This window comes from Roseomonas sp. GC11, assembly GCF_024437745.1.
Classification (GTDB): domain Bacteria; phylum Pseudomonadota; class Alphaproteobacteria; order Acetobacterales; family Acetobacteraceae; genus Pseudoroseomonas.
Window position 1 is genome coordinate 1 of sequence record NZ_JANFNY010000041.1, and the last position, 42,972, is coordinate 42,972.

The 42,972-nt window shown below is 68.7% G+C and carries 39 protein-coding genes and 1 pseudogene; 27 read left to right on the forward strand and 13 right to left on the reverse strand.

From position 1 onward, the window contains the following. Positions 1-305 (reverse strand): annotated as a pseudogene (locus NON00_RS13840) (hypothetical protein); the annotation flags it as partial. Between the two features lie 229 nt (positions 306-534). On the opposite strand from NON00_RS13840, the gene NON00_RS13845 reads away from it, so the two are divergent. The 13 genes from NON00_RS13845 (at position 535) to NON00_RS13905 (ending at position 12,865) form a co-directional block, all read left to right on the forward strand. Next, positions 535-2,409, forward strand: a complete 1,875-nt coding sequence (locus tag NON00_RS13845; RefSeq protein ID WP_256022052.1) for an ABC-F family ATP-binding cassette domain-containing protein — start codon at positions 535-537, stop codon at positions 2,407-2,409. A gap of 172 nt (positions 2,410-2,581) precedes the next feature. Beyond that, positions 2,582-3,544: a tripartite tricarboxylate transporter substrate binding protein gene (locus NON00_RS13850; protein ID WP_256022054.1), complete on the forward strand. Its 963-nt coding sequence runs from the start codon at positions 2,582-2,584 to the stop codon at positions 3,542-3,544. Positions 3,545-3,792: 248 nt separating this feature from the next. Beyond that, entirely contained in the window at positions 3,793-4,557 is a 765-nt protein-coding gene (purC, locus tag NON00_RS13855) for a phosphoribosylaminoimidazolesuccinocarboxamide synthase (RefSeq protein WP_256022056.1), read from the forward strand. After that, on the forward strand, positions 4,554-4,793 hold the full coding sequence (gene purS / locus NON00_RS13860) for a phosphoribosylformylglycinamidine synthase subunit PurS (RefSeq protein WP_256022058.1): 240 nt from the start codon (positions 4,554-4,556) through the stop codon (positions 4,791-4,793). The genes purC and purS overlap by 4 nt, the downstream gene beginning before the upstream one ends. Positions 4,794-4,833: 40 nt before the next feature. Next, a complete protein-coding gene (locus NON00_RS13865; RefSeq protein ID WP_256022061.1) occupies positions 4,834-5,076 on the forward strand; it encodes a hypothetical protein in 243 nt (80 codons plus the stop codon). Positions 5,077-5,119: 43 nt separating this feature from the next. Further along, a complete protein-coding gene (gene purQ, locus NON00_RS13870; RefSeq protein WP_256022065.1) occupies positions 5,120-5,818 on the forward strand; it encodes a phosphoribosylformylglycinamidine synthase subunit PurQ in 699 nt (232 codons plus the stop codon). Between the two features lie 258 nt (positions 5,819-6,076). Continuing rightward, entirely contained in the window at positions 6,077-6,841 is a 765-nt protein-coding gene (locus NON00_RS13875; RefSeq protein ID WP_256022068.1) for a hypothetical protein, read from the forward strand. Next, a complete protein-coding gene (locus NON00_RS13880) occupies positions 6,838-8,346 on the forward strand; it encodes a hypothetical protein (protein WP_256022071.1) in 1,509 nt (502 codons plus the stop codon). The genes NON00_RS13875 and NON00_RS13880 overlap by 4 nt, the downstream gene beginning before the upstream one ends. 73 nt (positions 8,347-8,419) lie before the next feature. Next, positions 8,420-9,049 (forward strand): transposase, encoded by a 630-nt coding sequence (locus NON00_RS13885; RefSeq protein WP_256022074.1) that lies wholly within the window; start codon positions 8,420-8,422, stop codon positions 9,047-9,049. 47 nt (positions 9,050-9,096) lie between these two features. Next, positions 9,097-11,310, forward strand: coding sequence for a phosphoribosylformylglycinamidine synthase subunit PurL (purL, locus tag NON00_RS13890; RefSeq protein WP_256022077.1), 2,214 nt, complete (start codon positions 9,097-9,099; stop codon positions 11,308-11,310). Between the two features lie 28 nt (positions 11,311-11,338). Further along, positions 11,339-11,569: a BolA family protein gene (locus NON00_RS13895; RefSeq protein WP_007003683.1), complete on the forward strand. Its 231-nt coding sequence runs from the start codon at positions 11,339-11,341 to the stop codon at positions 11,567-11,569. Between the two features lie 14 nt (positions 11,570-11,583). Then, the gene (gene grxD, locus NON00_RS13900; RefSeq protein WP_256022081.1) at positions 11,584-11,922 is read left to right on the forward strand and encodes a Grx4 family monothiol glutaredoxin; all 339 of its coding nucleotides are present in this window, start codon (positions 11,584-11,586) and stop codon (positions 11,920-11,922) included. 172 nt (positions 11,923-12,094) lie between these two features. Beyond that, on the forward strand, positions 12,095-12,865 hold the full coding sequence (locus NON00_RS13905; protein ID WP_256022083.1) for a hypothetical protein: 771 nt from the start codon (positions 12,095-12,097) through the stop codon (positions 12,863-12,865). 21 nt (positions 12,866-12,886) lie between these two features. Here NON00_RS13905 and NON00_RS13910 read toward each other — a convergent pair whose 3' ends face one another. The 3 genes from NON00_RS13910 to rpsD form a co-directional block, all read right to left on the reverse strand. Further along, positions 12,887-14,329: a hypothetical protein gene (locus NON00_RS13910; protein ID WP_256022084.1), complete on the reverse strand. Its 1,443-nt coding sequence runs from the start codon at positions 14,327-14,329 to the stop codon at positions 12,887-12,889. Positions 14,330-14,574: 245 nt separating this feature from the next. Continuing rightward, positions 14,575-15,090 (reverse strand): surface-adhesin E family protein, encoded by a 516-nt coding sequence (locus NON00_RS24920; RefSeq protein ID WP_370688717.1) that lies wholly within the window; start codon positions 15,088-15,090, stop codon positions 14,575-14,577. 422 nt (positions 15,091-15,512) lie between these two features. Next, positions 15,513-16,130 (reverse strand): 30S ribosomal protein S4, encoded by a 618-nt coding sequence (gene rpsD, locus NON00_RS13915; protein ID WP_256022087.1) that lies wholly within the window; start codon positions 16,128-16,130, stop codon positions 15,513-15,515. 184 nt (positions 16,131-16,314) lie between these two features. Between rpsD and NON00_RS13920 the strand changes: the two genes are divergently transcribed. Beyond that, on the forward strand, positions 16,315-16,530 hold the full coding sequence (locus NON00_RS13920; protein WP_256022090.1) for a hypothetical protein: 216 nt from the start codon (positions 16,315-16,317) through the stop codon (positions 16,528-16,530). A gap of 314 nt (positions 16,531-16,844) precedes the next feature. On the opposite strand, the gene NON00_RS13925 is transcribed toward NON00_RS13920, so the two are convergent. Beyond that, positions 16,845-17,189: a winged helix-turn-helix transcriptional regulator gene (locus NON00_RS13925; RefSeq protein WP_370688718.1), complete on the reverse strand. Its 345-nt coding sequence runs from the start codon at positions 17,187-17,189 to the stop codon at positions 16,845-16,847. Positions 17,190-17,298: 109 nt separating this feature from the next. Between NON00_RS13925 and NON00_RS13930 the strand changes: the two genes are divergently transcribed. Next, positions 17,299-18,309 carry a zinc-binding alcohol dehydrogenase family protein gene (locus NON00_RS13930; RefSeq protein ID WP_256022096.1) on the forward strand — a complete coding sequence of 337 codons (1,011 nt, stop codon included), beginning with the start codon at positions 17,299-17,301 and terminating at the stop codon, positions 18,307-18,309. Between the two features lie 212 nt (positions 18,310-18,521). On the opposite strand, the gene NON00_RS13935 is transcribed toward NON00_RS13930, so the two are convergent. Beyond that, entirely contained in the window at positions 18,522-20,318 is a 1,797-nt protein-coding gene (locus tag NON00_RS13935) for an ABC transporter ATP-binding protein (RefSeq protein ID WP_256022099.1), read from the reverse strand. Positions 20,319-20,492: 174 nt separating this feature from the next. On the opposite strand from NON00_RS13935, the gene NON00_RS13940 reads away from it, so the two are divergent. The 7 genes from NON00_RS13940 (at position 20,493) to NON00_RS13970 (ending at position 31,033) form a co-directional block, all read left to right on the forward strand. Further along, positions 20,493-21,542, forward strand: a complete 1,050-nt coding sequence (locus tag NON00_RS13940) for a glycosyltransferase family 4 protein (protein WP_256022102.1) — start codon at positions 20,493-20,495, stop codon at positions 21,540-21,542. A gap of 259 nt (positions 21,543-21,801) precedes the next feature. Continuing rightward, entirely contained in the window at positions 21,802-23,607 is a 1,806-nt protein-coding gene (lepA, locus tag NON00_RS13945) for a translation elongation factor 4 (protein ID WP_256022104.1), read from the forward strand. A 385-nt stretch (positions 23,608-23,992) separates the two neighbouring features. Further along, positions 23,993-24,496 (forward strand): tripartite tricarboxylate transporter TctB family protein, encoded by a 504-nt coding sequence (locus NON00_RS13950; protein WP_256022107.1) that lies wholly within the window; start codon positions 23,993-23,995, stop codon positions 24,494-24,496. A 1-nt stretch (position 24,497) separates the two neighbouring features. Then, the gene (locus tag NON00_RS13955; RefSeq protein WP_256022110.1) at positions 24,498-26,027 is read left to right on the forward strand and encodes a tripartite tricarboxylate transporter permease; all 1,530 of its coding nucleotides are present in this window, start codon (positions 24,498-24,500) and stop codon (positions 26,025-26,027) included. Positions 26,028-26,147: 120 nt separating this feature from the next. Continuing rightward, on the forward strand, positions 26,148-27,164 hold the full coding sequence (locus tag NON00_RS13960) for a tripartite tricarboxylate transporter substrate-binding protein (protein ID WP_256022113.1): 1,017 nt from the start codon (positions 26,148-26,150) through the stop codon (positions 27,162-27,164). Between the two features lie 237 nt (positions 27,165-27,401). After that, positions 27,402-30,677 carry a PAS domain S-box protein gene (locus tag NON00_RS13965; RefSeq protein ID WP_256022116.1) on the forward strand — a complete coding sequence of 1,092 codons (3,276 nt, stop codon included), beginning with the start codon at positions 27,402-27,404 and terminating at the stop codon, positions 30,675-30,677. Then, positions 30,674-31,033 (forward strand): response regulator, encoded by a 360-nt coding sequence (locus NON00_RS13970; protein ID WP_256022119.1) that lies wholly within the window; start codon positions 30,674-30,676, stop codon positions 31,031-31,033. The genes NON00_RS13965 and NON00_RS13970 overlap by 4 nt, the downstream gene beginning before the upstream one ends. A gap of 138 nt (positions 31,034-31,171) precedes the next feature. Here the strand turns inward: NON00_RS13970 and NON00_RS13975 are convergent, their stop codons facing one another. Both NON00_RS13975 and NON00_RS13980 read right to left on the reverse strand, forming a co-directional pair. Next, positions 31,172-32,584 carry an amidase family protein gene (locus tag NON00_RS13975; RefSeq protein WP_256022122.1) on the reverse strand — a complete coding sequence of 471 codons (1,413 nt, stop codon included), beginning with the start codon at positions 32,582-32,584 and terminating at the stop codon, positions 31,172-31,174. A 227-nt stretch (positions 32,585-32,811) separates the two neighbouring features. After that, positions 32,812-33,372 (reverse strand): TlpA disulfide reductase family protein, encoded by a 561-nt coding sequence (locus NON00_RS13980; protein ID WP_256022124.1) that lies wholly within the window; start codon positions 33,370-33,372, stop codon positions 32,812-32,814. A gap of 15 nt (positions 33,373-33,387) precedes the next feature. Between NON00_RS13980 and argH the strand changes: the two genes are divergently transcribed. Together argH and NON00_RS13990 are read left to right on the forward strand one after the other, a co-directional pair. Then, on the forward strand, positions 33,388-34,788 hold the full coding sequence (gene argH / locus NON00_RS13985; RefSeq protein ID WP_256022128.1) for an argininosuccinate lyase: 1,401 nt from the start codon (positions 33,388-33,390) through the stop codon (positions 34,786-34,788). Further along, positions 34,785-34,928 (forward strand): hypothetical protein, encoded by a 144-nt coding sequence (locus NON00_RS13990; protein ID WP_256022150.1) that lies wholly within the window; start codon positions 34,785-34,787, stop codon positions 34,926-34,928. Before argH ends, NON00_RS13990 begins: the two co-directional genes overlap by 4 nt. 139 nt (positions 34,929-35,067) lie before the next feature. On the opposite strand, the gene NON00_RS13995 is transcribed toward NON00_RS13990, so the two are convergent. The 4 genes from NON00_RS13995 to phaR all read right to left on the reverse strand — a co-directional run bounded on the left by NON00_RS13995 (position 35,068) and on the right by phaR (position 38,854). Continuing rightward, positions 35,068-35,793 (reverse strand): metallophosphoesterase family protein, encoded by a 726-nt coding sequence (locus NON00_RS13995; protein WP_256022131.1) that lies wholly within the window; start codon positions 35,791-35,793, stop codon positions 35,068-35,070. Between the two features lie 88 nt (positions 35,794-35,881). Beyond that, the gene (locus NON00_RS14000) at positions 35,882-37,294 is read right to left on the reverse strand and encodes a multicopper oxidase family protein (protein ID WP_256022134.1); all 1,413 of its coding nucleotides are present in this window, start codon (positions 37,292-37,294) and stop codon (positions 35,882-35,884) included. A gap of 259 nt (positions 37,295-37,553) precedes the next feature. Then, the gene (locus NON00_RS14005) at positions 37,554-37,988 is read right to left on the reverse strand and encodes a helix-turn-helix domain-containing protein (protein WP_256022138.1); all 435 of its coding nucleotides are present in this window, start codon (positions 37,986-37,988) and stop codon (positions 37,554-37,556) included. 245 nt (positions 37,989-38,233) lie between these two features. Beyond that, a complete protein-coding gene (gene phaR / locus NON00_RS14010; protein WP_256022141.1) occupies positions 38,234-38,854 on the reverse strand; it encodes a polyhydroxyalkanoate synthesis repressor PhaR in 621 nt (206 codons plus the stop codon). 524 nt (positions 38,855-39,378) lie between these two features. On the opposite strand from phaR, the gene NON00_RS14015 reads away from it, so the two are divergent. From NON00_RS14015 to NON00_RS14025, 3 genes are all read left to right on the forward strand, one after another. Then, positions 39,379-39,918: a hypothetical protein gene (locus NON00_RS14015; protein ID WP_256022153.1), complete on the forward strand. Its 540-nt coding sequence runs from the start codon at positions 39,379-39,381 to the stop codon at positions 39,916-39,918. Next, positions 39,872-40,951, forward strand: a complete 1,080-nt coding sequence (locus NON00_RS14020; protein ID WP_256022143.1) for an alpha/beta fold hydrolase — start codon at positions 39,872-39,874, stop codon at positions 40,949-40,951. The genes NON00_RS14015 and NON00_RS14020 overlap by 47 nt, the downstream gene beginning before the upstream one ends. Before the next feature lie 164 nt (positions 40,952-41,115). Continuing rightward, entirely contained in the window at positions 41,116-42,291 is a 1,176-nt protein-coding gene (locus NON00_RS14025; protein ID WP_256022145.1) for an acetyl-CoA C-acetyltransferase, read from the forward strand. A 46-nt stretch (positions 42,292-42,337) separates the two neighbouring features. On the opposite strand, the gene NON00_RS14030 is transcribed toward NON00_RS14025, so the two are convergent. After that, a complete protein-coding gene (locus tag NON00_RS14030) occupies positions 42,338-42,817 on the reverse strand; it encodes a DUF1203 domain-containing protein (RefSeq protein WP_256022148.1) in 480 nt (159 codons plus the stop codon). Positions 42,818-42,972: the final 155 nt, after the last annotated feature.

Sequence of the window (42,972 nt, forward strand, 5' to 3'; positions counted from 1 at the left end):
GGCTCAGGGGGCGCGGGCGGCGCCTCGGGCTGCGGTGGGGCCAGCGGCGCCTCCGTGCCGGCGGCCTCCGGCGCGGCGGGCGGCGGCTCCTGCTGCGGCAGGGGCGGGCCTTCCGGCGTTGCCTCGAACACCACCGGCACGCCTTCTTCCGGCGCCCCGCTCGGCATGGGCTTGGGCGTGTAGGTCATCAGCAGCCAGGCCAGAAGCCCGGCATGCAGCAGCAGCGAGAGCGTCAGACCCGGCCCCAGCCGCCAGGGCAGCGGCGTCCGCCATGGCGGCAGGGGCGGTTCGGTGGTGAGGCTCATGCGGCGGGGCGCGTCTCAAAGGCAGGATCGGGCGCCGCACCCTAGGGCCGCACCGCAGCGCCCGCCAGGGTGCGTGACAGATCGTGACACAGCTCCCGCCGGCCGGAAGGAAACAGAAAGAAGTTCTTTTTTGGGAAAAAGAACCAAAAAAACCTTTTTTCAGGGTGGGGGCGCCCGTGGCAGGGCCGCGCGCTTTCGCCCCGGCCCCTGGATGCTTTAAACCCCGCCTATGACCGTGCTCGCCATCCGTGACCTGACCATCCGCATCGCCGGCCGCCCCCTGCTGGAAGGGGCCGAGCTGGTGGTGGAACCCGGCCGCAAGATCGGGCTCGTCGGGCGCAACGGGGCGGGCAAATCCACCCTGTTCCGCGCCATCACCGGCGAAATCCAGGCCGATGGCGGGGAAATCCGCCTCGCCACCCGCGCCCGCATGACCCATGTGGCCCAGGAAGCGCCAGGGGGCAGCACCAACCTGCTCGACACCGTCCTCGCCGCCGATACGGAGCGCGCCAGCCTCCTCGCCCGGCTGGAGACGGAAACCGATGGCACCCAGCTGGCGGAGATCCATGAAAGGCTGATCGCCATCCGGGCGGACAGCGCGCCCTCCCGCGCCGCCACCGTGCTCTCCGGCCTCGGCTTCGACGCGGAGGCGCAGGCGCGGCCGGTGGGGGAATTCTCCGGCGGCTGGCGCATGCGCGTGGCCCTGGCCCAGGCGCTGTTCCTGGAGCCGGACCTGCTGCTGCTCGACGAGCCGACCAACCACCTCGACCTGGAGGCGACGCTCTGGCTGGAGGGCTGGCTCACCCGCTTCTCGGGCGCGGCCATCGTCATCAGCCATGACCGCGGGCTGCTGGAACGCTGCGTCGATGCCATCGCCCATCTGGACCGGCTGAAGATCGCCCTCTACCCCGGCGGCTACGACAATTTCGTGCGCGTCCGCACCGAGCGCGCGGCGCAGCAGCAGGCGCAGAACGAGAAGATCGCCGCCCAGCGCGCGCATATGCAGTCCTTCGTGGACCGCTTCCGCGCCAAGGCCACCAAGGCACGGCAGGCGCAGTCCCGCCTCAAGGCGCTGGAGAAGCTGCCGGCCATCGAGGCGGTGGTGGAGGATGCGCCCACCCGCTTCGCCTTCCCCGACCCGGGCGAGCTGGCGCCGCCCATCCTCTCCCTCTCGCGCGTCGATGTCGGCTATGACGGGCGGCCGATCCTGCGCGGGCTGGAGCTGCGGCTGGACCAGGAAGACCGCATCGCCCTGCTCGGCGCCAATGGCAATGGCAAGTCCACCCTCGCCAAGCTGCTGGCCGGGCGGCTGCCGCCGCTGGGTGGCCACACCCACCGCGACCGGCGGCTGAAGGTCGGCTATTTCGCCCAGCATCAGGCGGAGGAGCTGGACATGGCCGGCACCCCGCTCTCCCACATGCAGGCGGCGCTGGGGCCGAAATTCACCGAGACGCAGTGCCGCGCCCAGCTCGCCCGCTTCGGCCTGGACGAGGAGCGGGCGACCACCACCCTCTCCTCCCTCTCGGGCGGGGAGAAGGCGCGGCTGCTGCTGGCGCTCTGCACGCGCGACGCGCCGCACCTGCTGATCCTCGACGAGCCGACCAACCACCTCGACATCGACGCGCGCGAGGCGCTGGTGAAGGCGCTGGCCGCCTTTGGCGGCGCCGTGGTGCTGATCACCCACGACCCGCATCTGGTGACCCTGGCGGCGGACCGGCTCTGGCTGGTGGGCGATGGCAAGGTGACGCCCTTCGAGGGCGACCTGGACGACTACCGCGCCCTGCTGGCCGAGCGCGCCCGCGCCGCCCGCGGCAGCCCGGCCGAGGCCGCCCCCACCCGCCGCGATGAGCGCCGCGAGCGCGCCGAGAACCGCCAGGCCCTGGCTCCGCTGCGCCAGCGCGTGGCGAAGATCGAGGCGGAGATGGCCAGGCTCCAGAAGGAGGCCGCCCTGCTGGAGAAGAAGCTGGGCGACCCGGACACCTATGCCCGCTTCAAGGCGGAGGACATCGCCTGGGCCAGCCAGCGCCAGGGCGCCATCGCCAAGCAGGTCGCCGCCCTGGAAGAGGAGTGGCTGGAAATCCAGGAGAAGCTGGAGACGGCCTGAGGGCGCCCCCAAAAGGGTTTCCAAAGGCCTCAGGCCTTTGGTGGGGAGAGTTTGAGAGGGGCGAAGCCCCTCTCAAGACGCGCATCCCACAGGAACGCCCCTTCCCCCTTGGCGCCGCGCCGCGCGCGTGGGATGCAAACGGCCAAGAACCCCCGCCCGGGAGAGAAACACCATGCAACGCCGCACCCTGCTGCGCGCCGGTCTGGCCGGCGCCCTCGCCCACCCCGCCCTGGTCCAGGCGCAGGGCACCGCGCCGCTGCGCATCATCGTCCCGGCCCCACCCGGCGGGCCCACCGACCTCCTGGCCCGTGCCCTGGCCGACCGCACCCAGCACAGCCTCGGCCGCCCGGTGGTGGTGGACAACCGCGCCGGCGCCGGCGGCGTCATCGGCAGCGAGGCCGCGGCCCGCAGCGCGCCGGATGGCAACACCATCCTGCTCGGCCACAACCAGACCCACGCCAGCAACCAGGCGATGATGCCCCGCCTGCCCTACCATGTGCTGGACAGCTTCGCCCCCCTGGCCAAGCTCGCCACCGTCCACCACGCCCTGGTGGTGCCGGGCAATTACCCCGCCACCACCCTGGCGGCGCTGATCGAGCGCGGCCGGCGCGGGCGGCTGAGCTACGCCTCCTCCCAGGCTGGTTCCGCCAGCCACGTCATCGCCGAGACGCTGGTCCGCCGCGAGAAGATGGACGCCACCCATATCCCCTACCGGGGGGCCGCGCCGGCGGCGACGGACACGGTGGCCGGCACGGTGGATTTCTACGTCGCCACCTTCCCCTCCGTCGCCGGGCTGGTGCGGGATGGGCAGCTGCGCGCCCTGGAAATCGGCGCGCCCGCCCGGCTGGCGGAATTCCCGAATATCCCCACCGCCGCCGAGGCCGGCGCGCCCTACCTGGCGGTGGATGCCTGGTTCGGCCTCTTCGCCCCGGCCGGCACGCCGGAGCCCATCCTCCAGCGCATCGCCACCGCCATGCTCCAGGCCCTCGCCGAGCCGGAGATGGGCACCCGGCTGGCCTCCGGCGGCTTCACCCTCGACCCGCTGCCCCCCGGCCCCTTCGCCGCCTTCCAGAAGGAAGAAGTCGCGCGCTGGGCGGAGATGGTGAAACTCACCGGCGTCACCATCGACGGGTGAGGGAAAAGAAAGAAAGCAGGGCAGAAAAAGCCGTCCTTTTTTGAAAAAAAGGACCAAAAAACTTTTTCCAGCAAAGGGCGCGCCTCCGGGGGAAAGAGCGCACACATCGCACACATAAAGAATCGCGCGAGGGTCATGCGGCGCATGCACCCTTCGGCGGTGGCGATGGGCGCCCCCGCCTGCTATAGCCCGCCCGGACACCGCCGGAGCCCCCCTCTAGAACCGGCGGCGAGAGGGATTCGTGGATCATGGCGCGACGCCGGCAGCTCTATGAAGGCAAGGCGAAGGTCCTGTTCGAGGGACCGGAGCCCGGCACCCTCGTGCAGTATTTCAAGGATGACGCCTCCGCCGCCAACGGCGCCAAGAAAGGCATCATCACCGGCAAGGGCGTGCTCAACAACCGCATCAGCGAATACCTGATGACGCGCCTGGGCGAAATCGGCGTCCCCACCCATTTCATCCGCCGCCTGAACATGCGCGAGCAGCTCATCCGCGAGGTGGAAATCATCCCCCTCTCCGTGATGGTGCGCAACGTCGCCGCCGGCTCCCTCGCCACGCGCCTCGGCATCCAGGAAGGCACCCGCCTGCCGCGCTCGATCGTCGAGTATTATTACAAGAACGACGCGCTGAACGACCCGATGGTGTCGGAAGAGCATATCACCTGCTTCGGCTGGGCCGCGACACAGGACCTGGACGACATGGTGGCCCTCGCGCTCCGCGTGAACGACTTCCTCTCCGGCCTGTTCCTCGGCGTCGGCATCGTGCTCGTCGATTTCAAGCTGGAATTCGGGCGGCTCTACGAGAACGAGGACATGCGCATCGTCCTCGCCGATGAGATCAGCCCCGACAATTGCCGCCTGTGGGACGCCAACACGGGCGAGAAAATGGACAAGGACCGCTTCCGCCGCGACCTGGGCAGGGTCGAGGAAGGCTATCAGGAAGTGGCCCGCCGCCTCGGCATCCTGCCAGAGGCCGGCATTCGTGACATGAAGGGCCCGGAGGTGATGCAGTGAAGGCGCGTGTGACCGTCATGCCGAAGAACGGCGTCCTCGACCCCCAGGGCAAGGCCATCGAGCACGCCCTGGGCACGCTGGGCTTCGCCACCGTGGGCGAAGTGCGGACCGGCAAGATCATCGAGCTGGAACTGGCCGAGACCGACCCGGACAAGGCCCGCGCCCAGGCCGAGGAGATGGCCCGCAAGCTGCTGGCCAACACCGTGATCGAAAGCTTCCGCGTCGAACTGGCCTGAGGCCAGACCCGCCGCCACAACGCCGGAGCGCGCGCGCCCCATGGTCAAGGCCTCCCTCCTGCTGATGCTGCTGCTGACGCTGCTCATCGGCATGGGGCTGCGCTGGCGGCAAAGCCGCCTGCCGCAGGTGGCCACCGCCCAGCGGGGCCGGGCGCGCCGGCCGGGGCTGCTCGCCCTGGCCAAGGCCCGGCTCGACCTGTGGATCACCGCCGCCGCCCTCGCCTCGCTCGTCACCATCCTGCTGATGGGCGGGCTGCACTGGGTGCGCGTCTGGCTCCAGTGATGCTTCCCCCCTCCCCTCCCCTTCCCTTTCCGGGGCCCGCCGCATGAACGCCGTCATCCTCCTCTTCCCCGGCACCAACCGCGAGCGCGACATGGCGATCGCGCTGCACAAGGCGACGGGGAAGAAGCCCACCATCCTGTTCCACCAGGAAACCAGCCTGCCCGCCGGGACGGACCTGGTGGTGCTGCCCGGCGGCTTCTCCCATGGCGACTATCTGCGCTGCGGCGCCATGGCGGCACGCTCGCCCATCATGCCGGCGGTGGCCGAATTCGCGGCGAAGGGCGGGCATATCCTGGGCGTCTGCAACGGCTTCCAGATCCTGACCGAGGCCGGGCTGCTGCCGGGCGCGCTGCTCCGCAACGCCGGGCTGCGCTTCCTCTCGATGGACTGCCACCTGCGCGTGGAAACCAGCGACAGCCCCTTCACCAGCCGCTGGCAGAAGGGCGAGGTCTACCGCGCCCCGATGGCCCATGGCGACGGCAATTTTTTCTGCGATGACGAGACGCTCGCCCGCCTGAACGGCGAGGCCCGCGTGGCCTTCCGCTACGTGGACGCCAGCGGCGCCGCCACGCCCGAGGCCAACCGCAACGGCGCGCGCGAGAACATCGCCGGCATCCTGAGCGAGAACCGCCGCATCCTGGGCATGATGCCCCACCCGGAAGATCTGGTGGACCCGCTGATGGGCGGGACGGATGGGCTTCCGCTGTTCGAGAGCATCGCGGGGGTTTTGGCGGCGGCCTGAGCGGGGGGTTTCAGTTCGGAGAGTTGGTGGGCGCGGGGCCGGGAGGCCTCGCGCTTTTGGTGCTTCCGGCAGCTACAGCCGGCGGGCCATCTGCGGCGGGATACCTTTGGAACATCGAAAATTCACCCGCAGAGCTGAAATTTTTAGCTCATATTCGAGCCAATTTAATTCGAAATAACTACGAACCGACTTTACCGAGCAGCTGCGGCAAAGCTAATCTCGTGATGGGCTCGTCTGTCGCCTACAAGGAGGTGAGAATTGTCTGCGACGATCAACGGCGTTGGCCAACTGATGTGCGGAAATCAAAATATTGACGGAATAGCAGGAAGCGCTCTGTTACAGCTGTCAAGTTCGATAGTTCAGTTTTCAGATCGAATGGTTGATTTGCTAAACCGTGATGACAGCGTCGATAGAATTGCGCTCGGGCCATTCTGCACTAGAGTTTTCATGGAAAATTCTTTCGCCGCCATTATGGCTCGACTAGATTCATTTAGAATTATTTACCTCAGTGAATTTCAAAATCAACCCGAATATATTCATGGAAAACGAGCAAAATCTTCATTCTCTTGGTTTGGAGATGTTATTCCGATCGATGAAAAATCAACAACAGCATTATGGAATATTGAGCATGACTCTTCTAAAATCAGCAGGGCATTATTTTCTCAATATTCAAATCATATGTATTGGAAAAACGCTATGGCAAAATCATTAGATTATGTTTCAAAAAAACCCGCCAGCGCGATAAAGAGTGAGTTTTCTTTATTAGATCCAGAAACATTTATGGTTCAATATAAAGGAACATGTCAGGGTTTATACTCTTCTTTATCTAAGGGCGTTCACTGGGAATTCTTCACAACAGCAATGGTCTATGACGACAATACGGTGACAGATTTAATAAAAAGCACGGCAAAAATAGTTAGTCAATTTGGATTTATTTCTAATTTTATATCAACATCAATTTCTTCTTGCAGTCCAGATGAGGCGTGGGAAATCTATTGCGATTTTCGGAGCAAAACGGAATGATTAGTCAAAATTTAGATAGAAGCGACGCAGGCCTTGTCTTGGCTGCCGAGGAGTGGCCTCAGGATTCATTCGTTCAATATCATAGCTTTACTACGAACGATGAAAGTGTCATCCGCAAGCTAATTGCGCATGGCCCCGTCCTCATTAGAGGCGGCCGAGGCAGCGGCAAAAGCGCCCTACTGCTTGAGGCCCATCGGCGCATGCAAAATGTGCCCAACATTTTGCCTGTCTATGTCAGTCTGAGATACCTCCCGCTGCTTCAAGCGGACGGAAACGAATACATCAGGCACTTTTGTGATATTTTATCCGAAAAAATCAGTTCAGAAATTCAAAAAAGAAGGCTTAATTTTACGTTTGGAGAATGCAATGACGAATCTTCACTAAAAAGGAATCTTTCGGAGCTTTCTCAAAACTCGAATAGGAGAATCGTTCTTCTTTTTGATGATCCTGCACACATTGGTCGAGAGAAGTCTCTAGAAGTTTTTTTCGATTTATTCAGAACGATTTCCAGCAGCCTCATTTCGTGCAAAGCCGCGATTTACCCAGGCGTTACAAAATTCGGCATCCGCTTTGATGTGTTTAATGATTCAACATTAGTTGATATTACACGATCAGATGTATCTTCGACACCAAATCTATTTCCTGAGGTGATGAGGCTAAGATACCCAAGACTATCCGATCGTTCATTATTTTCTGATCGTTTATTGCCTGATCAGTTCGCAAACCTGCTTGGACGAGCAGTTGTCGGCAATATGCGTGGATTTATACTTGCCTGTAATAAATTTCAATATGAAAGAAAAATTGGGATTCCTCAGCTAAACAAATCTTTGCTTGAGCTTTCGACCGATCACTTTTGGCCGCTGATGGAAGAAGTCGCGCCTAAACTTGGCGTTTACGAGCCTTTGGTGGAGGGCCCCGCTCGTTCAATCATGGAAGCATTATGCATGCATATCGGGCAATCTCTTCGAGAAAAATCAAGATTATCATTTCAAGATAAAGTGCTTATCCACAGAAATATTATTAGTAAATACTCAAAAATAATGGAAATACTTGAATATCTTGGATTTGTTTCGAAAAGAGAGGCATCTCGCGCCATGCGCTCTGGTGGTAGAGGGCCTGTGTTCGCCATGAATATTTGTAGTCTTCTCGAATTTATTCCAACTCAACGCCTTACATTAGAAAACATCAGGGATATGATCCTAAACAGCAGTGAACCTGCTGAAATTCACACCAATAGTAATGTTTTTAAAAACATTACTCTTCCAGATCTAGATAATAATGAAAATCTCAGCATTCTATCAAAAGAAATATCTTTTTTGCAAAAAAGCAAGATGTACCCATATGGGTTGACTAACGACATGATTCAACGGCTCACACGCGCTAACCTTCACCTTGTTTCTGACCTCGCCTCTATATCTGACACAAATTTGCTTAGAATTGAGGGGATTGGTCGCGCCAAAATGAATAGAATTAAAAATGTAGTTTATCAGGCAATTTGGATGTAGCAAGTTTATCGCCAACCAAGTTCAGAATTTAGGAAAATTTGCCCACAGCAAATTTCCCTGATAGCCTCCCGGAATGAGCGCATCCCGCCTGACGCCGCCCCGCCCCTGGGCCCCGATGACGGACCAGGAATGGGCGGCGCTCCTTCCCTATCTGCTGCACCGCTCGCCGCAGGGCCGCCCCCTCCGGGAATTGCGGCAGCGCATGGACGGCATCTTCGCCCTCGCCACCAGCCACGCCCCCTGGCGGGCGCTGCCGGAGCGGTTCGGCAAGGCCGACACCGTCGCCCGCTATTTCTGCCGCCTCATCCATGCCGGCCTCTGGCAGCGCTTGCTGGTCGCCCTGGCGGAAGCCGCACCGAGCCACCCGCTGCGCGCCATCGAGCATTTCATCGTTCGCGCCACCCGCCGCGCCCACCGCATCCTCGGCCTGCCGCTGCTGGTGCTGATCCGCCGTATCGGCCTGCGCTCCGCCCTGCGCGCCCCGCCCTGGCTGCTGCCGGACCCGGATTTGTCCGAAACCCTCCTCCGCCAGCCCCTGGCCTGGCTGCGCGCCGCCGCCCCGCCGGCGGAGGCGGCCGGAACACCGCCCGCCACCACCCCCGCAAGGGCCTGGAAGGAACGCTTCTCCGCCCTGCGATCCCTGTTGCGGACGGCCTGGGGGCGGGCCCGCATCAGCCGCTCGGTCTGCTGGGGGTGGCCATGACCAATCCAGCACTGGACAACGGCGCCCGCCCTGCCGAAAAGCCGTCCATGTCCAGCACGACCCCCGCCCTCCTCGCCCCCGAACGCGCCCAGCAGCTCGCCGCCGAATTCGGCCTGAAGCCGGACGAGTATGACCGCGTGCTGGCCATCCTCGGCCGCGCGCCCTCCCTCACCGAGCTCGGCATCTTCTCGGTGATGTGGTCGGAGCATTGCTCCTACAAGTCCAGCCGCGTCTGGCTGCGGCAGCTGCCGACCAAGGCGCCCTGGGTCATCCACGGCCCGGGCGAGAATGCCGGCGTCATCGACATCGGTGAGGGCCTGGCCGCCGTCTTCAAGATGGAAAGCCACAACCACCCGAGCTTCATCGAGCCCTACCAGGGCGCGGCCACCGGCGTCGGCGGCATTCTGCGCGATGTCTTCACCATGGGCGCGCGGCCCATCGCCAACCTCAACGCCCTGCGCTTCGGCGCGCCGGAGCACCCGAAGACCCGCCGCATCCTCGATGGCGTGGTGCGCGGCATTGGCGGCTATGGCAACTGCGTCGGCGTCCCCACCGTGGGGGGCGAGGTGAATTTCCACCCCTCCTACAATGGCAACCCGCTGGTCAACGCCATGACCGTCGGCATCGCCCGCAAGGACAAGATTTTTCTCAGCGCCGCGGCGGGCATCGGCAATCCGGTGGTCTATGTCGGCTCCAAGACGGGGCGGGATGGCATCCACGGCGCCACCATGTCCTCCGCCGAGTTCAGCGCCGATTCGGAGGAGAAGCGCCCCACCGTCCAGGTTGGCGATCCGTATGCGGAAAAGCTGCTGATCGAGGCCTGCATGGAGCTGATGGCGACGGACGTCATCGTGGCCATCCAGGATATGGGCGCGGCGGGGCTGACCTCCTCCAGCGTCGAGATGGCGGGCAAGGGCGGCGTGGGCATCGAGCTGGTGCTGGACCATGTCCCGCAGCGCGAAACCGGCATGACGGCCTATGAGATGATGCTCTCCGAGAGCCAGGAGCGCATGCTGATGATCCTGAAGCCCGGGCAGGAGCACGTGGCCGAGGCGATCTTCCGCAAGTGGGAGCTGGATTTCGCCGTCATCGGCCATCTGACGGATACGGGCCGCATCGTCATCCGCCACAAGGGCGCGCTGGAGGCTGATATTCCGCTGGCGCCGCTGGAGAGCGAGGCGCCGCTCTATCATCGCCCGACGGCGGAGACGCCGCGCCAGCCGGTGCTGGAGGCCGCCACGGTGGCGGACCCGGCCGGGTTGCAGGCGGCGCTGCTGACGCTGGTGGGCAGCCCGGACCTGTGCTCGCGCCGCTGGATCTGGGACCAGTATGACAGCACGGTGGGCGGGCAGACGGTGAAGCGCCCCGGCGCCGCCGATGCCGCCATTGTCCGGCTGGAGGACAGCGCCCGCGCCCTGGCCATGACGACGGACTGCACGCCGCGCTACTGCGTGGCGGACCCGGAGGAGGGCGGCCGCCAGGCGGTGGCCGAGGCGTGGCGCAACATCACCGCCACGGGCGCCACGCCGCTCGCCATCACCGACAACATGAATTTCGGCAATCCTGAGAAGCCGGAGATCATGGGCCAGTTCGCCGCCGCCGTGCGCGGCATGGCGAGCGCCTGCACGGCGCTGGACTTCCCGGTCGTCTCCGGCAACGTCTCTCTCTACAATGAGACGGAGGGCAAGGGCATCCTCCCCACCCCCGCCATTGGCGCGGTGGGCGTGATCGAGGATGTGGCGAAGGCCATCGGCTATGGCCTGGCGGAAGGGCTGGAGCTGGTGCTGGTGGGCGAGACCGCTGGCTGGCTGGGCCAGTCGCTCTGGCTGCGCGAGATCGCCGGGCGGGAGGAAGGCGCGCCGCCGCCGGTCGATCTGGCCGCCGAGCGCCGCCATGGCGATTTCATCCGTGCCCGCATCCTGGATGGCACCGTGGTGGCCTGCCATGACGTGGCGGATGGCGGCGTGCTGGTGGCCGCGGCGGAGATGGCCATGGAGGGTGGCGTCGGCGCCACGCTGGAGGCGGCGCCGGCTGGCCTGCCCGCGCATGCCTTCTGGTTCGGCGAGGACCAGGGCCGTTATGTGGTGGCCACGCGGGATGCGGCGGCGCTGCTGGCGGCGGCGGCGGCGGCCGGGGTGCCGGCGCGCAAGCTGGGCCGCAGCGGGGGCAAGGACTTGGTGGTTGCGGGTGGCGTCACCATCTCGGTGGCGGAGCTGCGCGCGGCGCATGAGCGCTTCCTGCCTGCGCTGATGGCGCGGTAAGCTAGAGACCGGACAGGAGAACGACCCCATGGCCATGCCGGCTGCGGAAATCGAGGCGCTGATCAAGGCCGCCCTGCCCGATGCCCAGGTGACGATCGAGGATCTCGCGGGGGATGGCGACCACTATGCCGCCACCGTGGTGTCCGAGGCGTTCCGGGGCCGCTCCCGCGTGCAGCAGCACCAGATGGTCTATGCCGCACTCCAGGGCCGCATGGGCGGGGCGCTGCACGCCCTTGCCCTGCAGACCTCCGCCCCCTGAAGGAACCTCCCCCTATGAGCAACCCTGTCTTCGAGCGCATCCAGGCTGAGATCACCGAGAATCCGGTGGTCCTCTACATGAAGGGCACGCCGGTTTTCCCGCAGTGCGGCTTCTCGTCCCGGGTGGTGCAGATTCTTTCCCACATGGGCGTGCCCTTCAAGGGCGTGAACGTGCTGGAGGACATGGAGGTCCGCGAGGGCATCAAGTCCTTCACCAACTGGCCGACCATTCCGCAGCTTTATGTGCGGGGCGAGTTCGTGGGCGGCTGCGACATCATCATGGAGATGTTCCAGAATGGTGAGCTGACCCAGCTGCTCACCGAGAAGGACATCCCGCACAAGGCCGCCGCCTGATCCAGGCTTTTTTTCAGTTGGCGTCCTGCCTCGGACCTGAGGCGGGGCGCCGGCTGGCAAAGTCTTTTTGCTTCTTTTTCTTCAGAAAAAGAAGATTTCTTCCTGTTACTTTATTTCTCCTCCTGCATTCCCCTTATCTTCCTTCCCAAGGAAAGTTCCCGGGGATGACATCATGACCAGCCATAAACTGCGCACCCTGCTGAATCTGCTGCTGCCGCTGGCGCAGCCGGTGGTGGGGGCGATGGCGCCGCTGTTCGGCATTGGCCACACCCAGGCGGAGATGTCCGCCCGCAGCCAGACGCCCGTGGTGCCGCAGGGCTATGCCTTTTCCATCTGGGGCCTGCTGTTCACGCTGAGCATTGTGTGGGGCATCTGGCAGGCGCTGCCGGCGGGGCGGGATACACTGGCGGCGCGGCGGCTGGGCTGGCCGCTGGCGGGGGCCTTCGCCGCCTCCATCCTGTGGATGGTGCTGAGCCAGCTCACCGAGAATGGCTGGCACCTGGTGCTGGTGATCCTGCTGGTGCTGGCGGCCAGCCTGGCGGCTTTCTTCCTGGAGCTGCGCCTGCCGCGGGAGGGTGCGGCGCAATCCTGGCTGATCCACCCGCTGGTGGGGCTGCTGGCGGGGTGGGTCTCGGTGGCGACATTTGCCAATATCGCCGGGGCGGCGCGCATCCACGGGCTGTTCCCGGCCGATGGGCTGGGGGCCACGCTGGCGGCGGTTCTGGTGCTGCTGGCGGCGGGCGGACTGACGCTCGGGGTGCTGTGGGTGGCGCGCGGGGCGCTGTGGTATGCGGCGGCCGTGGCCTGGGCGCTGCTGGCCATCCTCTATGCCAACACCGCCGGCCGGTCCTTCGATCCGGGCGTGGCGCTGGCGGCGGGCGCGCTGCTGGCCGTGGTGCTGGCCATGGCGTGGCAGCGGCGCCGGCTGCGCGCCGCCGCCTGAGGGCCGCCTCCCCCGCCGGCCTCAGCCGCGCCGGCGGATCACCAGCCCGATGGAGGTGGTGACGTAGCGCTGCAGATCCAGCTTCAGATGCGCGCCCTGGGGGTTGGGCAGGTAGGGTGGCAGGTCGATCACCTCATCCAGCTCATGCCCGCCGGGCCAGAGGTTGAGCGGCCAGACCTCATGCCCGGCGGCGACCATGCGGGCCAGGAACTCCTCGATATCCACCTTGCGGAAGAGGCTGCATTCCGGCGTCTGCAGGGTGACGCCATTGGAGAGCAGGTTGAACTCCGTGGTGTGGACGGCGATGCCACCGGGGCGCAGGCAGCCCAGGCTGGCCTCGATGAAATCCAGCCCGTGGCGCAGCGAGCCGAGATGCTCCAGCGAGCAGGCGGACCAGGTGACATCGAAGCCCGCCAGATCCGGCGGGATGGCGTTCATGTCCACCGCGCGGTGGGTGACGCGCTGGCGGAACAGATCCGCCGGCAGCAGCTTCGGGCGGTGAAGCTGCATGACATCGTGGCTGTGCTGCTGGGTGCTGGCCCAGCCCTGGCTGGCCATCAGTTCCGGCGGGGCGTCGGTGGCGAGGACGGAGAGGCCCTGCGCCGCCAGGGCGGAGGGCAGTGGCTCCACCCCTGTGCCGAAGCCGAGGGCGCGCAGGCCGGGGCGCAGCATTCCGGCGGCCTCGATGGCGGCCAGGATGTAGCAGAACTCCCAGATCTTGCGGTGGCGCCGGGGGGATGGCGGGATGCCGAGCATGGCGCTCAGCCGGGCGAAGGCGGGCTCGCTGAACTGCTCGGCGGTGCAGAGCTGGGAGACGGGGCGCGCCAGGCTGGGCGGGGCGAAGCGCCACGGCAGGGCCGGGTCCGCCGGTGGCCGCAGCAGGAAGAGCGGCATGCTGTATTCGGTGCTGGAGGGCCGTGGCGGGGCGGCGGCACTGGCGGGCAGCGCCGCCTGCGGGAGCGGCTGCACCCGGCACAGGGTGCGGCCGAGGCGCCAGACGAGGCGGCGCAGCCGCCCCGGCAGGCCGGGGATGGGCATGTCCTGCGCCTGCACCAGCCGACGGACGCGGCGGTGATAGGCGCGCAGATGCGGGGTGCGGCGCAGGGCGGGCAGGCCCGCACGCCGGGGCCGGCGGAACCAGACAACGAAGACGTCATTGGCGAAGACGGGATAGGCGCGGTCGGGCAGCGCCTCCCAGAAGAGCAGGTTATGCGGCGCGATCTCCCCCTTGTGGCAGACCACCCAGTGATAGGCGGTATCGGCCTCGCCCGGCTCCGCCTCGACGAGGACGCCGGCGGGGAGGGCGGGCCAGAACTGGAGGGGGGCCAGCACCCTCTCACCGGGCCGGATATGGATGGCGAGCAGATCAGCGACTGCCTGCCAGGCCGGATCCAGCGCGAGCGGCGGGGGCTCCGGCTGGGTGGCCGGCGTCAGAACCTCCGGGGCGAGCAGGGCTTCAGGCATGGCGGCATCCCCCGCAGCATTGTTCCGAAATCATACTGAAATCATACCCCCATGCCAGCATGGCGGCCACGGCGCGTCACAGGCGCACGGTTTTTTTGTGGCTTCGCCGGCTTTCGGACGGGCAGCGGGAAAGCCGCCCGGGGGCGGCGGGGCGGGATTGCCGCCTGGCGGCTTCAGCCAGAGGCAGGGGAGCAAAGCACGGCCATCCCCGCATCAGGAGGCGTGTTCCGCCGGGAAGAAGCCCGCTATCTGGCGCACGCGACGGCCAGTTTTGAGGCCCCGATTGTCCCTGGCGCCGGGTTTTCCCAGGGCGCCCGCCAATTTTCATTGTCGGACCTGATAATTTTCCCGGCGCCGGAAATTTCTTCAAAATAAACAGTCGATATAAAGCGGTATTTATTTGAAGAACAATCATAATCCATCAAAGATCGCGTGCTTTTTTGCCCATAACTTCCGTTATTTTCTCTCGTGTAATTCACGATCACCCAGACCCGAGCAATATTCCCCTCGATATGTCTGGTAGGCAGATGCATCCAATGCAAAAATTTTTCATTCCAACCGCCCATCACCCACCCACTTCCAGGCGCCTCATAAGCAGGGTCCGGGGAAGGCATGGGCGGCAGCACAGGCTCAGGCCTGGGTTGGGCCGCGACCCTGGGTGCGGAGGCCGGCACCTGAGGCTGAACGCAGCCTGACACGGCGACCAGTCCCGCGGCCGCCAGGGCGGCCCGGACATGCCGCCACCCGACAACAGGCTTCATCCGCACCCCCAATCGCTGCGCTTGCGGTTCTTTTCCAGGCAACGGGATGCAGGCGTCAAGACCGCGATCGGGCAGAAAGCCAGCCCCGGACGCTCCGCGCCTTCAGCACGAACCCTGAAGCTGTCGCACATGGCCGAGGGCGACGGCGAAGGCTCGGGCAGGAGCCAGAGGGCAAGGCGGCAAAGGGGAGCGCGACCACAAAAACCGACCGGGGGCAGAGGGGTAAAACCCGCCGACAACGCTCGCCGGATGGGGTCTCAGATTTTTGCGCCCAATCTGGGGGCACTCTTCACCGCGCAGCTTGGGCGGCTGAAGAGGCGGCGCCTCGCAACAATGTCGCGGGAGACCGCCGGGGGATCGACGCCGAAGCGGTTCCCCCCATCATTGAAAAGGCGGGGCTTTTGGCCCCGCCTTCGTCAGCTTCAGCGCGAGTAGAACTCGACGACCAGGTTGGGCTCCATCTGCACCGGGTAGGGCACGTCCGAGAGCTTCGGGGCGCGCAGGAAGCGGCCCTTCATCTGGCGGTGGTCGACCTCGAGGTACTCCGGCACCTCACGCTCGCCGGACTGGGCGGCGTCGAGGACGGCGACGAGCTGCTTCGACTTCTCCTTGACCTCGATGACGTCGTTGTCCTTGACGAGGTAGGAGGGGATGTTGACGCGCTTGCCATTGACCGTGATGTGGCCATGGTTGACGAACTGGCGGGCCGCGAAGGGGGTCACCGCCAGCTTCAGGCGATAGACCACAGCGTCCAGGCGGCGCTCCAGGATCTCGATCAGGTTCTCGGAGGTGTCGCCCTTGCGGCGCACGGCCTCCTCGTAATACTTGCGGAACTGCTTCTCGCCGATGTTGCCGTAGTAGCCCTTCAGCTTCTGCTTCGCCATCAGCTGAACGCCGAAGTCGGTCGGCTTCTGCTTGCGGCGCTGGCCGTGCTGGCCGGGGCCATACTCACGCTTGGCGACCGGGGACTTCGCACGGCCCCACAGGTTCACGCCAAGGCGGCGGTTGATCTTGTACTTGCTTTCCGCGCGCTTCGTCATGCGGCGGGCTCCTTCTTGTTGTGCGGACCGTTCGGGTTCCGCTGGTGTCCCGGTAGTCCCAGGGCGATCATGCCAAGGGCGTGGCTCAGGCGTGCCTGGACCCGCTTTCCCGGAAGGGTGGGCGGCTTTAGCGCCCGTGCTGGCGGCTTGTCAAACCCTCGCGCGCTGCCTACTCGCTCTTCTCATGGTGAATCGCGCGGACATCCTGGTTCTGGGCCTGAAGGCCGGCGTCATGGGCAGCCTGATCGGCGGGTTGATGCTGGGCATCGGCCTGGGGCTGGTGGTGAATGGGGTGCATGCCGCCTGGGTGCTGGTGCTGCCGGCGGCGCCGGTGGGCGGGCTGGTGGGCTACTGGCTGGCGCGCAGGCTGGCCAGACAACTCCCCGATGGACAATTCTGAGGGGGCTGCCTGGGAACGGGCGGCGCGCGCCTGAGAGGGCCTTTCCCGCTTCTCTGCAGCCATGTGGCCACGCAGCGGCCAAAGGCCTGTGGAAGCTCTCTCCTTTGGATTTCCCCGCTGAAGATCGGGGGCAGCCGCCCCCATTCCCCTGCCCAAGGGAAATAAAGAGAGTCGCTTGAGGGGGAGGACAAAGCCCCCCCTCGAAACCAGCCGGGGCCAGAATTCTGTAGTGCCCCTGAGAGAGCTTCTTGCCCTGGCGGGAAAATCCGCAGGCCTTACTGGCGGCCTGGCCCCGCAGGGCTGGCCAGAAAGCGTCAGGCGGCCCGTGCCACGCCGCGCGCCAGCCAGGCGCTCCCCCACACCCGCAGCGCCACCACCACCGGCCGCAGGCTCTCCCCGGTCGGCGTCAATGCGTAGTCCACGCGCAGCGGCACCGCGGCCTGCACCGTGCGGGTCAGCAGCCCGGCCTCCTCCAGTTCGCGCAGCTGTTTGGTCAGCATGCGCTGGGAGACACCGGGCAGGCGGCGGCGCAGCGTGCTGAAGCGCTGCGGCCCCTCCAGCAGGTGGTGCAGCACCAGCCCCTTCCACTTGCCGCCGATCAATTCCAGCGTCGCCTCCACCGGGCAGCCGGGGGAGCAGTCATAGGCGGTATGGGCCATGGCCATGGTTCCCTTTCGGTGCCTTGGCACCAACAGCGTGCGTTCTTGCGGGGGAGGCCAGTATGGCAAACATGCCGGGCCGGATGCCACGCGCAGAAAGGATGCCACCATGAAGGCCTTCGGTTACCGCCAGCCCCTGCCGATCACCGCGCCGGACGCGCTGCTGGAACTCGACCTGCCACGCCCGCAAGCACGGGGGCGCGACCTGCTGGTCGAGATCCGCGCTGTCTCAGTCAACCCGGTGGATGTGAAGCTGCGGGCCGGACGGCCGGCCCCGGAGGGCGGGGCGCGGGTGCTGGGCTATGATGCCGCCGGGGTGGTGGTCGCCACAGGGCCGGAGGCGCGGTTGTTCCGGCCGGGCGATGCTGTCTTCTATGCCGGCGACATCAACCGCCCCGGCAGCCATGCCGAGTTCCAGCTGGTTGATGAGCGTCTCGCAGGGCCGAAGCCCGCCCATCTGGACTTCGCCGCCGCCGCTGCCCTGCCGCTGACCACGCTCACCGCCTGGGAAATGCTGTTTGACCGCTTTGGCCTGCCGCAGGGTGGGGGAAAGGGGCAGCATCTGCTGGTGGTGGGCGCCGCCGGCGGCGTCGGCTCCATCGCCCTGCAACTGGCGCGGCAGCTGACGCAGCTTTCCATCACCGCCACCGCTTCCCGCCCTGAGACGGCGGCCTGGGTGAAGGCCCAGGGTGCCCATGCGGTGCTGGACCACCACCAGCCGCTGGACGCGGCACTGCGCGAGGCCGGGCTGCCGGCGCCGGACCTGATCTTCGCCATCAACGGCACGGAGGGGCATTTCCCGGCCCTCGCCGCGGCGCTGGCACCGCAGGGGCGGATCGGCGTCATCGACGACCCAAAATCCCTCGATATTGGCCTGCTGAAGAGCAAGAGCGCCAGTTTCCACTGGGAATTCATGTTCACGCGCGCTGCCTATGCCACACCGGACATGGCGCGCCAGCACGCCATCCTCGCCGAGACAGCGCGGCTGGTGGAGGCTGGCCGGCTGCGCAGCACGGTGAGCGAGGTGCTGGGGCCGATCGACCTGCCGACCCTGCGCGAGGCACATCGCCGGCTGGAGAGCGGCACCGCCCGCGGCAAGCTGGTGCTCCAGGGCTTCTGAGTGACGGCTTGAGGGTTCTGTTCCGCCGCCCCGCCTCCAGGGGCGCTTCCCGGATGGGTTGCCAAAGGCCGCGGCCTGCCTTCTCGACCCGCCCTGAAAACAGCGGAGCCGGCGGACAGCGTCCGCCGGCCCTGACAGAACAGAAGGGGGTGCAGGGGGAATTCTTTCCCCCTGCCCTTTCATGCCTTTTACCGCCTTGTATTTTTTTCCACTCAGGCCGCGACCTGCAGCGCCTCGGACTGCCGCCGCACCATGTCCTGATAGGGCCCCGGCCGGCGCATCAGCAGATCCGGCGCGCCATCCTGCACGACCTGCCCGCCTTCCATGACGACGATGCGGTCGAAATTGGTCAGGGTGGCGAGGCGGTGGGCCACGGCGATGACGGTGCGGCCCTGCATCAGCCCGTCCAGCGCCTTCTGCACCTCGGCTTCCGATTCCGAGTCGAGGGCCGAGGTGGCCTCATCGAGCAGCAGGATGGGCGCGTTCTTCAGCAGGGCGCGGGCGATGGCCAGGCGCTGGCGCTGGCCGCCGGAGAGCTTGGCGCCACGGTCGCCCACGATGGTGTCGAAGCCCTCGGGCAGGGCCTCGATGAAGTCGCGGCAGCGGGCGGCCTCGGCGGCGGCCAGCACTTCCTCATCCGAGGCATCCGGCCGGGCGTAGCGGATATTCTCGAGCACGCTGCGGTGGAAGAGGGCGACATCCTGCGGCACGACGGCGATCATGTCGGACAGGCTCTCGCGCGTCGCCGCGGCGATGTCCTGCCCATCGATGGAGACGCTGCCGCCCTGCGGCGCCGCGTGGCGCTGGAGCAGGGTGAGCAGGGTGGACTTGCCGGCGCCCGAGCGGCCGACCACGCCGACCTTCTGCCCCGGCTGGATATCCAGCTCCAGCCCGCGCAGCACGGGGGCGGCATCCTCCGGCGCCGAGGGGTAGCGGAAGGTGACGTCGTGGAACACCACATGCCCGCCCTGGGCGTGCAGGCGGGTGGCGTTCTCGGCATCGGGCATGTCGTGCGGCAGCAGCAGGGCGCCGAGCGCCTCGCGCATGCGGGCGACATACTGCGTCAGGTCCACCAGGGCCATGGCGAGGTCACGGCTGGCATGCAGGATGGTGAAGCCGAGGGTGCAGACCAGCACGATATCGCCGGTGGTGGCGCGGCCCATCTGCCACAGATGCACCACCCAGCCGAGCAGCAGGGCCGTCAGGATGGCGGTGGCGACGCCGTGGATCAGGCGCAGCTTCTCCAGGTAGCGCAGGCTGTGGCGGCGGGCGGCGGTTTCCTCGGAGAGGGCGCCGTCCAGCCGCTGGGCCTCGCGCTGGAAGGCGCCGAAGGCGCGCACCAGGGAGAAGTTCTGCACCACGTCCACGATCTGCCCGTCCACCGTGGCGGCGCGGCTGGCGAAGCCGTCATGCAGGGGCTCGCCCTTGCGGGCCAGCCAGGTGACGCCGATGGCGAGGCCCGCGGCCACCGCCACGAGGCAGCCGGCCATCATCGCGTCCACGCTGGCGAGGAAGCCGATGGCGAGCGCCACGGCGACGGCGGGCGGCACGGTGTGCCAGGTGAAGTTCTGCAGCAGGGTGAAGCCCGCCGTGCCGGTGGCGCTGATGCGCGCGGCCAGGGTGCCGGCGGAGCGGTTGGCGAAGAAGCCCGGGGAGTGGCCGGCGAGGTGGCGGAACAGCTCCGCCCGCATGGCGGCGGTGACGCGGGGGAAGCGGTCCGCCGCGATCCAGCCGCCGACGCGCCAGAGCATGTTATCGGCCGCGATGATGCCGGCGAGGATGGCGAAGGCCGTCCACACCGCCGCCGCCGTGGCGTTCTGCGCCCCGGTGGCGAGGGTGTCGATCAGGTGCTTCACGGCGTAGTTGGAGCCGACGGAGCAGCCCACCGCCCCCAGCACCGCCAGCATGATGGCGGCATGGCTGGCCGCCCAGGGGCGGATATGGCGGAACAGGAAGCCGATCGGGCGGCGCGCGAGGCGCAGCAGGGCGTCGGTCTCGGCCTGGGGCATGGGGCGGGTCGCCTCCTTCAGTCTCCGGTGCACATGCGCGTGATGGCACGCCGCATCCGCGTTGATGGGGAGAGAACACCCGCATCAAGACGAAATCGTGGCGATGTTTGCCCAAGCGGCTCCTCAATCGGCTGCGATGGTGCGGGCATGGACAGCAACGGAGACCGGACCCCGATGCGTATCGCCCAGATCGCCCCCCTGACCGAAGCCGTCCCGCCCAAACTGTATGGCGGCACCGAGCGGATCGTCTCCTATATTACGGAGGAGCTGGTGTCGCTCGGCCATGAGGTGACGCTCTTCGCCAGCGGCGACTCCGTCACCCGCGCCACCCTGGCGCCGGGCTGCGCCAAGGCGCTGCGGCTCGACCCCTCGGTGCGCGACCCCAATGCGCCGCTGCAGCTGATGCTGGAGCAGGTCTACCGCCGCCGGCATGAGTTCGACCTGCTGCATTTCCACCTGGACTACCTGCCCTTCGCCCTGTTCTCGCGGCAGAGCGTGCCCTTCGTCACCACGCTGCACGGGCGGCTGGACCTGCCGGAGCTGCAGCCGGTCTTCGATGCCTTCAGCCAGGCGCCGGTGGTCTCCATCTCCAACGACCAGCGCCGGCCGCTGCCGCAGGCGAACTGGGCGGGCACCATCCATCACGGCCTGCCGGAGCGCCTGCTCACCCCGCGCGGCGATGCGCGGCCGGGCTACCTCGCCTTCCTCGGCCGCATCGCGCCCGAGAAGCGGTGCGACAGGGCCATCGAGATCGCCCTCGCCACCAACACGCCGCTGAAGATCGCGGCCAAGGTGGACCGGGTGGATGCCGAGTATTTCGAGAGCCGCATCAAGCCGATGCTGGACCACCCCCTGGTCGAGTTCATCGGCGAGATCGACGAGACGCAAAAGCAGGACTTCCTGGCCAATGCCATCGGCCTGCTGACGCCGATCGACTGGCCGGAGCCCTTCGGCCTCGTGATGATCGAGGCCATGGCCTGCGGTACCCCCGTCATCGCCTTCCGCCACGGCTCGGTGCCGGAGGTGATCGATGAGGGGGTGACGGGCTTCGCGGTGGACAGCATGGCCGAGGCCATCGCCGCCGTGCCGCGGCTGAAGGCGCTGCCCCGCGCCGCGGTGCGCGCCCGCTTCGAGCAGCGCTTCACCGCCCGGCGCATGGCCGAGGACTATGTCCGCCTCTATGAGCGGCTGGCCAACCCGGCCCTGCGCATCGCGGCGGAGTAAGCCTTCCGGGAGGGCGCCGCCCTCCCGGACCCTCCCGCTGGGGGGACAGGGTCCCCCCAGGCCCCGCCATCGGTTCAGGCCCCCACCTCCCTGATGGCGGGGTCCGGGGGGACCCTGTCCCCCCGGCGGGGGTTCCAGGGGGCGGAGCCCCCTGGTCTTCCCGCATGGGCCTTCTGCTTTGATTCCGGCGCTGCTTGCCTTATGTGCATGCGCGCGGCGGGCTCCCCTCCTCCGCCCCTTGATGGCCGCCGGAAGCTCAATGACCAACACCCCCCTGTCCCGCATCCGCAACTTCTCGATCATCGCGCATATCGACCACGGCAAATCCACCCTGGCCGACCGGCTGATCCAGGCCACCGGCGCCATCTCGGCCCGCGAGATGAAGGAACAGGTGCTGGACAGCATGGAGCTGGAGCAGGAGCGCGGCATCACCATCAAGGCCGCCTCCGTCCGCCTCGACTACACGGCGAAGGACGGGCAGACCTACGTCCTGAACCTGATGGACACGCCGGGCCATGTGGACTTCGCCTATGAGGTGAGCCGCAGCCTGGCCGCCTGCGAGGGCTCGCTGCTGGTGGTGGACGCCTCCCAGGGCGTCGAGGCGCAGACCCTGGCCAATGTCTACCAGGCGATCGATGCCGGGCACGAGATCGTGCCGGTGCTGAACAAGATCGACCTCCCCGCCGCCGAGCCGGAGCGCGTCAAGCAGCAGATCGAGGATGTGATCGGCCTCGACGCCTCGGACGCGGTGGAGATCTCGGCCAAGACGGGGATCAACATCGAGGGCGTGCTGGAGGCCCTCGTCACCCGCCTGCCGGCGCCCGAGGGCAACCCGGACGCGCCGCTGAAGGCCCTGCTGGTCGACAGCTGGTACGACGCCTATCTCGGCGTCATCATCCTGATCCGGGTGAAGGACGGCTTCATCCGCAAGGGCCAGAAGATCCGCATGATGTCCTCCGGCGCCACCCATGTGGTGGAGAGCGTGGGCGTCTTCCGGCCGAAGATGGTGGCCGCCGAGAGCCTCGGGCCGGGCGAAATGGGCTATCTCACCGCCGCCATCAAGACGGTGGCCGACACCAATGTGGGCGATACCATCACCGAGGACCGCAACCCCGCCAGCGCCCCGCTGCCGGGCTTCAAGCCCTCCGTCCCCGTGGTGTGGTGCGGCCTCTACCCGATCGACGCCGATGACTTCGAGAAGCTGCGCGAGAGCCTGGGCAAGCTGCGGCTGAACGACGCCTCCTTCCATTTCGAGGCGGAAAGCTCGGCGGCGCTGGGCTTCGGCTTCCGCTGCGGCTTCCTCGGCCTGCTGCACCTGGAGATCATCCAGGAGCGCCTGTCGCGCGAGTTCGACCTGGACCTGATCGCGACCGCCCCGAGCGTCGTCTACAAGCTGACGAACAGCAAGGGCGAGACGAGCGACCTGCACAACCCGGCCGACATGCCGGACCCGACGCTGATCGAGAGCATCCAGGAGCCCTGGATCAAGGCCACCATCATGGTGCCGGACGAGCATCTGGGCAGCATCCTGACGCTGTGCTCCGAGCGGCGCGGCCAGCAGGTGGAGCTGACCTATGTCGGCAACCGCGCCATGGCCGTCTACCGCCTGCCGCTGAACGAGGTGGTGTTCGACTTCTATGACCGGCTGAAGAGCGTCAGCCGCGGCTATGCCAGCTTCGACTACCAGATCGATGGCTATGACGAGGGCGACCTCGTGAAGATTTCCATCCTGGTGAACAACGAGCCGGTGGACGCGCTGTCCTTCATGGCGCACCGCTCCCAGGCCGAGCGCCGCGGGCGTTCGATCTGCGAGAAACTGAAGGAGCTGATCCCCCGCCAGCTCTTCAAGATCCCCATCCAGGCGGCGATCGGCGGGCGCGTCATCGCGCGCGAGACCATTTCCGCCATGTCGAAGGACGTCACCGCCAAGTGCTATGGCGGCGACATCACCCGCAAGCGCAAGCTCCTCGAGAAGCAGAAGGAGGGCAAGAAGCGCATGCGCCAGTTCGGCAAGGTGGAGATCCCGCAGAGCGCCTTCATCGCCGCGCTCAAGATGGACAGCTGAGCGGGCGCCGCCCGCGCCCTCCAGGCCAGACCCCGCCCGGGTTGAGCACGCCGCCGGTGCCGCGAGGTGCCGGCGGCGTTTGCGTATCCTGGTTTTGAGATCCGTCTTTCTGTCGTGCCGGACATGGCGCCGTCATCCTGGCGGGCGCGGCACATGGCGGCACAGTCACCCCACGCTCATCTGAAGTATAACTTTCAGAATATTGAAGAGAGGACATGTTTCCTCCACCCACCCCACCACCGCCACCAGAACCGATTAAATTATTGATTTATAACACAAAAAATTCCCCGTCCCGCTCCATGGCCACGGCGCTGGATCGCGTGGCCTTGAACGGCGTTTTATTTGCGGCCTAGCGTGCTCTTCCGGTGATTCGGAGGAGACATCCATGAATTTCTCTACAAAAAATCGCTTCAAGGATTATTGCGGCGGATTAATACTATGCGGGCTCGGCACCGCCGCGGCCCTCCAGGCGCAGAGCTACCATCTCGGCACCCTCAACCGCATGGGGCCGGGCTTCGTGCCGATGGCGCTGGGCATCCTGCTGGCCGGGGTGGGCCTCGTGCTGCTCGCCGCCACCGCCCTGCGGCGCGAGGAGGCGGCCCCCTCCGGCCTCCCCGCCCTGCCCGGCGCCGCGGAGGAGGGCCACCACGGCCCCGACTGGCGCGGCTGGGGCTGCATCTGCGCCGGCGTCATCGCCTTCGCCGTGCTGGCCGAGCATGCCGGGCTGATCCCCGCCACCCTCGGCTGCGTCGCCATCACCGCCATGGGCGACCGCGAGAACACCTGGCGCGACGCCATCCTGCTCGCCATCGGCATCGCCATCATGGCGGTGGCCGTCTTCTGGTGGGGCCTTGGCGTGCTCATGCCGCTGGTGAAGGGCATCTACTGAGATGTGGCAGTCCATCCTCGACCTCGGCTACGGCTTCGGCCTGGCGCTGGAGCCGCACAACCTCTTCTGGTGCTTCGTCGGCGTGCTCGCCGGCAACCTGATCGGCGTGCTGCCGGGCACCGGCGCGCTCACCGCCATCTCCATGCTCCTGCCGCTGACCTTCGCCATGCACCCGGTGCCGGCCATCCTGATGCTGGCCGGCATCTTCTACGGCTCGCAGTATGGCGGGGCGATCGGCGCCATCCTGCTCAACCTGCCCTCCCACCCGCCGCACGCCGTCACCTGCCTCGACGGCTACCCGATGACGCGCGCCGGCAAGGGCGGCACGGCCCTCGGCCTGACGATGATCGCGAGCTTCTTCGCCGCCTCCTTCGGCATCATCGTCATGATCTTCGCCTCCCCCCTGCTGGTGGAGATGGCCTTCAAGTTCGGCCCCGCCGAGCTGTTCTCCATCATGCTGCTCGGGCTGATCGCCGGCTCCACCATGTCGCGCGGCTCGCCCCTCAAGGGCATCGCCATGACGGTGATGGGCCTGCTCCTCGGCTGCGTCGGCACCGACGTGCAGACCGGCCAGCAGCGCTTCACCTTCGACCTGCCCGAACTGGCCGATGGCGTGGAACTCGTCTCCATCGCCATGGGCGTCTTCGGCATCGCCGACTTCCTCAAGCACGTGAACCGCATGAAGCATGTGGGGAACCTGCAGCCGGTGAAGTTCCGCGACATGCGCCCGAGCCTGGCCGAGATGAGGCAGGCCTTCTGGCCGATGGTGCGCGGCACCCTCGTCGGCACCATCTTCGGCGCCATGCCCGGCACCGGGCCCACCATCACCACCTTCATCGCCTATGCCGTCGAGCAGAAGATCTCCAAGACGCCGCATAAGTTCGGCACCGGCATGATCGCCGGCGTCGCCGCGCCCGAGGCCGCCTCCCACTCCAAGACCCAGGTCGACTTCATCCCGACCATGAGCCTCGGCATCCCGGGCGACGCGGTGATGGCCCTGCTGCTCGGCGCCCTGCTCATCCACGGCATCCAGCCGGGGCCCCGCCTGCTCTCCGAGCACCCGGACATCTTCTGGGGCCTGATCGCCAGCTTCTGGGTCGGCAACGTGCTGCTGATGGTGCTGAACGTGCCGATGATCGGCGTCTGGGTGAAGCTGCTCCAGGTGCCCTACCGCTTCCTCTTCCCCGCCGCCGTCTTCTTCATCGCCATCGGCGCCTACACGGTGAACAACGAGATCTTCGCCGTCTACGAGGTGCTGGTCTTCGGCCTGCTCGGCTGGCTGTTCATGGCGCTCGACTTCCCCATCGCGCCCATCCTGCTCGGCTACGTGCTCGGGCCCATGGTGGAGGAGAATTTCCGCCGCGCCATGCTGCTCTCGCGCGGGCATTTCGGCATCTTCGTCGAGCGCCCGATCAGCGCCACCATCCTCGGCATCATCGCCCTGCTGCTGGCGGCGCAGCTCTTCTTCAGCCTGCGCGCCCGCCTGCGGCCGCGCCAGGCGGCGGCCGGCACGCTCTCCTTCCAGGAGTAGCCGCCCCGCCCGCGGGGCCGGCCACGCGCCGGCCCCGCCACATCCTTCCCTTTTCCTTGACACCAAGATGACGGGACATTCATCTCGGGGATGGCATCGACCGCCGGGAGGAATGAACCTATGATTCGCCAAGCGTTTCGCCGCGCCCTGCTCGGCGCGGGTCTCGCCACCGCCGCCCTGCTGGCCCTGCCGGCAGCGGCCCAGCAGGCGGGGCAGCAGGCGGGGCAACCGGCCTACCCCAGCCGCTCCATCACCATCGTCGTCCCCTTCGCCGCCGGCGGCCCCACCGACACCGTCACCCGCCTGGTGGCCGAGGTGATGGGCCGCGACCTCGGCCAGCCCGTGGTGGTGGAGAATGTCGGCGGCGCCGGCGGCACCCTCGGCGCCGCCCGCGTCGCCCAGGCCCGGCCCGATGGCTACACCCTGCTGCTGCACCATATCGGCATGGGCACCACCCCGGCCCTCTACCGCCGCCTCGCCTACGACCCGGTGGGCGGCTTCGAGACCATCGGCCTCGTCACCGAGGTGCCGATGACCGTCATCGCCCGCAAGGACATCGCGGCCAACAGCCTCGCCGAGCTCGTCGCCCTGGTGCGCCGGGATCAGACGAAGATCAACTACGCCAATGCCGGCATCGGCGCCGCCAGCCACCTCTGCGGCCTGCTGCTGCAGAAGGCCATCGACGCGCCCATGACCACCGTGCCCTATCGCGGCACCGGCCCGGCCATGACCGACCTGATCGGCGGCACCGTCGATGTCATGTGCGACCAGACCACCAACACCACCCAGCAGATCCGCGCCGGCTCGGTGAAAGTCTTCGCCGTCACCACCCCGCAGCGCCTGCCCGCCCTGCCCGAGGTGCCCACCGCCGCCGAGGCCGGCCTGCCAGGGTTCGAGGTGACGGTCTGGCACGGCCTCTACGCCCCCAAGGGCACCCCGGCCGAAATCACCACGCGGCTCTCCCGCGCGCTCCAGGCCGCCCTGCGGGATGAGAAGCTGGTGGCCCGCTTCGCCGATCTCGGCACCGCCCCGGTCGCGCAGGAGCGCGCCACGCCGGAAGCCCACCGCGCCTTCTGGCAGGCCGATATCGCCAAGTGGCGCCCGGTCATCCAGGCCGCCGGGCAATACGCGGACTGAACCAGGGAGGAGAGAAAGACAGCGGTTCTTTTTTGAAAAAAAGAACCAAAAAACTTTTTTCTGCCACCGCTCCACCCTGCGGGAGGGCGGAAAGGGCGGGTCACCACAACCACGGCGCGGCCCCGGCGCCAGCCTTGCCATTCTGAGGCTCTCCCCCCGCCCTTCCTCTTGTGCCGGCGGCGGGGAGGGCGCATGGAGAGGCATGAACCTTCCTCATCGCCCGAGCGCCGGGCTGGCATGAGTCGCCGGGGTCCGGAACGTGGCCCGACGGTCCGGCAGCATGTGCTCTTCCTCGCCCTGGCGGCGCTGCTGCCGGTCTGGGGCCTGGCCGGGCATATCGCCGGCCGCATGGCCGAGGCGGAACGCGCCCGCATCAGCGCCCAGGCCCGCGAGACGGCGCAGGAACTGGCCTTCGCCGTCGAGCGCGAGACCCTCTCGATGCGCGCCGAGCTGACCGCCCTCGGCACCACCATGGCGCTGAATGATGGCGACCTCTCGGCCCTCTACGCCCAGATGCGCGCCCTGCCGCCCGAGCGCGGCGCCCGGCTGCGGCTGACCGATGCGGTGGGGCATGTGCTGCTCGACACCGCCCTGCCCTTCCCCCCGCCGGAAGGGCAGGTCCTGCCCCCCGCCAGCCCGGCGCGCGGCGGCGGCCTCTCCGCCCTCATCCTGCCCGAGCAGCCGGACGGGCCCTTCCGCGTCGACGTCACCCAGGAAATCCCGCAGCCGCCCGGCGACCCCAGCCTGTTCCTGACCGCCAGCACCGACCCGCGCCGCCTCTGGGTGCGGCTGCTGGAGCGGGCGGAACTGCCCGGGGGCTGGGTCGGCGTGCTGGTGGACGGGCATGGCCGCCAGGTCGCCCGCCGCCCGGCCCGGCCCGAGACCACCGGCATGCCCCTGCCGGAGGGCGGCATCCTGCTCCAGGCGCTGCGCGAGCCCGCCACGCGCGGCTGGGGCCGCGGCATCGCCCGCACCGGGGAGCCGGTCTACACCGCCTGGCAGCGCGTCGGCGGCACCACCTGGATCATCGCCGTCTCCATGCCGGCGGAGGCGCTGGACGGCGCCCTCCCCCGCGCGCTGATGCCGGTGCTGGTGGGCGGGCTGGTGCTGCTGCTGGGCTTCACCATCGGCCTCGCCTGGTGGGCGGAACACCGCATCGCCGCGCCGCTGGACCGGCTCGGCCGCATGGCCCAGGCCTTCGGGCGGGATGCGCCGCTGCCCGGCTTCCCGCCCAGCGGCCTGCGCGAGATCGACACCGCCGCCGCCACCCTCACCGCCGCCGCCGCCGAGCGCGACGCCCTGCGCGCCGAGCGCATGGCCCTGACCGCCCGCCTGCAGATGGTGCTGGAGAGCACGACGGACAGCGTGCTGGTGCTCGATGACGCGGGGCGGGTGATCTACCTGAACGGCCGCGCCCGCGCCCTGGCCGGCGGGCGCGACGCGGCGGGCCAGCCGCTGGCCGAGCTGTTCCCCGGCCTGCAGGAAGGCCCCTTCGGCGCCGCCGCGCGGCAGGCCCTGGCGCAGGGCGTGGCGCAGTCCGTCACCGCCTTCCACGCCGCCTTCGGCCGCTGGATCTCGGCCGATGCCTACCCCTCCACCGAGGGGCTGACGCTGTTCTTCCGCGATGTCAGCGACGAGCGCGCGGCCCAGGCGGCGCTGCGCGAGAGCGAGGCGCGGCTGAAGGCGGTGATGGAGAATGTGCCCGTCGGCGTGCTGCTGGCCGAGGCCCCCTCGGGCCGCATCCTCCTCGGCAACCGGCGGATGGAGGACCTGCTGCGCCGCCCCATCCGCTTCTCCGGCCGGATCGAGGATTATGCGGCGGAGTGGGAGGCCTACCACGCCGATGGCCAGCGCGTCTCCAGCGAGGAATTCCCGCTCAGCCGCGCCCTGCTGACGGGGCTGCCGGCGCAGGGCGAATACCGCTTCCGCCGCGGCGATGGCAGCATGGTCTGGCTGCAGATCGAGGCCACGCCGGTGCGCGACGCGGCGGGGCTGGTGACGGGCGGCGTCGTCGCCGCCAGCGACATCGATGCCGAGCGCCGCGCCGCCGAGGCCCTGCGCGAGAGCGAGCTGCGCTTCCGCATCCTGGCCGAGGCCATCCCGCAGGTCGTCTGGTCCAGCCTGCCGGACGGGCGGATCGACTATGTGAACCCGCGCGTGGAGGACTTCACCGGCCTGCCGCCAGACCAGGCGGTGCTGTCGCTGGGGCAGATCCTCCACCCGGCGGATCAGGCGCGGGCGGAACGCGGCTGGCGCCGCGCCCTGCGCCGGGGCCGCCCCTTCGCCGCCGAGCTGCGCCTGCGCCGGGCCGATGGCGGCTGGCGCTGGTGCGTGGTGCGCGCCCTGCCCGCCCAGGGGCCGGATGGCGCCATCAGCCGCTGGATCGGTGCCGTCACCGATGTCTCGGAACTGGCCGAGGCGCGCGATGCCCTCTCCCGCCAGGTGGCGGCGCAGGCGGCCTCCCGCGCCGCGGCGGTGCAGGCCGCTGCCGCCCTCGCCGCCTCCGAGAGCCGCTTCCGCCGCTTCGCCGAGGCCAGCCCGGACGTGATGTGGATGACCGACCCCTCCGGCCGGCATCTCGAATTCCTCAGCCCGGCCTTTGAGCGGATCTGGGGCATCCCGCGCGAGCGGCTGCTGGAATCGCCCGAGATCTGGATGGACACCATCCACCCCGCCGACCGCGATCCGGTGAAGGCCAGCTGGGCCAATTCCGCGCGGGACGGGCTGTTCGATGCCGAGTACCGCATCCTCCGCCCGGATGGCAGCATGCGCTGGATCCGCGATGTCAGCTTCCCCATGCTGGACGCGCAGGGGATCATGGTGCGGCGCGGCGGCCTCTCGCGCGATATCACCGCCGCCAAGGCGGCGGAGGCGCGGCAGGCGCTGCTGCTGGGCGAGCTGAACCACCGCGTGAAGAACACCCTGGCCACGGTGCACTCCCTGGCGCTGCAAACCGCGCGCACCGCCGGCAATGCCCCCGATTCGATGCAGCGCTTCCTGGCGGACTACCAGTCTCGCCTGCTGACGCTCTCCCGCGGGCACGACCTGCTGACGGCGCGCACCTGGCGCGGCGCCACCATCAACGACATCGCCCGCGCCGCCCTCGCCCCCTGGCAGTCGCAGGACGGGCCGGATGGCGCGGCGCGGCTCTCCCTCTCCGGCCCGGATTACTGGCTGGCGCCGCGGCAGGCGCTGGGCCTCGCCCTGGCGATGCACGAGCTGGCCACCAACGCCACCAAGCATGGCGCCCTCTCCTGCCCCGGCGGGCGGGTGGTGGTGGCCTGGGTGGGCGAGGCGGAGGGCATGGTCCGCCTGCGCTGGCGCGAGGAGGGCGGCCCCCCCGCCCGGCCGCCGACGCGGCGCGGCTTCGGCAGCCGGATGCTCGAACGTGGCCTGCCGGCCGAGCTTGGCCCTGGTTCTTCGGTGGAAATGGAGTATGCCGAGGAGGGCTTCCGGGCGGCGATCCGCTTCCGCCCGGCCAATGGCCCCCAGGTTGAAGAGGAGACCGCATGAGCGGACTGAACGGGCGCCGCATCCTCGTGGTGGAGGATGAGGCGCTGATCGCGATGCTGGTCGAGGACGCGCTGCTGGAGGCGGGCGCCTCCGTGCTCGGCCCGGCGGCCACGGTGGAGGAGGCGCTGGCCCTGTTCGAGAGCGAGCGGCCCGAGGCCGCCGTGCTCGACATCAACCTGGCCGGCCAGGCTTCGATTCCGGTGGCGGACCGGCTGGTGGAATGCGACATCCCCTTCGTCGTCGCCACCGGCTATGGCGCCGCCGGCCTGCCGGACCGCCACCGCAATGTCCCCGTCCTGGCCAAGCCCTATGACCCGCGCGACCTGATCGCCGCGCTGGAACGGATCTGCCGGTAAAGGAAAGAGATCGGGGCGCTGCCCCGAACCCCGCCGGGGGGACAGGGTCCCCCCGGACCCCGCCATCAGATCGCGGGGTCCGGGGTGGCCGCGCCACCCCGGCGGAGGGGTTTGGGGAGGCGGAGCCTCCCCAGGATTTCACAGCGCCGGATCGCAGGGCAGCGGATCGCAGGGCAGCACCGGCGGGCCGCCGGCCTCGATCACCGCGCCCGCCTGCAACAGCAGGTCCTCACGATAGCGCCCGGCGACGAGCTGCACGCCCATCGGCGCCTTCCCCGTCCCGCCCATCGCCACGGTCAGCGCCGGGATGCCCATCAGCGGCAGGCCAATCTGGACGAGCTGTGCCTCCGCCACCCGCTCGAAGGCGGCGGGCGACTCGACATCGAGCAGGTCCGGGAAGGGCGGCTCGGCGCAGACCGGCAGCAGCAGCACCGGGTAGTTCTTCAGGAAGACCTGCCATTGCCGCACGAAGCCGGCACGGGCCTGGAGGATGTCCTGGAACTGGAAGAGATCCGGCGCCGTCACCAGCCGGGCCATCTGGGCCATGACGAAGCTGGCATCCGGGTCGGCCTCGCGCTCCACGGCGGCATTGCCGGTGCGGCGCGACTCGGCCATCCACAGCATCAGCTGCTGGCGGGCCGGCTCCCGCAGCGGCGGGCAGGCCGTTTCCACGATGCTCCAGCCCTGTTCCTGCAGGCGCAGCGCGGCGGCGCGCAGGGCGGCCTCCACCTCCGGCGCCGTGGCCAGCCCCTCGGGGCGGACGCAGAGGGCGGCGCGCTTCGGCGCCGGCGGCCCTTCCAGCGGGGCGGGGACATACCAGGGGTCGCGCACATCCTCGGCCGCCATCGCCTCCAGGCTCAGGCGGATATCGGCGATGCTGCGCGCCAGCGGGCCGGAGACGGCCATGATCTGCGCACCCAGCGCCCGGTCCGGGCCGGAGGCATTCCAGGCCGGCACGCGGCCCAGGCTGGGGCGCAGCCCGTGCACGCCACAGGCATAGGCCGGGTAGCGGACGGAGCCGGCGATATCCGTGCCATGCCCGATGGCGCCAATGCCCGCCGCCACCGCCGCCCCGGCGCCGCCGGAGGAGCCGCCCGGCGTCAGCGCCGGGTTGCGCGGGTTCTTCGTGTGGCCGTGCAGGCTGTTGCGGGTGAACCAGCGCAGGCTGAAGGCCGGGGTGTTGGTGCGGCCGATGATCACCGCCCCCGCCCGGCGCAGATTGGCCACCACCGGGTTGTCCTCGGCGGCGATGAGGTCCTTCTGGATCTTCAGGCCATTGGTGGTGGCGTGGCCCTTCTGGTCCACATTCACCTTGATGGTAATGGGCACCCCCGCCAGCGGGCCAGGCGCCTCGCCACGGGCCAGGGCGGCATCCACCGCATCGGCGGCGGCCAGCGCCTCCTCCGGCATCTCCTGCACCACGGCGTTGATCGCGGGGTTCACCGCCGCCAGCCGCGCCAGCGCATCCTGCGCCACCGCACGCGCCGAGACCTCCCGCGCCTTCACCAGGGCCGCGATCTCGCTGGCCGTCAGCCGCCACAACTCGCTCATGCCACCATCCCTGTCCCTGTGACGGGGCGGGAGTGTCGCGCCGGATGAAAGGGGGCGAAAGCCCCCCCTCTCCGGGAGAAGGGTTTTTCAGAGATGTTCTTTTTCTGAAGAAAAAGAACCAAAAAGACTTTTTTCAGGCTGCCGCCGTCTCCCGTCACGGCGGGACGCCAAACGGATAAAAGTTTTTTGGTTCTTTTTTTTCAAAAAAGAACTTTTCTCCAAAAATCCTATGTCGCCCCTGTCGCTTCCCCGGCGAGGGCACGCAGCGCCTGGAGCATCCCCGGCTCATCCCACTCCGCCGCGCCTTCGAGGCGGGCGACCTCGCGGCCCTGGCGATTGACGATGACGCTGGTGGGCAGGCCGCGCGCGCCGAAGGCCCGCGCCGCCGCGCCACGCGGGTCCAGCCAGAGGCCCAGGGACTTCACCCCCGTGCGGGCATAGAAGGGCTCCACCTGCGAGGCGCCGGCACGGTCGGAGGACAGGGCGAGCACCACCCAGCCCTCCCCGGCCAGGGCGCGCTGGGCGCGGTCCAGCGCCGGCATCTCGGCCACGCAGGGGCCACACCAGGTGGCCCAGAAATTGATCAGCACCGGGCGGCCGGCGAAGTCGGCCAGCGTCTTCGGCGCCCCGGCGGCATCCGTGAAGCCGAACTCCGGCAGCGGGCGCGGCACGGAACGGGAGAGCTTGCCAAGACCCTCCGCCGCAATCCCTTGCCGTGCCGGGAGCAGCGTGGTTAGGGTCGCCCCCGCCGCGAACAGCGAGAGCAGGGAGCGGCGTCCGAGCAACACGAGGCAGATCCTTCCTTGTCCAGTCAGCAGCGAAGCCAGGGCAACCAGCAGTGGGGTGGGCGCTATAGCGCCGGGCCCTCCGCCATCATGGAGGAAATCAATGCCTCCATCGGTTTCGACCGCAAGATGTGGCGGCAGGACATCCGCGGCAGCCTGGCCCACGCGGCCATGCTGCGCCATGTGGGGATCATCTCCGCCGAAGACGAGGCCTCCATCAAGGAAGGCCTCGCCGCCATCGGCGAGGAGATCGAGGCCGGCCAGTTCACCTTCAGCACCGCGCTGGAGGATATCCACATGAACATCGAGGCCCGCCTGACCGAGCGCATCGGCGAGGCCGGCAAGCGCCTGCACACCGCGCGCAGCCGCAATGACCAGGTGGCGCTCGATGTCCGCCTGTGGGTGCGCGACGCGATCGACGGGCTGGATGCCCAGATCGCCGATGTCATGCGCGCCCTGGTGGAGCGCGCGGACGAGCACGCGGCCACCGTGATGCCCGGCTTCACCCACCTCCAGCCGGCGCAGCCGACGACGCTCGGCCACCACCTGCTCGCCTATGTCGAGATGCTGGGGCGCGACCGCTCCCGCCTCGGCGACTGCCGCGCGCGGATGAATGAAAGCCCGCTGGGCGCCGCCGCGCTCTGCGGCACCGGCTTCCCGGTCGACCGCCACATGACGGCGGCGGCGCTGGGCTTCGACGGGCCGACGCGCAACAGCCTCGACTCGGTGGCCAGCCGCGACTTCGCGCTGGAATTCCTCGCGGCGGCGGCGATCTGCGCCACGCATCTCTCCCGCTTCGCGGAGGAGATCGTCATCTGGACGAACCCGTATTTCGGCTTCGTCCGGCTGTCGGATGCCTATACCACCGGCTCCTCCATCATGCCGCAGAAGCGCAACCCGGACGCGGCGGAGCTGGTGCGCGCCAAGATCGGCCGCATCTCCGGCCACCTCATCGGGCTGATGACGGTGATGAAGGGCCTGCCGCTGACCTATGGCAAGGACATGCAGGAGGACAAGGAAGGCATCTTCGATGCCGCCGAGACCCTGGCCCTCTGCCTCGCCGCCACCGCCGGCATGGTGCGCGACATGAAGCCCGACGTGGCGCGGCTGCGCGAGGCCGCCGGCGCCGGCTTCTCCACCGCCACCGACCTCGCGGACTGGCTGGTGCGTGAGCTGCGCCTGCCCTTCCGCGATGCCCACCATGTCACCGGCCACCTCGTCGCCAAGGCCGAGGCCAAGGGCGTGGACCTCTCCGGCCTGACGCTGGAGGAGATGCAGGCGGAAGAGCCGCGCATCCACAACGGCGTCTTCCAGGTGCTGAGCGTGGAAGCCTCGGTGGCCTCGCGCACCTCCTATGGCGGCACCGCGCCGGTCAATGTGCGCCGCATGGCCGGCGAGTGGCGGGAGCGGCTGGCGTGAGCCCGCGCCTCGCCGCCACGCTGATGCTGGCGGCCCTGGCGCTGGCCGCCTGCGGCCGGCCGGGGCCGATCAAGGCCCCCGGCCCGGCCGACCAGGTGACCTATCCGCGCAGCTATCCGGCGCCGGAAAAGACGCCGTAATTCTATAGAATCTTCTTTTTCTGAAGAAAAAGAAGCAAAAAGACTTTCTTTCAGTTTGGCGTCCCACCTCAGGCCCGAGGCGGGACGCCAACGGAAAAAAGTTTTTTGGTTCTTTTTTTTCAAAAAAGAACGTCTTCCCTTACGTCATCCACCCTGTCCCCACCGCATTGACCCACCCCTCCCGCCCGGCGGCGCGGGCGAGCGCGACCATGCGCGTGGTGTCATAGGGCAGGAAGCGGAAGCTGGCGCGCCACTGGGCCCCTTCCCGCTCCAGCACGGCGTAGCAGGCATCGGGCAGGCCGGCCTCCATGAGGTGGGGCGGGCTGTCATCCTCATAGGCGGGGCAGCCGACACTGCCGGGGTTCAGCAGCAGCCGCCCGCCGGAGAGGCGCAGCGCGCGCGGCCGGTGGCTGTGGGCGCAGAGCAGCAGGCCGTGCGGCAGGCCGGCGGCCTCGGCCTCGATCTCCTCCCGCGCGCGGCGCAGCACCCGGCCATCGGGCAGCACGCTCTCCATCCAATAGGTCAGGTCGCTGCCAGGCGTGCCGTGACAGAGAAAAATCTCCCCGCCGATGCTGGCGGTGGGCGGCAGGGCGCGCAGCCAGCCGAGTTGCTCGGGCGAAAGCTGCTCCCGCGCGATTCGGTCGGAAGGATACATGGCCTCGGGCGCCTGGTCGGTCACCCAGCGGTCATGATTGCCGCGGATGGCCAGCAGCGGCCGCGCCATCAGCAGCGCGGCCGACTCGGCCGGGGCCATCGGGCCGCTGACATGGTCGCCCAGGGCGACAATGGCGGTGATGCCCTGGGCATCGATATCGGCGAGCACGGCGGCCAGCGCATCGCTGTTGCCATGCACGTCGGCGATCACGGCGAGGCGCCGGGGAGCTTCGGTCCACATCGGCCGAGGGTCGGGCCGGGCTGCCGGCCCTGTCAACACACTGGCCTCAACCCTGGCCTCAGCGCGGGCGGACGCGGAACCAGCCCATCATCCCCGTCTCCAGATGCTCCAGCACATGGCAGTGGAACATCCAGTTCCCCGGCGCGGCGACGAAGGCGATCTCCGCCTTCTCGCGCGGCAGCAGCAGCACGGTATCGGCCCAGTGCGGCGGGTTCTCCTGCCGCGACTGGGAGAGCACCCGGACGCTGTGCCCGTGCAGGTGGATGGGGTGCGGGTGGGGGGTGAGGTTCTCCAGCTGGAAAACATAGCTGCGCCCGGCCACCAGCTCGGCGAGCGGGGGCGGCAGGCGGGCATGCTCCCCGGCCGGCCAGACGGAGGCGTTGATGGCCCAGAGGCTGCCCCCGGCGGCACAGAGCGCATCCAGCAGGAGGGCGGCGAAGGGGTCGCCCGGCGGCAGCCCCGCCCCCATGCTTCCGCCCCCCAGCGCGGCGGTGAAGCGGAAAGAAAGCCGCTCCGCCCGGTGCAGATCGGGCCGCGGGATCTCCGGCGCGTAAAGCCCGCGCGGGGCGAAGGGGCGCGGCGCCAGGGGAGATGCCAGGGGAGATGCCACCGCCTCCAGCCGCGCCAGGGGGAAGGGCTCGCGCGGGAACTGGTCCAGCACCTCCACCACCGCCCCGGCGGCGGGGGCGCGCAGCAGGAGGTCCAGCCGCATGGCCGGGCCAAGCCGCCAGGCGCCCAGCGGAAAGGGCGGCACCGCCACGCCATCCACCGCCAGGACCACGGCCTCCGCCCCGCGCACCAGGGGCATGATCAGCCGCGTCGAGTCGAGGTTGAGCAGCCGCAGCCGGATATCCCCATGCGCCGGGATGGTGGCGGCATAGGCGCGCTGCGCGTTCACCGTGCGCAGCGTGCCGAAGGTGCCGGCCCGCCCGGCGCCCTGCGGCGTCAGGAAGGGCAGCCATTGCCCGGCCGCGTCCAGCCGCCAGTCCTTGCAGGCCAGGACCAGGTCGGCATGGGAGGGCTCCGGCTCATCCCCCTCCACCACCAGCACGGCGGCCATGCCGCGGCCGACCTGCCCTGTCTCGTTGCAATGGGGGTGGAGGAAGAAGGTGCCGGGATCGGGCGGGGTGAAGGCGTAGGTGAAGGATTCGCCGGGCAGGACCGGTGGCTGGGTCACCCAGGGGACGCCGTCCATGGCGTTGGGCACGCGGACGCCGTGCCAGTGGATGGCGGTATGCTCGGGAAGGGCGTTGTCGAGCCGGGCCAGGATGCTGTCCCCCCGGCTGGCACGCAGCACGGGAAGGGGAGCCTCCGCATAGGTCCAGAGTTGCGACTCGGGGCCATCGGGGCCGAGCAGCCGGGCCGGGCGCGCGGCGGCGCGCAGGGTCCATTCATGCCGCCGGCCGGTGGGGCGCGGGGGCGGCGGGGGCAGGGTGACGGCCTGGCTGCCTCCGGTGGCGGGGGCGGGCATGGCCTTTGCCTCTGCCGTGGCATCGCCTGCCCTGGCATCGCCGGATGCTGTCGCCCCCCGGGTGGCCGCTGGTGCCAGCCCCGCCAGGGCGGAGGCCAGAAGGCCACGGCGCCGGAGGAAAACCGGGATGGAGCGGGAGGGGGAGGCAGGCGGCAAGGAGGGGCTCCGGCGGGAAGGGCCGGAGGTTAGGCGGGGAGAGCGCCCCTGTCCCCCTGAATGTGCGAATGACTCGCAGTTCCTGGGGGCAGGGCGGAGCGGCTCAGTCGAGCGGGCGCCCCTGCGACTGGGCGGCCAGGGCGCGGGCCATCTGGCTCAGGGCCTCCTGGTGCCGCTCATTGTCGATGAGGGCGAAGTTGCGGGCCAGTTCCAGGCACATGCGCTGACGCACGCCGAGCGGCTGCGTGGCGCCATCCTCGTCGAGGCCCTCGAAGAACCAGGAGACCGGCACGGCCAGCACCATGGCGATTTCGAACAGGCGTCCGGCGGAGATCCGGTTCAGCCCGCGCTCATACTTGTGCGCCTGCTGGTAGGTCACGCCGATCATGCTCGCCAGCTGCTGCTGGGACAGGCCCAGCATCAGGCGCCGCTCACGAATCCGCATGCCGACGTGCCGGTCCGCATGGCGGGCCCGTTGGGTGGAGGAATCTTCCGACTCGTCCGCGCTGGGGACGAGATCGGCATCGCTGTCAGCCATGCTCTACCCTGTCAGATGGTTGGAGGTTCAACCTGAAATAGTATTACAGCGCCTGAGGATTATCGCCATTTGTTATCGCGATGTTGACAAATCCGTGATCGAAAAAACGCCCCTCTCCAGCCAAGCCCGCGCCTCGAAAGGGCAGGCTTTGGCCAAAAATGCCCGTATCTGCGGCATTTCCGCCAAACGGTGACAGGCCCGAAAGAATCCCGCGCCGGCCGGCGGAAGCCGGCGCGGGCCGCCGCTCACCCTTTGTTGTTGCGCTGCATCTCTGCCATCTGCTGGCGGAGCAGGCGAAGCTCAGCCTTGAGTTCCGCCACCTCCGCCGGCTCATCGGCCGGGCTGGTGCCGCCGGCCACGCCGCCGGCCAGCGGCCCCTTGGCGGCGAAGGGGCTGAACAGGGACATGGCGCGCTCCATCATCGCCATGTTCTGCTTGCCCACCTCCTCCAGCCCGGCCAGCGGGTTGAAGCCGCCCATCGCCTGCTCGACGGAGACACGCATCTGTTCCTGCTGCCGGGCGAAGCTGCCCATGGCGAATTCCAGATAGCGCGGCACCAGCGATTGCAGGCTGTCGCCATAGAAGCCGATGAGCTGGCGCAGGAAGGGGGTGGGCAGCAGGCTGCGGCCCTTCGCCTCTTCCTCGACGATGATCTGCGTCAGCACGCCGCGGGTGATGTCATCGCCCGACTTGGCATCGTAGACGACGAAGTCGCGCCCATCGCGCACCATCTTCGCGAGGTCCTCCAGGGTGACGTAGGAGGAGGCCTCGGTGTTGTAGAGGCGGCGGTTGGCGTATTTCTTGATGACGATGGTGGGCTTGCCCTGTTCCTCCGCCGGTGCCTGCTGCTTCGCGTGTTCAGACATTGCTACCTCCCATCCCGCGAACGTGGTCGAAACGACGCTAGCATGCGGCATGATGCGGCGCGAACAGATGTCGCAGGCGCCCTTTCTTGACGCGCGTCCGGCGCTATGTTCCGCCCCACGCCGCGCCGCAGCAAGGGATGGAAATGGCCGAGCGCGAGAAGCACCAGCCCCGGGGCGCGGCAGCGCGCTCCTCCGGGGCTCCCGCCGGAACCGGGCCGCGACGCGGCGCCGGGGCCTCTGGCGTGCCCGGTGCTTCTGGTGTGCCCGGTGCTTCTGGCGTGCCAAGGGCTGCTGGCGCGGACGGGACCTCTGGCCCACAGGGGGCTTCCCCCCGTGCCGCCCCCCCGGGGGAACAGGGCGGCCGGCCGCCGGAGGGCAGCCGGGATGGCCGCCGCGCCGGCCCGCAGGGTGCCGCGCCCGGGGGTGCGCCCAGGGGTGCGCCCGGAGCCCAGCCGGGAGCACGGCCGGGAGCAGGGCCGGGGCACAACACGGGCGCGGGCACGGCGGGAAGCACGGGCAACGCCATGCCCGAGGGGCTGGACAGGCTGGCGGAGGACTGGATCACGCTGTGGCAGAGCGAGATCAGCGCATGGGCGGCGGACCGCGAACTGGCCGAGGCCTGGTCGAACTGGGCCGCGCTCGGTGCCGCATGGCTGCGCGCCACCAGCACGCCGCCGCCCCGCGCCTTCCAGGACCGCGCCTTCCAGGCCCGCCCCTTCACCCCGCCCGGATGGGCCGGATTCGCCGAGGGCCAATCGGCCTTCGACCCCACCGCCTTCGACCCCACGGCCTTTGGCGCTCCACCCGCCGCCACGTCGCCCCCCTCCCCCGCCGGGACACCGCATGAGCCTGCCCCGACGCCGCGGCCCGCGCCCGCTCCCCCTCCACCTGAATCTGGCGCTGATGCGCGGGATGGGGGCAGCGCTGAGCCTGGATCCCCTGACCGGGCGGCCCTCCTCGCCCGGCTCGCCGAACTGGAGCGACGCCTGGCCGATCTCGAAGGCGGGCCGGGCGGAGATGCACCGGATCGCCCGCGCCCTCGCCGAGGGCGGGCACGATCCTGAGCGCTTCCGCGCCGCCGTGCTGCGGCGCCTCGCCCGCCAGGACCGCGCGCTGATCGCCGGCCTCGCCGCCTATCGCCGCCACCCCTACACCCGGCAGATGCCCCCGCCCCCCGTGCTCTGGCAGGAAGGCGACAGCCGCCTGCTCGACTATGGCGGCAGCGGGCCGGCCGTGCTCGTCATCCCCTCCCTGGTCAACCGGGCGGAGGTGCTCGACCTCATGCCCGGCCACTCCCTGCTGCGCTGGCTGGCCGCCAGCGGCCAGCGCGTGCTGCTGCTGGACTGGGGCTGGCCCGGCGAGGCGGAACGCGGCTTCACCCTCACCGACTATGTCGCCGGGCGGCTGGAACGCGCCCTCTCCGCCCCCGCCCTGCGCCCGCTCGGGGCCCTGGCCCTGGTGGGCTACTGCATGGGCGGGCTGCTCGCCCTCGGCGCCGCGCTGCGCCGGCCGGACCGGCTGCGCGGCCTCGCCCTGCTCGCCACCCCCTGGGATTTCCACGCGGGCGACACCGCCACCCGCAACCGCGCCCTGGCCCTCGCCGCCCTGCTGCCAGGGCTGGAGCCGCTGCTCCAGGCCCAGGGCGCCCTGCCCGTCGATGTCATCCAGACCCTCTTCGCCGGGCTCGACCCCTGGAGCATCGCCGCCAAGTTCCGCGCCTTCGCCGGCATGGACCCGGACAGCCCACGCGCCCATCTCTTCGTCGCGCTAGAAGACTGGCTGAATGACGGCATCCCCCTCGCCGCCCCGGTGGCGCGCGAGGCGCTGGGCGGCTGGTATGGCCGCAACGAGACGGCGCATCTGCGCTGGCGCATCGCCGGCGCGGTGGTGGACCCGGCGGCGCTGGAGGTGCCCGCCTTCGTCGCCGTGCCGCGGGCGGACCGCATCGTCCCCCCCGAATCGGCCATCGCCCTCGGCCTCCGCCTGCCCGGCGCGCAGCTCCGCGTGGTGGAGGCCGGGCATATCGGCATGGCCGCCGGCGGCCGCGCCGAGACACTCCTGTGGCAACCCCTGCGCGCATGGCTTGGGGCCTTGTAGCGGTCCCATATCGCTAGCAGACTGACCTCAGCACTCCGGCGCCGCCACGCCGCGCCGCCGGAAGAACACCACTCCGGCGCCGCCGCAGGCGCCGCCGGCAGAACACCACCCCGGCGCCGCCGCAGGCGCCGCCGGTAGAACACCAAGAGGGAGTTACCCGGCCGATGACCGATATCGTGATCGCTTCCGCCGCGCGCACGCCTGTCGGCGCCTTCAGTGGCGCCTTCTCCGCCGTGCCCGCGCATCTGCTGGGCAGCACCGCCATCAAGGCCGCCCTCGCCCGCGCCGGCGTCGAGGCCGCCGAGGTGGACGAGGTGATCCTGGGCCAGGTCCTCACCGCCGGCACCGGCCAGAACCCGGCCCGCCAGGCCGCCATCGCCGCCGGCCTGCCCCATGGCAGCACCGCCTTCGCCCTCAACCAGGTCTGCGGCTCGGGCCTGCGCGCCGTCGCCCTCGCCGCCCAGCAGATCGCCTCCGGCGATGCCTCCATCATCGTCGCCGGCGGGCAGGAGAACATGACCCTCTCCCCCCACTGCGCCCCGCTGCGCGCCGGGGTGAAGATGGGCGACACCCAGCTGATCGACACCATGATCAAGGACGGGCTGTGGGACGCCTTCCACGGCTACCACATGGGCATCACCGCCGAGAACGTGGCCCAGAAGTTCCAGATCACCCGCGAGCAGCAGGACGAATTCGCCTACAACACCCAGCGCAAGGCCGGCGAGGCCATCGCCGCCGGGCGCTTCAAGGACGAAATCACCCCCGTCACCGTCAAGGGGCGCAAGGGCGATGTGGTCGTCGACACGGACGAATACCCGAAGCCCGACACCACCCTGGAAGTCCTGGCCAAGCTGCGCCCGGCCTTCAGCAAGGATGGCACCGTCACCGCCGGCAATGCCTCCGGCCTCAATGACGGCGCCGCCGCCCTCGTCGTGATGTCGGCGGCCGAGGCGGCGAAGCGCGGCCTGACGCCGCTCGCCCGCATCGCCTCCTGGGCCACGGCGGGCGTCGATCCGGCCATCATGGGCTCCGGCCCCATCCCGGCCAGCCGCAAGGCGCTGGAAAAGGCCGGCTGGAACATCCAGGACCTCGACCTGATCGAGGCCAACGAGGCCTTCGCCGCCCAGGCCTGCGCGGTGAACAAGGAACTCGGCTGGGACCCGGCCAAGGTGAACGTCCATGGCGGCGCCATCGCCCTCGGCCACCCCATTGGTGCCTCCGGCGCCCGCGTGCTCACCACCCTGCTCTATGCGCTGAAGACCCATGGCGGGAAGAAGGGCCTCGCCACCCTCTGCATCGGCGGCGGCATGGGTGTCGCCATGTGCGTGGAAGCGGTCTGACCGCCCTGGGAAAGGTTCAGGGGGCGCCGCCCCCTGGACCACGCCTTCAACCGGGAAGCTTCTCCACCGCCACCAGCAGGCAGCCCGGGCGCGCGGTGTGAATGTTGATGAAGCGCGTGCGCGAATCCGCCACCGCCCGCGCCAGCAGCGGCGCCACCTCCGCCCCCGCCGCGATGCCGCCCAGGTCATAGAGGCACATCTCCGCCGCGTCATAGGAACGGACGGAGACAATCGCGTTCTCCAGCACGATCTCGGGGATTTCGTCCGCCGCCGTGAAGGCGGCGCAGTCCCGCGCATGCAGGAAGATCGGGCTCGGGGTCCAGTAGACACCCTGGGGATGCGGCAGGTCATAGCCGCCCAGCAGCATCGCCTCCCCCGGCAGGCCCAGGCGCAGGCAATGGCGGCAGGGATAGCCCGGACCATCCACCACGCGGTGGTGGAGGGGCTGGCCACGGTCGTCCCGCCCGGTGGCGCGCCAGCGCGCGGCGGTGTCGCCCGGAATGGGAGTGCAGCGAAAGCGGGACATCCGTCTCTTCCTCGGTGATGCCCCAGCCTCCGCCAGACGCCAGGCCGCCGCCATCCGACGGTTGCGGTGGCAGGAGATTTAAGGCCTGTTAGAGCTTGATCCAGTCTGCGGTGGCTGCGAGGCAGAGGATGCCGAGGAATGATCGGGCGGTCTTC

Bases quoted from the DNA above. Each gene is read 5' to 3' on its own strand.
- NON00_RS13850 (WP_256022054.1), top strand. From the start codon at position 2,582: ATGCAACGCCGCACCCTGCTGCGCGCCGGTCTGGCCGGCGCCCTCGCC.
- NON00_RS13845 (WP_256022052.1), top strand. From the start codon at position 535: ATGACCGTGCTCGCCATCCGTGACCTGACCATCCGCATCGCCGGCCGC.
- NON00_RS13920 (WP_256022090.1), top strand. From the start codon at position 16,315: ATGGTGAATCGCGCGGACATCCTGGTTCTGGGCCTGAAGGCCGGCGTC.
- NON00_RS13905 (WP_256022083.1), top strand. From the start codon at position 12,095: ATGACCAGCCATAAACTGCGCACCCTGCTGAATCTGCTGCTGCCGCTG.
- lepA (WP_256022104.1), top strand. From the start codon at position 21,802: ATGACCAACACCCCCCTGTCCCGCATCCGCAACTTCTCGATCATCGCG.
- NON00_RS24920 (WP_370688717.1), bottom strand. From the start codon at position 15,090: ATGAAGCCTGTTGTCGGGTGGCGGCATGTCCGGGCCGCCCTGGCGGCC.
- NON00_RS14030 (WP_256022148.1), bottom strand. From the start codon at position 42,817: ATGTCCCGCTTTCGCTGCACTCCCATTCCGGGCGACACCGCCGCGCGC.
- NON00_RS13955 (WP_256022110.1), top strand. From the start codon at position 24,498: ATGTGGCAGTCCATCCTCGACCTCGGCTACGGCTTCGGCCTGGCGCTG.
- NON00_RS13965 (WP_256022116.1), top strand. From the start codon at position 27,402: ATGAGTCGCCGGGGTCCGGAACGTGGCCCGACGGTCCGGCAGCATGTG.
- NON00_RS13930 (WP_256022096.1), top strand. From the start codon at position 17,299: ATGAAGGCCTTCGGTTACCGCCAGCCCCTGCCGATCACCGCGCCGGAC.
- grxD (WP_256022081.1), top strand. From the start codon at position 11,584: ATGAGCAACCCTGTCTTCGAGCGCATCCAGGCTGAGATCACCGAGAAT.
- NON00_RS13970 (WP_256022119.1), top strand. From the start codon at position 30,674: ATGAGCGGACTGAACGGGCGCCGCATCCTCGTGGTGGAGGATGAGGCG.
- NON00_RS13895 (WP_007003683.1), top strand. From the start codon at position 11,339: ATGGCCATGCCGGCTGCGGAAATCGAGGCGCTGATCAAGGCCGCCCTG.
- NON00_RS14015 (WP_256022153.1), top strand. From the start codon at position 39,379: ATGCCCGAGGGGCTGGACAGGCTGGCGGAGGACTGGATCACGCTGTGG.
- NON00_RS14020 (WP_256022143.1), top strand. From the start codon at position 39,872: ATGCACCGGATCGCCCGCGCCCTCGCCGAGGGCGGGCACGATCCTGAG.
- NON00_RS13935 (WP_256022099.1), bottom strand. From the start codon at position 20,318: ATGCCCCAGGCCGAGACCGACGCCCTGCTGCGCCTCGCGCGCCGCCCG.
- NON00_RS13940 (WP_256022102.1), top strand. From the start codon at position 20,493: ATGCGTATCGCCCAGATCGCCCCCCTGACCGAAGCCGTCCCGCCCAAA.
- rpsD (WP_256022087.1), bottom strand. From the start codon at position 16,130: ATGACGAAGCGCGCGGAAAGCAAGTACAAGATCAACCGCCGCCTTGGC.
- NON00_RS13950 (WP_256022107.1), top strand. From the start codon at position 23,993: ATGAATTTCTCTACAAAAAATCGCTTCAAGGATTATTGCGGCGGATTA.
- purQ (WP_256022065.1), top strand. From the start codon at position 5,120: ATGAACGCCGTCATCCTCCTCTTCCCCGGCACCAACCGCGAGCGCGAC.
- NON00_RS13975 (WP_256022122.1), bottom strand. From the start codon at position 32,584: ATGAGCGAGTTGTGGCGGCTGACGGCCAGCGAGATCGCGGCCCTGGTG.
- NON00_RS13865 (WP_256022061.1), top strand. From the start codon at position 4,834: ATGGTCAAGGCCTCCCTCCTGCTGATGCTGCTGCTGACGCTGCTCATC.
- NON00_RS14000 (WP_256022134.1), bottom strand. From the start codon at position 37,294: ATGCCCGCCCCCGCCACCGGAGGCAGCCAGGCCGTCACCCTGCCCCCG.
- NON00_RS13880 (WP_256022071.1), top strand. From the start codon at position 6,838: ATGATTAGTCAAAATTTAGATAGAAGCGACGCAGGCCTTGTCTTGGCT.
- NON00_RS13910 (WP_256022084.1), bottom strand. From the start codon at position 14,329: ATGCCTGAAGCCCTGCTCGCCCCGGAGGTTCTGACGCCGGCCACCCAG.
- purL (WP_256022077.1), top strand. From the start codon at position 9,097: ATGTCCAGCACGACCCCCGCCCTCCTCGCCCCCGAACGCGCCCAGCAG.
- NON00_RS13925 (WP_370688718.1), bottom strand. From the start codon at position 17,189: ATGGCCCATACCGCCTATGACTGCTCCCCCGGCTGCCCGGTGGAGGCG.
- NON00_RS14005 (WP_256022138.1), bottom strand. From the start codon at position 37,988: ATGGCTGACAGCGATGCCGATCTCGTCCCCAGCGCGGACGAGTCGGAA.
- purC (WP_256022056.1), top strand. From the start codon at position 3,793: ATGGCGCGACGCCGGCAGCTCTATGAAGGCAAGGCGAAGGTCCTGTTC.
- NON00_RS13960 (WP_256022113.1), top strand. From the start codon at position 26,148: ATGATTCGCCAAGCGTTTCGCCGCGCCCTGCTCGGCGCGGGTCTCGCC.
- NON00_RS14025 (WP_256022145.1), top strand. From the start codon at position 41,116: ATGACCGATATCGTGATCGCTTCCGCCGCGCGCACGCCTGTCGGCGCC.
- phaR (WP_256022141.1), bottom strand. From the start codon at position 38,854: ATGTCTGAACACGCGAAGCAGCAGGCACCGGCGGAGGAACAGGGCAAG.
- NON00_RS13885 (WP_256022074.1), top strand. From the start codon at position 8,420: ATGAGCGCATCCCGCCTGACGCCGCCCCGCCCCTGGGCCCCGATGACG.